This is a genomic window from Amycolatopsis sp. NPDC051716, from assembly GCF_040681595.1.
Taxonomy (GTDB): Bacteria; Actinomycetota; Actinomycetes; order Mycobacteriales; family Pseudonocardiaceae; genus Amycolatopsis.
The window spans coordinates 97,782-154,721 of sequence record NZ_JBFAZA010000007.1; the positions used below are offsets into that span (position 1 = coordinate 97,782).

Sequence of the window (56,940 nt, forward strand, 5' to 3'; positions counted from 1 at the left end):
GTGTGCGGCCTCCGCCTGGCCCCCCACACCCCCCCCCCCCCCCGCACACCGCCGCGGCGGAGTTACAGCTGCCGCACCCGGATGTTGCGGAACTCGATCAGGTCGTTGTCGCTGTGGTTCTGCAGCCCGATGAACCCGCTGACGAACTGCCGCAGGTCGGTCGGCGGGTCACCCGCGCGCGACGACTGCCGGCCCGGCGTGTTGTCGAACTCGTTGATCACCACGCCGTTGCGGATCATCGTGTAGTGCTGCCCGACGACCTTGATCTCGTACTCGTTCCACGTGCCCTTCGGCCGGGCGCCCGCCTGGTCGAGCGGGCGCGGGTCGAAGTTGTAGACCGACCCGGTCTTCTGCGGCTCGCCGGAGTCGCCGTCGTAGATCTGGATCTCGTGACCGCAGTAGATCGCGACCCACGCCTGCGAGTCCCGCGCCGACCCGACCGTGCCGCAGCTGCCCGGCGGCCGCTGGGCCAGCGGTGTCCGCGGATCAGGGAACCGGACGAAGACGCCGCTGTTGGCCCGGTTCGGGTCCGGGGCGATGTCCTTGAACTGCACCTTCACCGAGAAGTCGCCGAACTGCCGCTGGGCGTACCAGAGCATGCCCAGGCCGCCGGCCGAGCGGATCGACCCGTCCGGCTGGAGGGTGAACTGCCCGGAAGGCGCCTGTTCCCAGCCGCGCAGCGACTCCGCCGTGCCGTCGAAGAGCGCGTCGTAGCCCGTGGTGCCCGGCTTCCCGATCGGCGACGCCTCGGCCGCCGCGTTCAGCTCGGCCACCTCGGCGTCGTTGAGCACCCCGAGGTCGGAGAGCGTCTCGGTGGCCTGCTCGACGTGGTTGACGAACGCCGCGTGCGTGCTCCACGTGCTCTCGTCGTCGATGAAGTCGTCCACCGTGCAGCCACCGCCGGCGTTGCGGTTGACCACCTTCGTGAGGGTGTCGCCCAAGGTCACCACCGGGCTCGGGTCGGCCACCGCGCAGCCGACGTTCACCGACGTCCGGGTCGTCACCGTCTCACCGTTCGCATAGGTCACCGTGAGCTTGGCGGTGAAGAGGCCGGTGCGCGGGTAGGTGTGCCGCGGGTCGGCCTGGGTGGACACCGAGCCGTCGCCGAACTCCCAGCGGTAGGACACCCCGCCGGACTTCGACCCGGTGAACGCGGCCGTGAGCGCCTTGTTCTGCACCATCGTCGACGTCGCCGCCGGCGCGGGCGTCGGCGCGCCGCCGGTGTAGCTGATCTTCAGCAGCTTCTGGTTGGCGTCCAGGGAGAAGAAGCCGTTGCCGTAGTCGAGCACGTACAGCGCACCGTCCGGCCCGAACTTGGCGTCCATCCAGCTCTGCACCCGGGTGTCCCCCGCGCCGCCCGGGATGATCTGGCGGAACGTCTCGGCGAACACCGGCGGCTGGTGCGTCGGCACGCCGGCCGGGTCGACGGTCACCGCGACCCGGTTCTGCGCGTTGGACTCGTCGCCGATGAACCACTTGTTGTCCCAGTACTCCGGCCACGCGACGCCGCTGTTCGTGTCGACCAGCGAGCGGTGGTACGTCGGCCCGGACATGATCGCCTGGCCGCCACCGCGCAGGTACGGCTGGGTGTAGGTCGCGTCCGCCGCGTTGTAGGTCGGGATGGAGCTGCCCGGCCGCTTCGGGAACACCGGCCCGCCGCCGTCCGGCGAGTACCAGATCATGTTGTCCTTGATCGGCGGCAGGTTCACCAGGCCGGTGTTGCGCGGCGAGGTGTTGACCGGGTTGTCGCAGTCGTACCAGCCGGTCAGTTCCGCGGCGTTCGTGCTGCTGCGGTCGCGGTAGGGCTGCCGGTTGCCCATGCAGTACGGCCAGCCGTGGTTGCCCGCTTCGGTGATGACGGTCGCGGTCTCGTACTTCGCCGGCCCGAGCTCGGGACTCGGCGACGGCGCGTCCGGACCGACCCAGCCCGCGGTCATCCAGTTGTGCACCGGGTCGATCTGCAGCCGCGAGATGTTCCGGACGCCCATCACGTAGATCTCCGGGCGCGTCTTGTCCGCCGGCCCGTTCGGGAACAGGTTGCCCTGCGGGATCGTGTACGTCCCGTTCGCCTCCGGGTGGATGCGCAGGATCTTGCCGTCCAGGTCGTTCGTGTTGCCCGCGGTGCGGCGCGCGTCCTGGAACGAGATGCCCTGGTAGTCGAGCGTCCAGTTGTTGCCCGAGTAGCCGTTCGAGCCGCCCGAGGAGTTGTTGTCCCCGGACCCGACGTAGAGGTTCCCGTCCTTGTCGAACGCCATGCCGCCACCCGCGTGGCAGCAGCTGTGGATCTGCACGTCCCAGGACAGCAGGTCCTTGCGGGTCGCCTGATCGATCGTCTGTTTCACCGGGTCGTAGGTGAAGCGCGAGACGGTGCGCTTGCCGATCCGCTTGTCGCGGTCGATCGACTCGTGCGGCATCCAGTAGGCGTAGAACCAGCCGTTCTCGGTGAACTTCGGGTCCAGGGTGATCCCGAGCAGGCCCTCTTCGTTCTTGACGAGCTCGTCACCGCTGCCCCGGTTGCCCATCACGCGCAACGTCGTGAGCAGCTTCGGCTTCTTGGTGACCGGGTCCCACTGGTGGATCGTGCCGCAGCCGAGGCCGACGTTCGGGTCGTCCCAGCTGACCACCGGCCCGGTCGGGCAGGCCGCCTTGCCGATGTAGAACACCTTGCCGTCCGGGGCGATGGTCAGCCCGTGCGGCTCGCCGATCTGGTCGAGCTGCCCGGCCGCGTTCTTCCCGGTCAGCCGTTCGATCTTGTAGTTGGCGGCGATGCCGGCCTGGCAGTCGCCGCGCACCATGCCGGTGGTCCAGCGCAGGGCGCCGAGCAGGTGGTCGCGGAACTGCCCTTCGCCGTAGGAGGCCTCGGTGCGGCCCATCCCGGTGTAGAAGGATCGGCCGCCGTCATAGTCGCGGCACCAGGAGATCGGGTGGAACGGACCGTTCGCGCCGACGCCGGGCTGGTAGCCCTTTTCCTCGACCTGGGCGACGGTGTGGACGGTGCCGACCGGGTTGGTTTCCCAGTTGAGCCAGCGGTCGGTGCGGGTCCAGTTCTGCGGCAGCCCGGCGGTGGCCGGGTGGTGGGCGTCGAGGACGTCGACGACGGCCTGCTGCGGGGCCGGCTCGGGCGGCGGCGGGGTCGTCGAGGTGTCCTTGAACAGCTTGAGGTCCGCGAGCTGGATGATCGGCTCACCGGCGTTGGCGGTGATGTTCAGCCGGTAGTTCGGGTAGACCGTGGTGTTGGCGAAGGTGAACGTCCGGGTCTGGAACGGGTCGGTGAACGTCTCGTTCGTCCGCGTGTCCAGGTCGGTCCACGTGGCGCCGTCCGCGGAACCCTGCAGGGTCCAGCTCTTCGGGTTGCGGCCGGGGAAGTCGTTCGCCGACACCAGCGCGTAGCTGCTGACGGCCACCGGCGTCGCCATCTTGTAGGCGGCCCACCCGGTCGTCGCGAATGTCAGCCACTTGGTGTTCTCGTTGTTGTCGGCCAGTTTCTCCTTGGTTTCGTTCGGCGGGTTCTCCCCGCTCGCGGTCACCGCCGCCACTGCTTCCGGTGTCGGCCGCGCGCCGACCGGGCGGGCCCCGATCAGGCCGGTGAACCACTGCGACGAGTCCTGCGCGCGGGCGGCGTCGGAGATGCCGAGGAACCCGCCGCCCGCCTTCATGTAGGCCTGCAGCGCACTTTCCTGGTCACGGCTGAGCGTCACGCCCTGCGCGGACAGGAAGACCACCCCGCGGTAGCGGGCCAGGTTGGCCGCGCTGAACACGGCGGGATCCGAGGACGCCGTCACCGTGATGCCGTTGTCGCCACCCAGCCGCGCGATCGCGTCCGCCGCGCGGAGCACCGGGTCCTTCTGGCCGGCCGCCGCGCCGTGGAAGACCAGCACGTTCACCGGCACGTTCACCGCGGCGGGCGCGGCCTGGGCCACCGGCATCGCCATCAGCGGAGCTCCGGCCGCCAGGACCGAGCCGATGGCGAGCACGACCGCGCCGCGCCTGCCGAACCATCGTCGTTTCATAGCTCCCCTCCTGCGTGCGTGCGGGCATCGGGGTTCATGTCGTGCCCCGAATGGTCGTGCTGCTTGAACCGGTCGATGGCGTCCTGGGCCCCGTCGGGCAGGCTGCCGTCGGCGTTGCGGACCAGGAACAGGCCCACCATCCCGCCGTCGGAGTGGGTCTGGACGTGGCAGTGGTACATCCACGCCCCCGGCCCGGCGCCTTCGCCGGCGAGCACCTGGAAGCCGAAGGAGCTGCCCGGGTCGAGATTCTTGTTGTCGACGATGGCAGCGTTGTCATTCGCGCTGCCGAGCATCCCGGTGCGGGTGTCGGCCCACCGGTGCCCGTGCAGGTGGAACGTGTGCGGCAGGCTGCCGTACCCGATGCAGACCCATTCGACGCGCTCGCCGAGGCGCGCCTCGAAGATCGGCGTGTCGGGCGCCATCGCGTGGTTGATCATCATCTCGTTGAACACGACGGTGTACTGCTTGCTCGGCAGCAGGTCGCCGCGCTTGCGGACGATCAGCCCGCCGTAGAGCCCGCGCGCGAGGCCCGCGGTGCCGTGGTCGGTGCCCATCGCGTGGTCGTGGTAGTGCCAGTACCCGGCGCTGCCCGGCATCCAGAACCCGCCGCCGGCGTCGTAGCGGGTCCGCGTCCGCCAGGTGTAGGTCCGCGTTTCGCGGGGCTTGTTGAACGACGCGTTGAGCGGGGCGCCGTCCGACGCGGTGTCGTAGGTGACGCCGTGCGGGTGGATCGACAGCCGCTGGTCGGTCCGGTTGATCAGTTCGATCTCGAGGGTGTCCCCCTCGTAGACCTCCAGCAGCGGTCCCGGGATCGTGGCCTTGCCCGGCTCGAGGCCGTAGCCGTAGAGGCCGCCGGGCAAGGCTTCGGCGTAGATCGTGATCTGACGGGTCAGGCCCGCGGCCGACGCCGTCCCGGCCATCCCGACGGCGGGCGCGAGCACGCCCGCGGCGGTTCCGGCCAGCATCGACCGACGTGACACTCGCATGTGGATTCCCCCGGGGTCAGAAGCGCACGGTGCGGAGGTACTCGAACCCGACCTTCGCGGTGTTCAGCGGATCGGCGGGCTGGTCGTGCTCGACGATGTATTCGCCGATGGTGTGGCAGGACGCGGCGAAGATGCGCGGGAAATTGATGACACCCGCGCCGGGGTCGACCATCTGCCCGTCCGCGGTCCGGTCCTTCACGTGGTACTGCGTGACGCGCGGGTAGTTGCGCCGGAACAGCTCGACCGGGTCCGCGCCGCCGTTCACCGCCCAGAACAGATCGATTTCCAGGTGCACGAGCCGCTTGTCCGTCTTCGCGGTGAGCACGTCGTAGGGCACGACGCCGCCGATCGGGGCGAACTCGTGGTCGTGGTTGTGGTAGCCGAGCTTCAGCCCGGCCTTCTTGACGGCGACCGCGGCGGTGTTCATGCGGCCGGCGAAGGCCTCCCACTCGGCGATGGTGCCGAAATTCGCGTACGGCACCACGATGGAGCGGTTGCCGAGGACCTCGGCGTCGGCGATCGCCTGGTTCAGGTCGCCGTCGATGCCGACGTGCGTCGAGGAGGCCTTGAGGTGGCACCGGTCGAGGATGGCGCGGAACTCGGTCGCGCTGCGGCCGTACGTCCCCGCCAGCTCGACCTTCCGGTAGCCGATGTCGGCCAGCGCGGAGAGCGTGCCTTCCGGGTCGTTCTGCAGCAGCGACCGCAGGGAGTAGAGCTGGATGCTGATCTTCTCGAGCGGGATCCGGTGCCGGGCCGGGGACGCGCTCGCGGTTCCGGGCAACGCGATGGCCGCCGCCCCCACCGTGAGGGCCGCTGTCGCCACGTTCAGAAACGTTCGTCGGGAGTGCTGCTCAGCTTCGGGACCGCACATGGAACTCCCTCATCTCTGGTTGCTGAAAGCCGCGTCGAAAGCCGCCGACGGCTGGTCGAACAGGTGCTCGCGCAGGTACTTCACCGCCTCCGCCGCGCCGCGGAGCCGGTCCATCCCGGCGTCCTCCCACTCCACCGAGATCGGGCCGGAGTAGCCGATCGAGTTCAGCGCCCGGAAGCAGTCCTCCCACGGGACGTCGCCGTGGCCGACGGACACGAAGTCCCAGCCCCGGCGCGGATCGGCCCAGGCCAGGTGCGAGCCGAGCCGGCCGTTGCGGCCGTCGAAGCGCTTGCGGGTGTCCTTGCAGTCGACGTGGTAGATCCGGTCGGCGAAGTCGAGGATGAACCCGACCGGGTCGAGGTCCTGCCAGACGAAGTGCGACGGGTCCCAGTTCAGGCCGAACGCCGGCCGGTGGTCGACGGCTTCCAGCGCGCGCTTGGTCGTCCAGTAGTCGTAGGCGATCTCCGAGGGGTGCACCTCGTGCGCGAACCGGACGCCCACCTCGTCGAAGACGTCCAGGATCGGGTGCCACCGGCGGGCGAAGTCCGCGTAACCGTCATCGATGTCATCGCGCGTGACCGGCGGGAACATCGCGACGTACTTCCAGGTCTTCGACCCGGTGAAGCCGATGACGGTGTCGACGCCGAGCTTCGCCGCCGCCCGCGCGGTGTCGGCCATCTCGGCCGCCGCGCGCTGCCGGACGCCCTCGGGTTCGCCGTCGCCCCAGATGCGCGAAGGCAGGATCGCCTGGTGCCGGTGGTCGATCGGGTCGTCGCAGACGGCCTGCCCGACGAGGTGGTTCGAGATCGCCCACACCTTGAGCCCGTGCTCGGCGAGCAGCCGCAGCCGCCCCGGCACGTAGTCCTCTTCGGACAGTGCCCGGTCCACCTCGAAGTGGTCGCCCGAGCAGGCGATCTCCAGCCCGTCGTAGCCCCACTCCGAGGCGAGCTTGCAGACCTCGGTGAACGGCAGATCGGCCCACTGGCCGGTGAACAACGTGACGGGACGGCTCATTTCTCCTCCACCGACGTCCAGTTCGCTTCTTCGGCAGCACTCTTCTCGACGGCGGCCAGCACCCGCTGGACGCGCAGGCCGTCGTCGAAACCCGGCTCGGGGTCGGTGCCCGCGCCGATGGCGTCCAGGAGGTCGGCGACCTCGTGGGTGAACGTGTGCTCGTAGCCGAGGAGGTGCCCCGGCGGCCACCACACACCGACGTACGGGTGCTGCGGTTCGGTGACGAGGATCCGGCGGAACCCGGCCTCGGTCCCGGTGCCCTCGTACCACTGGAGTTCGTTCATCGCCTCGAAGTCGAACGCCAGGCTCGCCTTCGACCCGTTGACCTCCAGCCGCATCGCGTTCTTGCGGCCGAGCGCGAACCGCGTCGCTTCGAAACTCGCCACGGCTCCCCCGGAAAGCCGTGCCAAGAACAACGCCGTGTCGTCGACGGTCACGTCGTCCGTGCCGCCGCTCTCGGCCGGCCGCTGCTTGACGAAGGTGTTCGTCAAGGCGGAGACGCCGGTGATCACCTCCCCGGTGACGAACTGGGCGGCGTCGACGATGTGCGCGCCCAGGTCGCCCAGCGCGCCCGACCCGGCGGATTCCTTGCGGAGCCGCCAGGTCATCGGCGCTGCCGGATCGGACAGCCAGTCCTGCAGGTACACCGACCGCACGTGCCGGATCTCCCCGAGCGCCCCGCTCGCGACCAGGTTCCGGGCGTGCGCGAGCGCGGGCACCCGGCGGTAGTTGAACGCGACCATGGCTCGCACCCCACGGTCCCGCGCCCGCCGCGCCGCCTCGGCCATCGCCTCGGCCTCGGCGACCGAGTTGGCCAGGGGTTTCTCGCACAGCACGTGCTTCCCGGCCGCCAGCGCGGCGATCGCGATCTCCGCGTGGCTGTCGCCCGGCGTGCAGACGTCGACCAGGCCGACGTCGTCCCGGGCGACCAGCTTCCGCCAGTCGGTCTCGACGTCTTCCCAGCCGTACCGCTCCGCCGCCGCCTTGGCCCGGGTCTCGTCGCGGCCGCCGAGCACGGCGAGCCGCGGCACCAGCGGTGGGTCGAAGAACCGGTGGACGCTGCGCCAGGCGTGCGAATGCACCGCACCCATGAACGCGTGGCCCACCATGCCGATCCCGATCGTTTCCCGTGCCGGGCTCATACCCCTCCTCTGGTCTGGTGAAGATGTCCGGTCAGGAATCGAAGCCGACGTCGAGGTACTGGTCGACGTTCTCCTTGGTCACGACCGCAGAGTAGGTGGTGATCTCGGCGGGGATGTCGTGCTCGGCCAGGTCGCCGATGCCCTTGCCCTGCCCGAGCAGCCGGGCGAGCGCGACCGCCGTGGAGGCCATCGACGGGCTGTAGAGCACGGTCGCCTTGATCGGCGACGAGTCGGCCTTGATCAGGTTCATCATGTTCTTCGAACCGGCGCCGCCGACCATGATGAACTCCTTGCGGCCCGCGGTGTCGATCGCCGCGTTGACGCCGATGCCCTGGTCGTCGTCGTGGTTCCACAGGGCGTCCAGCTTGGGCGCGCCCTGGAGCAGGTTCGCGGTCTGCTGCTCCCCCGACTCCGAGGTGAACTGGGCCGACACCCGCGGGCCCACGCTGAACCCGGCGCGTCCGAGCGCGTCCTTGAAGCCCTTGCTGCGTTCCTGGGTCAGCGGCAGCGAGTCGATCCCGGCGACCTCGCCGATGATCGGGTTCGCCACGTTCTTCTTCTTGAGCTCGGCGGCGATGTAGTTGCCCGCGTTGACGCCCATCCGGTAGTTGTCGCCGCCGATCCACGTTCTATACGCCAGCGGCGTGTCGAAGACGCGGTCGAGGTTGATCACCGGGATGCCGGCGTCCATCGCCTGCTGGCCGGCCGCGGTGAGCGCCTTGCCGTCGAAGGGCAGGATCACCAGCACGTCGACCTTGGCGTTGATCAGCGTCTCCACCTGGGAGATCTGCTGGTTGACGTCGTTGGTGCCCTCGGTCGCGTTGAACTTCACCTCGCTGAACTTCTGCGCCTGCGCCTTGGCGTTCTTGGTGATCGCCGCGATCCAGCCGTGGTCGGCGGCGGGCGCGGAGAAGCCGATGGTGATCGGCTTGCCCGGCTGGGCGTTGTTGCCCGCGTTGGCGACCGGCGCGTTCGACGCCGAGTTCGCCGGTGTGTTGCCCGTGCAGCCGGCCAGCAGCGCGCCGGCGCCGACGGCGGCCCCGCCCAGCAGGAATCCCCGGCGGCCGAGGAAGGGGTGTTCGGCCATGGTGAACCTCCATCGGTGGTGAACTAACTCCCGGTCCTGGCTTTCCTGGCCCGGAACTGCAAGAGCACGGCGAGCACGATGATCACGCCCTTGGCGATGTTCTGGATGTCGGTGTCCAGGTTGTTGAGCGTGAAGATGTTCGACAGCACCGTGAAGATCAGCACGCCGACGAGGGTGCCGATGAGCGAGCCGCGGCCGCCGGTCAGCAGCGTGCCGCCGATGACCACCGCCGCGATCGCGTCGAGCTCGTAGAACATGCCGTTGGTCGACGCGCCCGCCGTCGTCCGCGCGACGACCATGAGCGCGGCGACCCCGCAGCACAGCCCGGCCACGCCGTAGACGAGCGCGAGGTGACGCTTGACGTTGATGCCGGCCAGCCGCGACGCCTCGATGTTGCCGCCGACCGCGTACGTCCGGCGGCCGAAGGTGGTGCGGTTGAGCACGACCCAGCCGACCGCGAACACGAGCGCGAAGATCCAGATCAGCGCCGGGACGCCGAGGAAGGCGCCGCGGAAGAAGCCGAGGAAGTCCTGGTCGGCGACCACCTGCGTGCGGCGGCCGCTGAGCCGCTCGGCGAGCCCGCGTGCCGAGACGTACATCGCGAGCGTCGCGATGAACGGCACGACCTTGCCGTACGAGACGAGCACGCCGTTGACCAGCCCGCAGCCGAGGCCGACCGCCAGTCCACAAAGGACCATGACCCACGGCCCGTAGGACTGCGTGGCCAGCGTCGTCAGCCAGACGCTGGACAGCGCGACGATCGAGCCGACGGACAGGTCGATGCCGCCGCTGATGATCACGAACGTCATCCCGACGCTGACCACGCCGATCGCCGCGGCCAGCCGCAGGATCGTCGATATGTTGCTTTCGGTGAAGAACAGCTCGGGCCGGGTGACCTGGCCGACCAGGCACAGGACGACGAGCACGCCGGCCAGGCCGAGCAGCCGCGGATCGGCGGTGACGGAGAACCGCCGCTTCCGTTCGGCGGGCAGCGCTTCCTGGGGCGGTGCTTGGGTCTCGGTCATGCCGCGCTCCCCTCGAGAATCACGTCGAGCACCTCGGCCTCGGTCAGCCCGGCCGAGCGCCGGTCGGCGAGGACACGGCCCTCGCGCAGCACCAGCACCCGGTCGGACAGCCCGAGCACCTCGGGGATCTCACTGGACACGAGCACGATCGCGACCCCAGTCGCGGCCAGCTCGTCGATCAGCCGGTAGAGCTCGGCGCGGGCGCCGACGTCGACCCCGCGCGTCGGCTCGTCGAGCAGCAGCACCCGGCACCCGCGCACCAGCCACCGCGCGAGCACCGCCTTCTGCTGGTTGCCGCCGGACAGCGTGCGGACGATCCGCCGCGGGTCGGCGGGCCGCAGGTCGAGGCGGCGCAGGCTCGCGCCGGCGTCGTCCAGTTCCCGGCCGCGCTCGGTGAACCCGAGCTTCGCGTAGCGGCCGAGGCTGGCCAACGTCACGTTGTGCACCACCGGCAGGTCCAGCAGCAGGCCCTGGCTCTTGCGTTCCTCGGGTGCGAGGCCGACGCCCGCCTTGACCGCCGCCCGGACGCCGGGGCCGAGCGGTTTTCCCTGCACCGTCACGGTTCCGCGGTCGGCCTTGCGGGCGCCGAAGATCGTCTCGAGCAGCTCGCTGCGCCCGGAGCCGACCAGGCCGGCGATGCCGACGACCTCGCCGGCGTGGACGGTGAAGCTCACGTCTTCGAACTCGCCTTGCCGGGACAGGTGCTCGACTTCGAGGGCGGTCTCCGGCCGGGCGTGGCCGTCGTGCCGCGGCCCGAAGACCGTCTCCACCTTGCGCCCGGCCATCAGCGCGACCAGGTCGGCGGTCGGCGTCGCGGCGGCGTCGAGTCCGGTGCCGACGGTCCGGCCGTCCTTGAGCACGGTCACCCGGTGCCCGATCCGGCGCAGCTCTTCGAGCCGGTGCGAGATGTACACGACCGCGACGCCGTCGGCGGTCAGCTCGCCGACGATCCGGAAGAGGTTGTCGACCTCCTCGCCGGCCAGCGCGGCGGTGGGTTCGTCCATCACGAGCAGCCGGGCGTCGTGGGCCAGCGCGCGGGCCATCGACACGAGCTGCTGCCCGGCGGCCGACAGCTTGCCGACCTCGGTCGAGGGCCGGATGTCCGGGTGCCCGAGCCGGGCCATCAGGCGGGCGGCCTCGGCCCGGGCCTGGGAGATCCGCGTGAACCCGAAGCGGGCGCGTTCGTGGCCGAGGAAGATGTTGTCCGCCACCGAAAGCCCGGGCACCAGGTCGAGCTCCTGGTACATGGTGGCGATGCCCAGGCGCAGGGCGTCGACCGGCGAAGCGAGTTCGACGCGCTCGCCGGCCCAGGTGAGCTCGCCGGAGTCCGGCCGGTGCGCGCCGGAGAGGACCTTGATCAGCGTCGACTTCCCCGCGCCGTTCTGGCCGAGCAGGCAGTGCACCTCGCCGGGTTCGACGTCGAGGTCGACGCCGTCGAGGGCGCGCACCCCGGGAAAGCTCTTCACGATCCCCCGGACGGAAAGCAGGGTCATACCGTGGCCTCCTCGGCGAGCGTCGGGTCGGCGAACAGCCGCTCGGCCGCCAGGTGCGCGGCGCCCCGCAACGGGGCCCGCAGGCCGAGCCCGGACGCCACCACCCGGGCCTGGCCGAGCGGCCGGGCGGCGAGCTCGACGCGGACCGGTTCGACCAGCCACTCGCCCAGTTCCGCGAAGTAGCCGCCGAGCACGACGACGTCCGGGTCGAGCACGTCGACCACGGTGGACAGGGCGATGCCGAGGGCGACGCCGAGTTCGTGGACCGCCGTCACCGCGCGCTGGTCACCGAGCCGGATGCGGTCCTTGAGCAGGGCGACGCGGCCTTCGACGCCGGGAGCCGGATCGTGCAGCGGGTCGCCGGGGGCGGCGGCCGCGCGCAGCAGCGCGGCCAGGTTCGCCTTGGTCTCCAGGCAGCCCGTCCGGCCGCAGGAACACCGCTCGCCGGACGGGTCGACGGCGATGTGCCCGACCTCGCCGGCGAAGCCGCGCGCGCCGCGCAGGATCGTGCCGCCGGAGACGAACCCGCCACCGACGGCCGTGCCGCCGCCGAGGTAGAAGAGCTCGGTCGCGGTGCCCTCGGCCGATTCGGCGAGCGCGCCGAGGTTGGCGTCGTTGTCCACCGCGATGGCGGCGGCCGGAACGCCCAGCCGGGCCGCCATGAGGCCGGCGATTTCCGCGTCCCGCCAGCGCAGCGCCGGGGCGAACCGCAGCACGGCGGCGGCCGAGTCGACCAGCCCGGGCACCGAGATCGCGACCCCGACCGGTGGACCGGGCAGCACGCCGCGGGCCAGGCGGGCGAGTTCGTCCAGCCCGGCGGGCAGCCCGAGGGCGGCGACGTCGACGGGCTGCGCCCGTTCGGCCAGGACCCGGCCGGAGAGGTCGGTGACCAGTGCCGACAGCCGGTCGGCTTCGATGGCCAGCGCCAGCGCGTACGCGTCTTCACCGTGCAGTTCGACCAGCCGGCTCGGCCGCCCGTTGCCGGGGAGGACCCCGGCGGGCCGGACCAGGCCGCGTTCGGCGAGTTCGGTGAGCAGGCCGGGCACCGCGGACTTCGCGAGCCCGCAGCGGGCCGCCAGCTGGGTGCGCGAGAGCGGGCCGGTGCGCAGCGCCCGCAGGACCGCGGCCAGGTTCGCCGTACGTGGGCTCGCCGAGCCGGCTCGCCTCGTTTCGGTGACGGCCACGGTGCCCCCATCTTGCGCTGGCTACTGAACGCACTTTGTCGCTCAGGCAGCGAAAGTAGGGTGACTCCCATCACTCGTCAAGGTGATACCGGCGCGTTTAGTCGGGTTTTCACCCGGATAGACGTGCGAAACCGGACAGACTTTCGAAGAATCGATGCAAAAGTCTGTCGTGTTTCGACGTTACACAGTGGACGCGTTCAGCGACGCGGAGTGAGCCCTCGCCTCTCCCCTGCCCTGTAGCGAGCGTCGCGAATGACTCATTCGGGACGTTGAAGGTCCCGAATGAGTCATTCGCGACCTTTGGGAGACGTGCACCCGGGGCGGGTCAGCTGCTGAGCGTGAAGGCCCGGTCCGTGGCCGACCACGCGGCCCCGATCACGCCCGCCGTCTCCCCCAGCTCGGACAGCACGATCGGGAGGTTCCCGGTGGCCAGCGGCAGGGAGCGGCGGTACACCGCGCTGCGGACCTCGGCGAGCAGCTGGTGCCCGAGCTGAGCCACGCCGCCGCCGATCACCACCATGCCCGGGTTGATGAAGCAGACCAGCGAGGCGATGACCTGGCCGAGCCGCCGTCCGCCGTCGCGGATGAGGTTGACCGCGCCGGAGTCGCCCGCCGCGGCGGCCCGGCCGACGTCGCGGGCGGTGACCGCCCCGCCCCCGGCGGCCGCCTCGGCCAGGTGCGCCGACCGGCCGCTGCGCGCCAAGGCCAGCCCGTCGCGGGCCAGCGCGGCCCCGCCGAAGTAGGCCTCCAGGCAGCCGACCTCGCCGCACGCGCAGGTCGGGCCGAAGTCGTCGAGCCGGATGTGCCCGATGTCGCCCGCCGTCCCGGCGACCCCGCGGTAGACCTTGCCGCCGAGCACGATCCCGCAGCCGATCCCGGTGCCGATCTTGACGAACATCAGGTCGTCGGTCGAGCGCGCGACCCCGGCGTGCCGCTCGCCGAGCGCCATCGCGTTGACGTCGTTGTCCACCGCGACCGGGCAGCCCCAGAGGCCGCCCAGGTGGTCGCGCACGTTGAACCGGTCCCAGCCGGGCATGATCGGCGGCGCGACGGCCATCCCCTCGGCGAAGCTGACCGGGCCCGGCAGCCCGATGCCGGCCGCGATCAGCCGGCCGGGTGCCTCGTCGCGGACCTTCGCCGCGAGCTCGGCCACCCGCCGCAGCACCGGGTGCGGCCCCTGCCGCACATCGCAGTCCTCGACGGCGTGCGCGAGCACCTCGCACGAACCGTCGGTGACCGCCACGCCGACCGACGTCGCGCCGACGTCCACCGCGAGCACCCGCAGCTCACCGGCGAGCCGGACCAGCGTCGAGCGCCGCCCGCCCCGGCTGGCCGAAGGCCCCGCGGCCTCGACGAGCCCGACCTCGGCGAGCCGCGCCACCTCGGCGCCCACCCGGGCGCGCGGCAGCTCGAGCCGCTCCCCCAGCTCGACCCGCGACATCGGGCCGTCGTCCCGGAGCAGGGTCAGCAACCGGGTCTGGTGCCGGGTTTCGACCATCGACTGCTCCGGGGTGGATACCGTGCTCATTCGCCTCAGCCTACTGCGTCGGAACCGGCGCTTCGCCGGCCGACGCAGGTGACCGGTGGGGTCCGTGTGGGGGTCACCCGAGCCGGTGCCTTGCGCCGCGAACCCGTTCGTCGGCCCCGGTTCCGGGGCAGCCTCCCGCCATCGCGAACCGGCTCTACGACAGGAGGATCGCCATGCGACGGATCACGACCGCGCTGGGTGTGTTGGCGCTGACGACCGGAGTCCTGCTCGGCCCGGCGGGCACCGCCTCGGCCCAGGCCGAAGGCTGGCCGCTGGGCCGGTGCGTCGGCAGCTCGCTGGAAATGTTCGCCACGTCGGCCTTGTGCGTCGTCGACCGGAACTTCCCGGTCCTCACCCACCCGGGCACCTGACGCCGCCGGCGCTACGCGGTCCGGCCGCGGATTCCGGTGCGGGGGTGCCGGGCACGACCAGCACCCCCGCACCGGGGCCGGCGGCGAACGTCTGCGGCATCCTTGCCCGGTGCCGATCACGACCGAGTTCTGGGCCACCACGGCCCAGGTCATCCCCGCCCTCCTGCTCGCGGTGGTGCTCGCCGAGCGGTCCGACCGGCCGAAGGCCGCCGAGCCCTCGGCCGAACCGGCGCCGCCGAAGTCGCTGAGCGTCGTGTTCAGCCTGGCGATGCTCGTGTCGATCGCCTTGGGCGTCTCGGCCGAGTTCCTGGCGCTGGGCGGCTTGCTCGGCGGGGGCGGCCGGGGGACGGCCCGGGTGGTGATCATCGCGATCGGCGTCCTCGCGTTCTGGGTGGTCGCGGTCGCCGCCATGCGGCGGGGCGGGCGGTTCTTCCCCGCGGAGGAGGACGCCCTGGACCGGCTGTCCACCGGCCGCGCCCTCGCCGTGACGACCGTCGCCGTGAGCCACTTCCTGTTCGCGTTCGCCGTGGCCGTCCTCCCCTTGGCGGCGGCCGTCTGGCTGGCGATCCGGGTCTGACCGCCTCACCGCACCGGCACGACGAAGTCGGGCAGGGTGAACGCCGGGTGCTCCGGCCGCGGCGTGCTCGGCACCGTCGTCAACTGCCGGAGCGCGGCGGTTACGCGAGCCACCCCGGGCCACCGGGCGAGCGAGTGCGGCATCCCGCCCGCCTGCCGAGCGCAACCGGCGCCGTGAGCCACTTCCTGTTCGCGGCCGCCGTGGCCGCCCGGCCGGCCGCGTCCTCACTGCACCGGCACGGCGAACTCAGGCAGCGTGAACGCCGAGTGCTCCGGCCGCGGCGTCCGCGGCACCGTCGTCAACTGCCGAAGCGCGGCGGTTACGCGAGCCACCCCGGGCCACCGGGCGAGCGAGTGCGGCATCCCGCCCGCCTGCCGAGCGCGACCGGTGCCGTGAGCCACTTCCTGTTCGCGGCCACCCGGCCGGCCGGGTCTGACCGCCTCACCGCACCGGCACCGCGAACTCAGGCAGCGTGAACGCCGAGTGCTCCGGCCGCGGCGTCCGCGGCACCGTCGTCAACTGCCGCAGCGCGGCGTTGCGGCGTTCGAGGGCTTCCGCCGTGGCCGGGAAGAGCGTCGACTGGCCGTTGCCCACCAGAGCCTGGTTGGCTTCGACGAACCCCCGCACCCGGTTCTCGTAAGCAGCGAACGCCGCCGCGTGGTCCGGGATGGTCGCCAGCGCGTGCCCGAGGACGTACGCGCCCACGAGGGCGAGGCTGGTGCCCTGGCCGGTCAAGAACGACGGCGCGTGGGCGGCGTCGCCGATGAGCGCGACGCGGCCGGCCGACCAGCGCGGCAGGTGGATCTGGCTGATCACGTCGAAGAACAGGTCGTCGGCCTCCCGCATCGCCGCGACCAGGCGCGGGATCTCCCAGCCCTCGCCTTCGAAGGTGCGGGCGATCAGGTCGCGCTGGGCTTCGGGGTCGCGGAACGCCTCCATCGGCGGCTCCGGCCGGGCGAAGACCAGGAAGCCGTGGACCTCCTCGCTGTCGAGGACCGCGTACATGGCCGCGCCCTTGCCGGGCGTGCTCCACGCGAGCCCCTCGCGGAAGAGCCCGAAGTCGTTGGGCATGGTGAACCCGGCGAAGCTGTAGCCGAGGTAGCGGTGGAACGGGGCCTCGTCGCCGAAGACGAGCTCGCGGGTCCGGGAGTGCAGGCCGTCGGCTCCGATTACCAGGTCGTAGGTGTCCCGGTGGCCGCTGCGGAAGGTGACGTCGACGCCGTCGGCGTGGTCCTCGAGGGTTTCGACGGTGTCGCCGAACCGGACCTCGACGTCGTCGCGCACCAGGTCGTACAGCGTCTGGATCAGGTCGCCGCGGCGGATCTCGAGGTCTTCGCCATCGATGCCGCCGATGACGTCGTTCGGGGCCAGGGCCACGATTTCGCCGCCGTCGGCGTCGAGGAAGGTCAGCCGCCGGGTCGAGATGTGCAGGTCCCGCAGGCGCGGCAGGATTCCCATCCGCTCGACGGCGTCCAGGGCCGTGCCCCGGACGTCGATGGGATAGCCGCCGACCCGGAGTTCGGGGGCCTTCTCCACGATGGTGACCGCGAACCCGGACCGCTGCAGCCAGAAGGCCAGGGCCGGACCGGCGATGCTGGCGCCGGAAATCAACACCTTCTTCATGAGATCTCCTATAGCTAAGTTAGGTATCTATTTGGGAGGTGCGACAATGCGCTTGATCAACCCCCGACCAGACCGACTATATACCTAAGTTAGCTATCTAAGAGGTGTGATGGCCGACACAGAAGCCGGCGACGGGCCCGACCTGCGCGCCGTGCTGCCCCGGCTCCTGCAGCTGGGCACCCTGATGAACCGCAGCGGCCTCGGCGAGCGGGCGATGAAGCGGATCGGGGCCGACCTCGACCGGCCCGGGCTGTCGATCATCCTCGCCCTGCACCTGACCGGGAAGGCGATGCGCGTCGGGGAGATCGCCGACCGGATGCAGGTCGCCGGGCCGCACGTCACGCGGCACCTGCACGTGCTCGAACGACGGCGGCTCGTGCGCGGCCTGGCCGACCCCGACGACCGGCGCGCCCGGCTGGTCGAGCTGACCCCCGACGGCGCCGAGATCGCCGACCGCTACGTCAGCACGCTGCTCGGCTGGTTCGGCGACGCGCTCGCCGGCTGGGCGCCGGAGGACCGCCGCACCTTCTACGACCTGCTCCTGCGGTTCACCGACGACCTCGCGGCCTTCCTGTCGGCGATCGGCGAAGAGGAGTGACGGCCGGCGGTCCCCCGGGCCACCTCAGCCCTTGACGAAGTCCACAACGGACTCCGCGAACAGCTCCGGCTCCTCGAGGTGGCCGAAGTGCCCGCTGTGCTCCAGCACGACCAGGCGCGCACCGGGGATGAGCTCGTCCAGTTCGTGCGCCCAGCGGGGACCGCAGATCACGTCGTACCGGCCGCCGATCACCAGGACCGGCACGCTCAGCGCGCCGAGCGCGGCCCGGTCGTCGATGGTGTCCGGCACGAGGTCCGCGTCCAGCCCGGAGATGTGGGTGCCGCGGGTGCTCGCCCGCAGCGGCGCGAATTCCGCTTCGCGGCCCCAGTAGTCGGCGAAGTACGCCGGCAGCAGGCCACGCAGGGCGGCGTTCATCTCGTCGTCGTCCGAGAGGGACGCGGTCGCCTGCAACGCGGCCAGCACCTCGGGCAGCTCGGGCCGATCGGTGTTGCGGCGGACGAACTCCGCGACGTTGCGCTGGGCTTCGGCGCCGTGTTCCGGTCCGGTGACCGGGGCGCTCCCGTGCAGCACCACCCCGGCGACGCGATCGGCGTGGTGCAGGGCGAAGTACTGCGCGACGAACCCGCCGTGCGAATGGCCGAGGAGGTACGGCGTGGCGACGCCGAGGTGGTCGAGCAGCGCGAGCAGGGCGCGGGCGTAGCGTTCGCGGGTGTAGCCGTGCGGGTGGGACGCCAGCCGCCCGGAGCCACCGGTGCCGATCGGCTCGACGTAGACCATGGTCAGGTGCGGTTCGAGCGCCGGCAGCCGGAGGTAGGCCCAGTCCACGCCGGGGCCGCCGGGGTGGACGACGCACACGGGCCCGCGGCCGTGCACGTGGTAACGCTGGCGGACACCGTCGAGCTCGACGGTGTGGGTGCCGATGTCCATGGGGTTCTCCGAATCTCGTTGAGGTGGAACACCGGCACGATGGGATCGGCGGCGGGAAGTTCGATCGACCGGGTATGGCGTGCGTCACAGCTGGCCCCGGCTGGGAAGATCGACTGCGTGAGCCCCCTCGAGATCGACCTGGTGCGCGGCGCGCAGGCCGGCAGCGCGAGCGCGCTGGGCACGCTGCTCGCCCGGCACCAGGCCGGCATGCGCGCGGTGGCGCTGAGCATCCTGGGCCACGGACCGGACGCCGAAGACGCCGTGCAGGACGCCGTCCTGATCGCGTTGCGCCGGATCGGCACCCTGCGCGACCCGGCCGCGGCGGCCCCGTGGCTGCGGGCGATCGTCCGCAACGCGTGCCGCATGCGGTTGCGCGCCGCACGCGGGCTGGTGCCGGTCGCGGACCCCGAGCCGCCGGCCGGTCCGGCGACACCCGACCGCGTCCTCGAAGACCACGTCTCGCGCGACTGGGTCTGGCACGCGATCGACCGGTTGTCCCCCGCGCTGCGGCAGGTGGTGCTGTTGCGGCACTTCAGCGACGTCACGTCGTACGAGCAGATCGCCGCCGCCTGCGAGCTCCCGGTGGGCACGGTCCGCAGCCGCCTGAACCAGGCGCGGGCGAAGCTGGCCGAAGCACTGCTGGCCACGGCGGACGAGGCGTACGACGACGCGGCGGCCCGCAACGCGGCCAGCGCTCGGGAGGCCACCGACACGCTGGCGGCCGCCCGCCGCGGCGAGTTCGCCGCGGTGGTCGCCGACACCTGGTCACCCGGCCTGCACATGACCAGCGGCCAGGGTTACCGCGGCGGCGTGGAAATGGCGGTGCGGGGCATGGACGCGGACTTGGGGTCCGGTGTGCGCCAGAAGTTCGTCCACGCGGTCACCAGCCGCGACTGCACGGTGTGGGAGATGGAGATGATCAGCCCGGCCCACGACCCGCACCACTGCCCGCCGGCGGTGGTCTGGCTGATGTCCCACCCCGCAGGGCGGGTCGAGCGCCTGCGGCTGTTCTTCCCGGTGGTCAGTGCGGGGCGAACTGCCGGTTCGTCGGCTGGCTGACCCCGGGCTCGATCGGCAGCGGATCGACGACCAGCCGCTCGCCGTAGATGTCGGTGACCGCGACGGCCCCGCCGCACCCGGCGCCGTTCTCCGACAGGAAGTAGTTGTAGTCGGTGCGCTGGAGCCGTTTCCAGCTGCCGCCGGCGCGGACTTCCAGCCGGGCCACCGGATTGCGGTGGTCGATCACCTGGATCCCGCACCAGTACTGGGACGAGCCCTCCTTGTAGCGCAGCGACATCTGCTTCGCCCCCGGCCGGCTCACCAGCTTCCAGGTGACCGGGATTTCGCCGCGAACGCGCGCCCCGAGGCGGTCGAACGCCTTCGGGTTCAGGTCCAGCTGCCCGGCCCGGCACGGCGCCGGGCACAGGTTGGTGATCCGCACCGTCACGCTCGCGCCACCGGCCGCCCGGACTTCGACGTAGGCCCCGCACGCCTGGGAGCCCTCGAAGTCGGCGACGTTCATCGCCGCGTTCAACGGATCCGGGCTCGCGTCGTACCCGCAGGCACCGGTGCCGTCCGTGTCGTAGAAGGTGGCCACGCCGGAGTGGCTCGCCCCCGGCTTGATCCGCCCGGCGAGCGGCGCGTCGGCCGAGACGGCGGCGGACGTCGTGGGCGCGGTGCTGGAGGACGCGGGGGTGGTGGTCGAGGGCGAAGGCGGCGGCGTGCTCGGCGGCGGGGTGGTGACGGCCGTTCCGAGCGCGGGCGCGGCGTCCGATCGGTTCGCGGCCGCGGCGGGGGCCGTGCCGTCCGCCCGGGTCACGACCAAGGCCACGACGGCCGCGGCCACCACGAGCAGCGCCACCACCGACACGATCACCGTGCGTCTGGGCACCGCACCTCCTGGACCGTGTGCCGGATCGAGGGTCCACATTAGACAGCACGCGCAGGCGAGTCAACGACGGCGCGGCCGACAATGTGAGCGTTAACACATCGGCGGCGTGGGGCACCGCCTCGAGGCTTCAGGCGAAGAGGATGTGGCGCAGGATGCGGGCCAAGTGGTCGATCAGCGCCGGCACCGGCAGCTCCGCGAGCGGCCCGGTGCGGGCGATGTACCGGTTGACCGTCACGCCGATGAGCTGCGCACCGAGCATCGAGACGCGGGCGGCGACATCCTCGCCGTCGAGGACTTCGCGGTAGGCCCGGATGCTGCTCTGCTCCATCGCGCTGTACAGCTTCGTCGCCGCCTGCTGGTCGGAGGCGATGCTGCGCAGCAGGACCACGAGCGGGTCGACCGCGGCGTTGGCCTCCATCCGCTCCACGTAGCCGCGCGCAACGCGCTCGGGCAGCGTCTCCAGGTCGCCGGCGATCACCTCGTCGAGCTCCCGGTGTCCCGGGACGGCGGCGAGGAACAGCTGCTCCTTCGACCCGAACTGCCGCAGGACCAGGCCGTGGGTGACACCGGCGCGGGCGGCGATGTCCCGCACCGTCGCGCGGGCGAAGCCGCGTTCGCCGAAGGAAGCGCGGGCCGCGTCGAGGATGGCCTGGCGGTGGCCTTCCGGGTCGCGCCGATGGGGGCGTCGGGGCATGCCGCCCAATTTACCAAGCGGTCAGCAAGCGTCCTATGCTGCCTAATGACCAACTGGTCAACAGGACGGAGAGACAGCATGAGCACCATGATGATCATCGGCGGCACCGACGGGCTCGGCCGCTTCATCGCCCAGCGGCACGCGGACCGGGGCGGCAGCGTGGTGATCGCCGGCCGCGACGCGGACCGGGCCGAGACCGTCGCCAAGGAGATCGCGCCGACCGCGCTCGGCCTCGGTCTGGACCTCTCCCGGCCGGAGACCATCGCCGCCTCGGCCGCCGATGTGCCGGCCCTCGACCACCTGGTCGTCACGGCGAGCCACCAGCGCCCGAACACCTTGCGGGACTTCGACATCGCCGAAGCGATCACCGCGGTGACGACGAAGCTGGTCGGCTACGCCGAAGCCGTCAGAGTGCTGCGAGAGCGCTTCACGCCGGAAGCGTCGGTCGTTCTCTTCGGCGGCCTGGCCAAGGAACGGCCCTATCCGGGCTCCACCGTCATCACCACCTTCAACGCCGCCGTCACCGGCCTCGTGAAAACGCTCGCCATCGAAATCGCGCCACACCGGGTCAACGCCCTGCACCCGGGCCTGGTCGGCGACAGTCCCCGCTGGCGCGACGCCGACCTCGGGACGCTGGCCGAGCGCACCCCGATCGGGCGGCTGATCACCATGGACGAGATCGCCGACGCGACCGGCTTCCTGCTCCGCAACGGCGGGATGAACGGGCACGACCTGGTCGTCGACGGCGGTTTCCTCACCCGGTGACCCCGGACCGGGCGGCGCCGAGGGACTTCCGGGCAACCAAAGGGACTTCCGGGCAAACTTCTGTCACCCCTCGTCATCACCCGATGGTGTGGTGTTAACTGGCGCGACAGACAGAGAGCGTTTCCCCCACTCGGCTGCGACGGCACAAAGCAGTACCGGTTCGCCCGCCCCGCCCGGAAAGGCCCGTTCTCGATGCGAGTGTCCGCCCCGCTGTCGTCCGGTCAGCAGCGCCTTTGGACCGTTTCCCAGCTGGACGGCGCGGGACCGGCCTACAACGAGACGATGGCCTTCACCCTGCGGGGACCGCTGGACCGCGAAGCGCTGCAAGGGGCCTTCGACGCCCTCGCCGACCGGCACGAAGCCCTGCGCACCCGGATCGTCGTCGAGGACGGCGAACCGGTGCAGGTCGTCGAACCCGCCGGTCACGGGTTTCCGTGCGTGGTCACCGAGGTCGCCGGGCGGCCGGGCGAAGTGGCCGAGCTGCGGCGGGCCGACGCGCTCGAGGCGTTCGACCTCACGCGGGCGCCGCTGGCCCGGGCGCGGCTGCTGGCCGGGGCCGGGGCGCCGCCCCCCGATCTCCACGCTACCGGGGAGCACCGACAGTTCCGGGACGACGAGCACGTCCTGCTGATCACCATCCACCACGTCGTCTTCGACGGCTGGTCCCGCACCCTGCTGCTGCGCGAGCTCGGCGTCCTCTACGCCGCTCGGCTGAGCGGGACCGAGGCGGAGCTGCCGCCCGCGCGGCCCTACCGCGAACACGCCCGGGCGCAGCAGGACTGGCTGGCCGGGGACGGCCCCGCACCGCACGAGGCCTACTGGCGGGAGCGGCTCGACGGGGTGCCGCCGGTGCTGGAGCTGCCCGCGGACCGGCCGCGCCCGGCCCGGCAGGACTTCCGCGGCGGGCGGGTGCCCGTCGCGCTGGGAGCGGATCTCACCGGGCGGCTGACGACGTTGGCACGCGAACACGGCGTCACGCTCTACTCCACCATCCTGACCTGCTGGTACCTGCTGCTGTCCCGGCTTTCCGCGCAATCTGACATCGTTGTCGGCGTCCCCACCGCCAACCGCGGCGCCGCCGGCGAGCACCCCGACACGCTCGGGTTCTTCGTCAACACCCTGGCCGTGCGGGCCGACCTGTCCGGTTCGCGCACCGGGGCCGTCCTGCTCAGCGAGGTCCGCGCGGCCCTGCGGGGCGCGATCGACCACGCCGAGCTGCCGTTCGAACGGGTCGTCGAGCTGGTCAACCCGCCGCGCAGCCCGGCGCACACCCCGCTGTTCCAGACGATGTTCGCCTGGGTGCCGACCCAGCACGACCTTCTGGAGCTTCCGGGCGTGGCCGTCGCGCCCCTCGACGTCGAGCACGCCCCCGCGAAGTTCGACCTCGCCCTCGGCCTCGCCGGCGAGAACGGCGACGTTCTTGGCCACCTCGACTACGCCGTCGCCCTCTTCGACCACCCGACCGCCGAGCGGTACGCGCGGTACCTCGTCCGGTTGCTGGACCAGCTGGCCACCCGGCCGGACGCCGACATCGCGAGCTACGACCTGCTCGACGACACCGAACGCCGCGAGATCCTCACCGCCTGGAGCACCGGCTCGCGGCCGCGACGACGTCCCGGCGGGCTCGTCGACCGGTTCACCGTCCACGCCGACGCCACCCCGGACGCGCCCGCGCTCGTCTGCGACGGCCGGACCCGCACCTACGGGGAGCTGGACCGCCGCAGCACGAAGCTGGCGAACGCCCTGCGCGCCCGCGGGGCCGGCCGCGGCCGGGTCGTGGGCGTCCTCAGTGGACGGTCCGCGGAGCTGATCACCGCCGTGCTGGCCGTGCTGAAGACCGGCGCCGCCTACCTCCCGCTCGACCCGGCCCAGCCGGCCGCCCGGCGGGCGGCGATGGTCGAGGACGCGTGCCCGGTGCTGGTCCTCGGCGACGACGTCGGCGACCTCGAGGCCGAGGGCGACGAGACCCGGAGACCGGTCACGACCGAGCGCGGCGACACGGCCTACGTGATCTACACGTCGGGGTCGACCGGGCGCCCGAAGGGGGTCGCCGTCACCCACCACAGTGGCCTCGCCCTGTTCGACCAATGGCTGGACCGCTTCGGCGCGACGCCCGGCGAAGCGACGTCGGCGTGGTCGAGCATCGGCTTCGACGCCTCGGTGCACGAACTACTGCTGCCGCTGACCACCGGCGCCGTGCTGCACGTCGTGCCCGAGGACGTCCGGCCCGACCCGGCCGCCCTGATGACGTGGCTGCGGGAACACCAAGTGGTCCAGGCGTTCCTGCCGCCCGCGTACGTCCGCTGGATCGACGAGGATCCAGCGCGCGTTCACGGGCTCGCCCTGCGGCACGTCCTCACCGGCGTCGAGCCACTACCGGAGGCCGCACTCGCCCGCTTCGCCGCCGCCCTGCCCGGCCTGCGGATCTGCTTCGGTTACGGGCCGACCGAAGCCACGCTCTACGCCACCGCGCACTTCGACCCACAGCCCCGGGACCGGCCGGCCCCGATCGGGCGGCCGCTGCCCGGCTCGCGGCTGTACCTGCTGGACGAGCGGTTGCGCCCGGTGCCGCCGGGGGTGGCCGGCGAGGTCTTCCTGGCCGGGGACTGCCTGGCCCGCGGCTACCTGCACCGGCCGGGCCTGACCGCCGAGCGGTTCGTGGCGGACCCGTTCGTTCCGGGCGAGCGCATGTACCGCACCGGGGACCTGGCCCGGTGGCTGCCCGGCGGCGAGGCCGAGTACGCCGGCCGCCGTGACGACCAGATCAAGCTGCGGGGCTTCCGCATCGAGCCCGGCGAGGTGACGGCCGCGCTGCTGGCCGTCCCCGGCGTCCGCGAGGCCGCCGTGCTGGTGGACCGCGAAGGCGAGCCCAGGCTCGTCGCCGGTGTCGCGTGCGACGAGCCGCGGACTCCGCACGAGTGGCGGGCCGCGCTGGCGGACCGGCTGCCGGACTACATGATCCCGTCGGTGTTCGCCGAGTTCGACCGGCTGCCGCTGAGCCGCAGCGGCAAGCTCGACCGCGAAGCCGTGCTGGCGCGCGCCCGGACGAGCGCACCCGCAGCGGTCAACACCGCGGCCCCGCGCGACCACGTCGAGCTGGCCCTGCTGCGGATCTGGCGAGACCTGCTGCTGCACCCGTCGATCGGCGTCTCGGACGGCTTCTTCGACGTCGGCGGCACGTCGATCTCGGCGATCAAGCTGGCGCACGCGATCGGCGCGGAGTTCGGCCGCGAGCTGCCGATCCGGGACGTCATCCTGCACCCGACCATCGAGGCGCAGGCCGCGCTGCTGCGCACGGACCACCCGCCGGAGGGCGGCAGCCTGATCGAGTTCCGCCGCGGTACCGGGCGCGCCCGGGTCGTCTGCGTGCACCCGGCGGGCGGCACCGCGTTCTGCTACCTGCCGCTCAGCGCCGCGCTGCCCGAGGATGCCGGTGTCCTCGGCATCCAGTCCCCCGGGCTCAACGCCGGCGAAGCGCCGCTGCCGAGCGTCGAGGCGATGGCCGAGGAGTATCTGCGGCTGGCCGGCCCGCGGCCGGACGAGACCTTGGTCCTTTGCGGACTTTCCTACGGTGGCTTGGTCGCCTACGAAATGGGCCGCCGGTTGGCGGAGCACCACCCGCACGTCAGCGTCGTCCTGCTCGACACCACCGCCACCGACGACCCCGCCGCGAAGGCGGCGATCGAGCCGGTGCCCGCGGCCGAGTTCCGCGAGAAACTGGTCCGCTTCAACGGGATGTACCCCGGGATCGAGGATGCCCAGATCGAGCGCTACCACCGCACGTACAACCACAACCGGCTGACCGCCCGCGAACACGATCCGGGCGAGACGGCGGCGCGCGTGCTGTTCGTGCAGGCCGTCGGCGAGGACACCGTCCCCGGCAGCGCCGAGTTCTGGCGCCGCCGGGTCCGGGGCGAGTTCGAGGTGGTCCCCGCGGACTGCGGGCACTGGGACATGCTGGAAAGCGACGCGCTGCCGCTGGTCGCGAAGCTCATCACCGCCGAGCTGGCGGTTCGATGACGTCGATCGCCCGCCGCGTCCACGACCGGGCCCTGCGGCACCCGGACGCCCTCGCCGTGTCCGACGGCGACCGTCGCCTCAGCTACGCCGAGCTCGACGCGGGAGCCGCCGCCGTCGCGGAAGCGTTGTCCCGCCGGGGAATCCGCCCGGGGGACGCGGTCGCCGTCGGCCTGCCGCGCTCGGCCGAGCTGATCCAGGTCATGCTGGGCGTGCTGCGCCTCGGCGGCCAGGTCGTCCCGCTGGACCGGCAGAGCCCGCCCGCGCGCCGCGACGTCATCCTCGCCGATGCGGGCACGGTCCTGGTCGTCAGCGACGACCTCCCCGGCGTCACACCGGCCGAGCTGCTGGCCGAACCCGCCGAAGCGGGCGCGCCCGCCGAGCCCGCACCGGCGTCGTTCCTCTTCGCCACCTCCGGCACCACCGGGCGGCCCAAGGGGGTCGAGGTCCGCGACGCCGGGATCCTGCGCCTGGCCGAACCCGGCTGGCTCGACATCGGCACCCGGTTCGCCTGCCTGGCCAACCCCGCGTTCGACGCGCTCAGCTTCGAGGTCTGGGTGCCGCTGCTGACCGGCGGCACGTGCGTCGTGCTCGACGACGAAACCGTCCGCGATCCGCAGGCCTTCGCCGGCGCGCTGGTCCGCGAGCGCATCGACACGATGTTCGTCACCGCCACGCTGTTCAACGCGGTCGCCGAGACCGTGCCGGGCAGCTTCGCCTCCGTGCGCCGCGTCGTCATCGGCGGCGAGCAGCTCAACGCCCCGCTGATCCGCCGCTGGTACCGGGCCAACCCGGACGCCCCGACGCGGCTGCAGAACGGCTACGGCCCGACCGAGACGACGACGTTCGCGCTCAGCTACGCCATTCCGCGCGGCTTCGACGGCGACGTCGTGCCGATCGGCCGCCCGCTGCCGGGCACCGGCGCGGTCGCGGTGACGCCGGACGAGCGCGTGGCCGCCGAAGGCGAGGTCGCCGAGCTGTACCTCTCCGGAGCCGGCGTCGCGCTCGGCTACCGCGGCCTGCCCGCGGAGACCGGGCGGCGGTTCGTCCGGCTGCCGTGGTTCGACGAGGGCCGCGCGCGGTTCTACCGCACCGGCGACCTGGTCCGGGTGCTGCCGGGCGGCCGGTACGCCTACGTCGGCCGGACCGACCGGCAGGTGAAGGTCCGCGGCTTCCGGATCGAGCCGGGCGAGCTGGAGCAGCGGCTCCTGGCCCACCCGGAGATCCGGCAGGTCCACGTGGCCGTGCGCCACGCGGCCACGGCCGAGCTGCTCGCGTTCGTCGTGGCCGGCGAGCTCCCCTATGCCGCCTTCGAAGCGCATCTGGCCGAGACCGTGCCCGCCTACATGCGCCCGCACCACGTGTTCCGCCTCGGCGAGCTGCCGCGGAACGCGAACGGCAAGGTCGACGAAGCCGCGTTGCTGGCGGGCGGGTACTCGTCCTGGCGGCCGGACACCGGCGGCGACGCGACGGCGTGGGAGCGCGAAGTCCTGGAGGTCGTGACGGACGTCCTCGGTGTGCCCGGCCTCCGCCCGCTGGACACCTGGCTGCGGTCCGGGGGCGACTCGCTCAAGGCCCTGCGGCTGCGGTTCGCGATCCGCGGACGCTGGGGCGCGGACCTCGCGCCGTCGGTCGTGCAACGCGGCACCTTCGCCGATCTCGCCGCGGCGATCTCGGGGGCGGGCCGCGCGGCCTACCCGGAGCCGGGCGCCCCGGCCACCGCGGCCACCGCCCCCGCCACCAGTGAACAGCAGCGGCTTTGGCTGGTACAGCAACGAAATCCGGCTTCCACGGCGTACCACGTGCCGCTGGCCTTCCGCGTCACCGGCGAAGCGGACCTCGACGCCCTGCGCCGGGACGTGCGCGGCCTGGTCGAGCGCCACCCGGCGCTGCGCACCGCGTTCGAGGCCACCGCCGACGGCCTGCGTCAGGTGACGAAACCGGCGTACGACCCGTGGACCGAGCCCGGCGAGGACTTCTTCACCGCACCCTTCGAGCTCGCCTCGGGCCGGCTGCTGCGCGCGGCCTGGCGTCCCGATGGCACGTTCCTGCTGTGCCTGCACCACATCGCCGTCGACGGCTGGTCGCTCAACATCCTGTTCCGGGAGCTGTCCGGCGCTTCGCCGCGGAGCGCGCCCACGCCACTCGACTTCGCCGCCTGGCAGTCCCGCTGGTTCGCCTCCCCCGGCTACCGCGCCCAGCTGACCGAGCGGTCCGACGACGCCGAACCGCTCGGCGAAGCGTCCCTGGCCGGACGGCTGCACACGACCCGCATCGACCGCGAACGCGTCGACGAATGGGCCGCCGAGCTGGGCCTGACCCGGTTCCAGCTGCTGCTGGGCGTGTTCGCCTGGAGCCTCTACGCGATGACCGGGCGGACCCGGCCGCGGATCGCCGCGCCGGTGGCGAACCGGCCGGTGCGGGCGTTCGAAGACAGCGTCGGGATGTTCGCCAACACGGTCCGGCTGCCGGTGACCGTGGACCCGGCCGAAGACCTGGACGGCCAGCTGCGCCGGCTCGGCGAGGCGGCGGGTGCGGCGCTGGACCACCAGGACGTCGCGTTCGCCGACCTCGACCCGGGCTACGCGGCCTTCGACTACCTGTTCGTCCTGGAAAACACCGACTTCGGGGCGCTGCGGCTGCCGGGCTGCTCGGTCAGTCCACAGTGGATCGAAGCGACCGAGGCCAAGTGCGCGCTCACGCTGTCGGTCGTGGAACGCACCGACGGCTTCGACTGCCTGTGGGAGTACGGGGAAGGCCACTTCACCGAAGCCGAGGCGACGGCCCTCGGCGAAGTCTTCGACCACGCCCTGCACGGTGACGCCCGGACTCCGGAGCGCCGCGACCACGGCCGTGGTCCCCGCGCCGGACTGACCTGGGAAACCGTGGCCGAAGGCTTCGCGCGGCAGGTCGAGCGGACGCCCGACGCCCCGGCGCTGACCGGCGATACGACGTTGACCTACGCAGAACTGGACGCGCACGCGGCCCGGCTCGCCGCCACGCTGCCCGCGGACGCCACCGACATCGCGCTGTACTTCCGGCCGTCGGCCGAGCACGTCGTCGCGCTCCTCGCGCTGGCCCGGCTGAACATCACCGCCGTGCCGCTGGACCCCGCGTACCCGCCGGACCTGCTGCGCGCCATGCTCGACCGCGTCCGGCCGCGCTGCGTCCTGCTCGCCCCGGGGGAAACGTTCGAGACCGACGTCGAGCGGCGGTTCGTCACGCTCACCGGCGGCCCGGTGCCGGACGTCCCGGCCCGGCACGCCGGACGGCCGCTCTACACGCTGTTCACCTCGGGCTCGACCGGCGTGCCCAAGGGCGTCCGCGTCCCGGACCGCACCCTGGCCAACCTGCTGCAGTGGCAGGACGCGCCGCCCGCGGCGACCCAGCAGTTCTCGATGCTCTCGTTCGACGTGTCGTTCCAGGAGATCTTCACGACGCTGTGCGGCGGCGGCCGGCTGCACCTGATCCGCCCGGAGTGGCGGCACGACGTCCCGGCGCTGCTGGCGCGGCTGGACACCGCCGGGATCGAACGGATCTTCCTGCCGTACGTGGCTCTGCAGCTGCTCGCCGAGCACGGCGTCCGGCTCGGGCGGTACCCGGCGCGGCTGCGGGACGTGATCACCGCCGGGGAGCAGCTGGTGTGCACGCCGGCGATCCGCCGCTGGTTCGCCGGGCTGCCCGGCGCGCGCCTGCACAACCACTACGGCCCGACCGAAACCCACGTCGTCAGCGCGCTGACCCTCGACGGCGATCCCGCGGACTGGCCCGACTCCCCCGCCATCGGCCGGCCGGTGGCGAACGCGGTCCTGCGGGTCGCCGACGCCGCGGGCGCGCCGCTGCCGCCGGGGCAGGTCGGCGAGCTCCTCATCGGCGGGCTCGCGGCGAACCGCTGCTACCTCGGCGAAGCGGCGCCGGAGAAGTTCGCCGAGCTGCCGGAGCTGTACTACCGCAGCGGCGACCTCGCGCACTTCGACCGCGCCGGGCTGCTGCACTTCGACGGCCGGGCCGACCGGCAGGTCAAGCTCAGCGGCCACCGCCTCGAACTCGGGCAGGTCGAGGCGGCGCTGCTGCGGCACCCGGACGTCGTCAACGCGGTCGTCGCGGCCGAAGGCGACCGGCTGACGGCGTACCTGGAGTGCCGCCGGACGCCTTCCGCCGCGGAGCTGGCCGACTTCCTGGTGCCGCTGCTGCCGCCGCACGCGCGGGTGGACCGCTTCCGCGTCGTCGGCGCCCTGCCGCGCACGCCGAGCGGGAAGCTGGACCGGGACGCCGCGGTCCGGGTACCGGGGACGGACCTCCGCCGGACGGCCGGACGGCCGTCGAGCGAGCTGGCGGCGTTGTTCGAGGAGGTGACCGGCGCCCCGATCGGTCCGGACGAGACGTTCTTCGCCGCCGGCGCCAGTTCGCTGTCGCTGATGCGGTTCCACCTGCGCTGCGCCGAAGCCGGGTACCGGTTCACCGTGGCGGACCTCTTCGAGCACGTCACCCTCCGGGACCTGACGCGGCACCTCGAGAGCGGCCCGGCGCCGGCCCGGGCCTCGGGCCGGGACGCCGCCGATGAGCCGGTGGCGGTCGTCGGCATGGCCGTGCGGCTGCCCGGCGCGCGGGACCTGGCCGCGTTCTGGGACCTGGTCGTTTCGGGTCGCCGGGGCATCGAAGAGTTCCCGGCGGCGGACGGCCTGGTCGGCGCGCGCAGTCTCCTGGCCGACCCGCTGGCGTTCGACCCGGAGCACTTCGGGATCAGCCACCGCGACGCAGGCCTGATGGACCCGCAGCAGCGGCAGCTGCTGATGGCGTGCGTGGAGGCCTTGGCGCACGCCGGGATCACTTCGGGTGCCGGGGTCGGGCTGATCGCGGGCGGTGGGGAGAGCACCTACTTCCAGCAGATGCTGCGCGAGGCCGACCCGGCGGCGCTGCCCGACGGCTTCCAGCTGGCCCTGCACCACGAGAAGGACTTCCTCGCCACGAAGGTCGCCTACCACCTCGACCTGAGGGGTCCGGCGCTGACGACCCAGACGGCGTGCTCGAGTTCGCTGGTCGCGGTCCACCAGGCGGCGGCGATGCTGCGCGGCGGCGAAGCCGAGGTGATGCTGGCGGGCGGCGTGCTCGTCGACGTCACCCTGGCCGGCGGGTACCGGTACCGGCCGCAGCACATCTTCTCGGCGGACGGGCACTGCCGCCCGTTCAGCGACGACGCGGACGGCACGGTGGGCGGCAGCGGCGTCGGCGTGGTGGTGCTGAAGCCGCTTTCCGCGGCCCGCCGGGCCGGCGACACGGTGTATGCGGTGCTCACGGGCTCCGCCCTGACCAACGACGGCGCGGTGAAGCAGGGCTACAGCGCCCCGTCCCCGGCCGGGCAGCGCGCGGCGATCCAGGCCGCCCTTCGGCGGGCCGGCCGCTCGGGCGCGGACGTCGGCTACGTGGAGGCGCACGGGACGGGGACCCGCCTCGGCGACCCGATCGAGGTGGCGGCCCTGCGCGAGGCGATGCCCGACGCGACGGGGTGTGCGTTGTCCTCGGTGAAGAGCCAGCTCGGCCACCTGGGTGCGGCGGCGGGCGTGGTGAGCTTCATCCGCGCGGCATTGGCGGTGCACCACGGCGTGCTGCCGCCGACGGCCGATTTCCGCGCGCCGAACCCGGCGCTCGACCTGGGGCCGTTCCGGGTGCCGACCCGGGCGGAGCCGTGGCCGGCGGGCCCGCGGGTGGCCGGGGTGAGCAGCTTCGGCATCGGCGGAACGAACGCGCACGTGGTGCTGGAGTCGGTCCGCCCGGTGCCGCCCCCGCGCCCGGATCCGGTGCGGTGCCTGGTGCTGTCGGCGCGCAGCGCGGCGGCATTGCGCTTAGACGCGGCCCGGGTGGCGGACTACCTGGCCGCGCACCCGGAGTCCTATGTGGACGTGATCCGGCACCTGCAGACCGGCCGCCGGGAAGAGCGCTGGCGCTTGGCGGCAGCCTGCCCGGACGCGGCCTCGGCGGTCGAGTGGCTCCGCACGGCCGAGCCGCGGGAGGTGCCCAGCGCGGCACCCGCACGGGAACGCACCACTCCCGACCCGGCACCCACACGGCAAACCGCCGCCTCCACGCCGACGAAGCCCCAAGAGGAGCCCGGCGCGACACTTCCCCGGGAAAACCCCGCCTCCGCACCGACCACGCCCCAAGAGCTGCCCAGCGCGACGCCTTCCTGGGAAAACGCCACTTCCGGGCCAGCAACGCCCCAAGAGGAGCCCAGCGCGACACTTCCCCGGGAAAACGCCGCCTCCGCGCCGACCACGCCCCGCCATGCCACCACCGCGCCGCCTCGCGAGGCCGCCGAACCGGCGGCCGCTTGGCCGCTCGGCGTTCCCGTCGACTGGGGCCAGGCCCCCGCCCCCGCGCCGTGGGACTTCCCGCCGCCCGCTTTCGCCGCGCGCGACTTCGACTTCCCGCGCCGGGCCGCCGTCGGGCGGCTACCCGAAGGCGAGTGGCTGCACCAGCCCACCTGGGTCCGCCTGCGCCGCGCGACCACCGCCACCGCCAACGCCACCCCCACCGACCGCGTCCTCGTCATCTGCGGCGAAGGCCCGCTCATCGCCCCCGCCCTCGACGCCGCCTACCCGCGCGTCGTGCGGGTCCACGTCGCAGACCGCTTCGCCCGCCTCGGGCCCGACACCTTCGAAGCCGACCCGGCCGACACGACCCACCTCCGCCAGGTGCTGGCTGCCTTGCCGGCCACCGAAATCGACTGGCTGCACACCCTCCCCCTCGGTATCACCGGCCCCGTCGGCGAAAAGTCACTGGACCGGGCACGCTGGGCCTGCCTCGACACGCCCGCCGCTCTCCTGCGGGCCGCCCACGACCGTCCACTCAGGACTTGGTGGCTCTCCTCCGGCGCCGTGCCCGCGAACACCGCCGTGACGCGCCCCGAAGCCGGGCTGCTCGCCGGGATCACCGCCGTCGGCCCGCAGGAAAGCGGCCTGCCCGGCCACTGGGTCGACCTCGAAAGCCCCGACCTGGACCGGACCGCCGACCTGCTCACCGGCCCTCCCCCGCCGGCGCGGGTCGCCCTCCGCACCGGGTTCTGGTGGACCCAGGACAGTGCGCCCGTCGCCACCACGGAGGTCGGGCTCCCCGACGGCACCTACCTCGTCCTGGGCGGCACCGGCGGGATCGGCACCGCGATCGCCGAGGAGCTGCTGACCCGCACCGGCGGCCGCGTCGTCCTGCTCGCGCGCCACCCCTTCCTGCCCGAGGCCCTCAAGCCGTGGGCGGACCGCGTCGACCTGCTCGCCGCCGACCTCGCCACCGTCACCGCCGACGAGATTCCCGCTCCCCTCGCCGGGATCGTGCACGCGGCCGGGACACCGGACGGCGGCCTGATCGCCACCCGCGGCGAGAGCACGCCGAGCGGCAAACTCGCCGGGGCCCTCCTCGTGGAACGGCTCATCGAACGCGACCGGCCGGCGTTCGCCGTCTCCTGCTCGTCGCTGTCCGCGCAGTTCGGCGGCACCGGCCAGCTCGACTACGCCGCGGCCAACGGGTTCCTCGACGCGCTCGCCCACCGCGACGGCCCGACGGCCCGGCTCGCCATCGGCTGGGACGTCTGGCGCGACAGCGGCATGGCCGTCACGGCCCTGGAGACCGACACCCGGCACCAGGCCCACCTGGCCGTCGGCCTGAGCGACGACGAGGGCCGGCGCACCTTCGCCCGCGCACTGGCGACGGGGCTGCCGCACGTCCTGGTCGCGACGACCGGCCTCGACGCCGCCCGGGTCTTCCACGAACGCGACACCACGCCGGCGGCGAAACCGGCCGCGGCGGACCTGACCGAGGAAGTCCGCGCCCTCCTGGGCGTCGCCGAACTCGATCCGGACGTCCCGCTCTACGACCTCGGCGCCGACTCCCTCACCCTGCTGGACGTCGTCGAGTCGGTGAAACGCCTGTACGGCGTCGACCTCGACCTCGCGTGGCTCGGCCCGGAGGTCACGATGGCGGCGTTGCTGGCGAAGCTCGCCCAAGCCGCCGACACCGGCGAAGTGGCCGTGCAGGTCTGGCGCGAAGGCAGCGGCGACCAAGCCGTCTGCCTCGTGCACCCCGTCGGCGGGGACGTGCACGCCTACCGCCCGCTCGTCGAGGCCCTCCCGCCCGGACTCGGCGTCTGCGTGATCGCCGACCCGGCGCTCGGCCGGCCGGAACCGCCCGGCTGGCCGGTCGCGGACCGGGCCCGCCGGTACCACGCGGCGCTGCAGGCACAACTGCCCGGCCGCACCTGGCAGCTGGCCGGGTGGTCGTTCGGCGCCTGGGTCGCGGCCGGCATGGCCGCCGAAGCGGAGGCGGCCGGGCAGCCGGTGCGGGCGCTGCACCTCATCGACCCGCCGCCGCCCGGCGCGAGCGCCGCCGACTACAGCGACGCGCAGCTGGAGACGGTCTTCGAGCGCGAGCTGGGCGCCTCCGGCGGCACCGCCGGCGAGCACGCGCGGCGGCTGGCCCGGGCGTGCCGGGCCAACCTGCGCAGCATGGCCGGGCACGAACTGCCCCGGCTGGCCGCGACGCCCAGCCACGTCTGGCTCGCCACCCAACCCGAGCCCGGCCTGCCGGTGGCCGGCCGCGACGGCTGGCGCGCCCTGCTGCCCGAGCCGAGTCACTGGCACGAACTGCCCGCCACCCACTACGGCATCGTGCGCGCCCCGCACGTCACCGAAGTGGCCGCCGCCATCGAACGGTGAGACCCACCGGAGGAAAGGAAACCATGGAGCAGTACGAACTCGAGGCCGTCAAGCGGATCACGACGCGGCCGGCGCGCGGCTACCGGACGCTGCAGGTGCGGGGCCTGACCCCGGTGCTCGGCGCCGAGGTCACCGGCCTCGACCTGACGCGGGAACTGACCGAAGAACAGCTCACCGAGCTGAAGACGGCCTTCCTGGACCACCACGTGCTGGTGTTCCGCGACCAGGACATCTCGGTGGCCGACCACAAGCGCCTGGCCGCGAGCTTCGGCGAGCTGCGCCCGGTGAACCCGCCGCCCGAGCACGGCGACCCGTACATCCTCGAGGTCGCGACCGCGCCGGAGTCGGCCAACGTCTTCGGCAACGGCTGGCACGCCGACGGCACCGCCGACGCCGAGCCGTCGCTGGGCTCGATGCTGCACATCACGCGGGTGCCCGAGCCGGGCAGCGGCGGCGACACGCTATTCGCGAACATGCACCTCGCCTACGACATGCTGTCGCCGAAGCTGAAGGAGCTGCTGGCCGGGCTGACCGCGATCCACGACGGCGCGCACGCGTTCCGCGGCCACAAGATCCCCGAAGGGTACGAGCCGCCGGTGAGCGAGCACCCGGTGGTGGTGCGGCACCCCGAGACCGACCGGCCCCTGCTGTTCGTCAACCCGGCCTACACCTCGCGCATCCCGCAGCTGTCGGCCGACGAGAGCCAGGCGGTGCTCGACCTGCTGTTCTCGGTCGTGCCGAACCGGCCGATGCTCGCCTGCCGCGTCCGCTGGGAGCCGAACACGCTGGTGTTCTGGGACAACCGCTGCGTCCAGCACCACGCGACGTACGACTACTACCCGCACACCCGCTTCGGTCACCGCGTCGCGATCAACGGCGGCCCGCTCAAAGGCTGACCCCGTCTTCCCCGAGGAGCTCTGTCCCATGTCGACCGAACCCGTGGTGGACGTCCGCGATCCGGCCGTCCTCGACGACCCGATGCGCGGCTACGACCGCATCCTCGCCGCGTCGCCGGTCTGCCGCGCCCGGCTGCCGAACGGCGCGGAGGGCTGGCTGGTCACCGGCAGCGCCGAAGTGCGCGCGGTGCTGGCGGATCCGGCCGTGCGCAACGATCCGGCCGGCCTGCCGGGCCAGGGCGCGCGGACGCAGGAGGAGGCGTTCCTCGCGCTGGGCACGCCGCGGGAGCACCTGCCCTACCTGCGGGCGAGCCTGCTGAGCCTCGACGGCGCCGAGCACACCCGGCTGCGACGCAGCATCAGCCACGCGTTCGGCGCGACGCGGGTCGCCACGCTGCGGCCGCGGGTGCAGCAGATCGTCGACGAGCTGCTCGACGGCCTGGACGGCCCGGCGGACCTGCTCGACGAGTACGCCTACCCGCTGGCCATGGCGGTGGTGTGCGAGCTGGTCGGGGTGCCCGAAGCCGACTGGGCGGACTGGTACCGCTGGGGCAAGGTCCTCGTCGACGGCGACCCGGCGCGGATCACGCCGACGCTGGGCGAGATGTTCGCCTACTGCCACGCCCTCGTGGACCGCCGCCGGGCGGACCCGCGGGACGACCTGCTCAGCGAGGTCGTCGCCCAGGACGACCTGACCGACGTCGACGCGGTGGCCCTGGTCGTGTTCCTGGTGCTGGCCGGCCACGAGACGATGGCGAACATGCTGGCCAACGCGGCGCTGGCGCTGATGCGCGACCCGGCGCAGCGGGAGCTGCTGCGCCGCGAGCCCGAACTGTGGCCCGCGGCGGTGCGCGAGCTGGTCCGCACGGACGGGCCGGTCCAGCTGGCCCGCTTGCGGTACGCGGCGACCGATCTGGAGGTCGGTGGCGTGCGGATCGAGGCGGGGGACGCGGTGCAGGCGGTGCTCGGCGCGGCCAACCGCGACCCGCGGCAGTTCGCCCACCCGGACCGGGCGGACATCCGCCGGCAGGCCGAGCACGGCGGCCGGGAGGGCAACGTGGGATTCGGCTGGGGGCCGCACTTCTGCCTCGGCGTCGCGCTGGCGAAGCTGGAGGCGGAGGTCGCGCTGCGGAGCTTGTTCGAGCGCTTCCCCGAGGTCGAGCCGGTCGGTGAGGCGGCGTGGGTGCCGCTGCCGCGCGCCCGGCACCGGGTCGCGTTGGCGGTGCGGCTGCGGTGAACGACCCCGATGTTTCGGTCATCCTGCCGTGCGCCGGGTTCGGGACGCGGTTCGGCGCGCCGTACGCGAAAGAACTGCACTGCCTCGCGCCCGGGACCACCGTGCTGGACCGCAGCCTGGAAGCCGTGGTGGAACTGGTGAAGAGCGGGCTCAGCGTGCGCGTGGTCGTCGTGTTCGGCCCGCACAAGCTGGACACGGTGAAGTACCTGGCGCGCTACGCCGGGACCTTCCAGCTGGTCTTCGTCTACCAGGACGACGTGGGCGAGCCGGGGCTCGACGGCGCGATCCGGTGCGCCCTGCCGCTGACGCGGGGACCGGTGGCGCTCGTCCTGCCCGACATCGTCGTCAGCGGCGTGGACAGCCTGCTCTCCGCGCTGCGGCAGGCGGACGTGACGGGCTGGAGCGTGGTGGCCGCCGCGGAGCGGGATCCCGGCGTGCTGCGGCAGATGGGCGCCCTGGCAGTGACCCGCGACGCCGGTGTCGTGACCGTCGAGGCCGCCGCGGAAAAGCCGGCCGACCCCGCGGGCTTCAACGCGCTCTGGGGCATGGTGGCGGTCACCGAGGACCAGGCCCACCGGCTGCCGGACGTGGCGCGGCGGGACGCGGCCAGCCCGCTGGCCGGGGCACGCGCCCTGATGGTGGCGCGGATCGTCAACTACAACACCACCGAGGGGTGAGCATGCTCGACGACGTGGTGGCGGCGCTGGACACCGTCCTGCCGCGGCTGGCCGCGGTCACCGGCACGCCCGGGGTCGCCGTCGCGGTGGCGACGAGCGACGACCTGCGGACGGCCGCGACCGGGTTCGCGGACCTGGCCGCGCGCACGCCGATGACCGCCGAGACGGTCGCGCCGGCGGGCTCGCTGACCAAACCCGTGACCGGGCTGGCCTTCCTGCAGCTCGTCGAGGCGGGGATGGCCGGGCTGGACACCCCGGTCGACCAGGTGCTGCCCGCGGGACTGCGCGGTCCCGGCGCGGCCCCCGCCACCACCGGCATGCTGGCCGCCCACCAGGGCGGCTACTCCAGCGACATCGTCACCGCGGTCGCGCCCACGGCGCCGGCCGAGCCGATCCTCGACTACGTCCGGCGGCGGCACGAGACCGGCCGCGCCGTCGAGTACGGCGGGGTGCTGCCGCTGGTGACGGCGCCGGGGTCCTATTCGTACTCCAGCTTCGGGGTCGGGGTGCTCGGCGGTGTGGTGGAACACCTGGCCGGCGAGCCGTACACGGCTCGCGTCGAGCGGGACGTGTTCGCCGCGGCCGGGATGCGGGACACGAGCATCGACGACGGGACGGGGAACGCCGGTGGCGCCACCGGTTACGCCGCCTTCGGCGACTGGTGCCTGCCGAGCCCGCCCCTGCGCACCGCGGCCTACCCGGGCGTCGGCATGCACACCAGCGCGGCGGATTTCGCACGGCTGCTGCAATCCCTGCTGCGCACCGCCCGGGGCGAGCGCGGGCTGGTCGGGCCGGACTCGCTCGCGGCCATGGTGGCCCCGCGGGTCGAACGCCCGAGCCCGCACGGCGTCCGCTCGTTTTCCGGCCTGACCCTCGAACTCGCCGATCCGGCGCTGGGCGAGGACTGGTGGTGGGGGCACACCGCGGCGTTCCCGTGGGGGTTCTGGTGGGAAGCGCGGGTCTGGCCGCACCGCGACCTGGCCGCGGTCGCGGTCGGCAACCGGTGGGACATGGCCAGGTTCCACAACCCCGCGAGCCGCAGCGCGCCCGGCCTGGCCGTGGAGTGGGCGGGCCGCTGGGCGGTGTCCGGCGCGCCGGCGAAGCTCCCGGACATGGACGGGCGGCCCCGGTGGACCGGTCCCCGGCCGACGCCGGAAAGCTCGCACTGGATGGGCGTCCTGGTGGGCGAACGCACCCACGGCCTGCTCGGCGTGCCCGGCCCGCTGCCGGTCGCGACGCTGACCGCCGGCGTGCGCTCACTCGGCGACGGCGACGCCGACGGCTGGGACCCGGCCGCGTTCGGGCGCGGCCTGGAACAGGCGCGCGCGGTGGCGCCGGACCCGGCCGCGCTCGGGGCGCTGGGCCGGGAGCTGGGCCCGGCCGCGGCGCTGTGGATGCTGGAGTGCGGGGCCGCGGGCGCCGACGTCACAATGCCGGTCGGCTTCTACGCCGGGGCACCGCGGTGACGCGGGTCCTGCTCTCCACCTACGGCACGCGGGGCGACGTCGAACCGCTGGTGGCCCTCGCGGTCGAGCTCCGGGCGCTCGGCGCGGACGTGCGGATGTGCACCCCGCCGGACGAGGAGTTCACGGACCGGCTGGCCGGTCTCGGGATCGAGTCGGTGCCGGTCGGGCCGCCGGTGCGGGCGCTGATGCGCGCGACGGCTCCCCCGACCCCGGCGGAACTGACCCGGTACCGGACCGAACTGCTCGAAACGCAGTTCGCCGTCCTCCCCGCGGCGGCCGGCGGCTGCGACGCGCTGGTGGCGGCCGGGCTGGCGCAGGTCGCCGCGCGGTCCGTGGCCGAAGCCGCGGGCATCCGCTACGTCTACGCGACCTACGCGGCGGTCAACCTGCCGTCGCCGCACCACGCGCCGCCACCGCGGCCCGGCTGGCCGGAGCCGGCCGGCGCGGACAACGCGGAGCTGTGGGAGCTGGACGCCCAGCGGGTGAACGCGCAGTTCCGCGAACCGCTCAACGCGCACCGCGCCGCCCTCGGCCTGCCGCCGGTGGACAACGTGCGCGACCACGTCTACTCCGATCGGCCGTGGCTGGCGGCGGACCCGGCGCTGGGGTCGTGGCCGGAACCCGCGGGTCTCGAAGTGGTCCAAACCGGTGCGTGGACCCAGGTGGACGACCGCCCGCTGCCGGCCGAGCTGACGGCGTTCCTGGACGCCGGGCCGCCGCCGGTCTACGTCGGCTTCGGCAGCATCGGCGCGGCACCGAACATCGCGCGGTGGTCGGTCGAGGCGAGCCGCGCGCGGGGGCACCGGGTGCTCGTCTCCCGCGGCTGGGCCGACCTGGCCGTGGACGGCTGCTTCGCCATCGGCGACGTCAACCACCAGCGCCTGTTCAGCAGGCTGGCCGCGGTGGTCCACCACGGCGGCGCGGGCACGACGCAGACGGCCGCCCGGGCCGGCGTCCCGCAGGTGGCGGTCCCCATTCGCTTGGCGGACAACCCGTACTGGGCCGGCCGCGTGGCCGCGAGCGGGGTCGGCGCGGCCCTCGACGGCCCGACGGCGACGTTCGAGGCACTGGCCGCGGCGTTCGACACGGCGCTAGCCCCGGAAACCCGGGCGCGGGCGGCGGCGCTGGGCGCCGGGATCCGCACCGACGGGGCCACGACGGCCGCCCGCCTGCTGCTCGACGCGCTCCGGTAGCGACGTGCGGCCGATCGGGTGAAATCCGGCTCCCGGCCCCAACCGGGGCGGCGGCGTTGGGGCTCCCCCGATGCCGCGAATGACTCATTGGGGACCTCAGAGGTCCCCAATGAGTCATTCGCGACGTTCGAACCTGGAGCCGGCGACGCCGTCAGGGCGCTTGACCGTCCACAAGGGAGCTTCCGGCCGGGCCCGGGGAGAGGTGCCAGACCTCCGCCATGGGCGTCCACCAAGCGCCCCCTTCACGCTCGGAAAGCGATTCCTGACAGGGGTCGGTCAACTTCCACCAGCGCTGCGTTTCGGGGTCCGCGGCGATGCGCGCCTGATCGGCGTCGTGGTCTTCGCCGACGTACTCGTAGTACCCGAAGAGCAGGTCGTCGTGCAGGAAAATGGTGAAGTTGCGGATGTTGGCTTCCCGCAGCGTCCGTTCGACCGCGGGCCACACCTCGGCGTGCAGCCGCAGGTACTCCTCGCGCTTCTCCGGACGCAGGCGGATCAGCATGCCGTAACGCTGGGCCATGGAACTCCTTCGGAAACGGGAACAGCGGTCAACGTTCCAGGCGGCCGGGGTCGCCGGAGCCGGGGCGGCGGGCGAGCCACGCTTCGGTGATGTGGTCGAACATCGCCTTCGCGGCGCCTTCGCCGTCCCCGGCCGCGATCCGTTCGTAGACGCGGCGGTGCCCCTGGTTGGAGGCCACGCACAGGGCGCGCTCGCTCGGGCCCACGTAGCGGGCGGTGTTGACGACCTGGCTCTCCAGCGCGCGCACCACGCCCCGGGCGAGGCGGTTGCCCGAGACCTGCATGATCGTGTCGTGGAACGCGAGATCCTGTTCGCGGTAGGCGACGGGGTCGTCGACGAGCTCGTCCATCAGGTCCACCAGCTCCCCCAGCCGCGCGACGACCTCCGGGCCGGCGGTCCGGGCGGCGACCAGCGCCATGTCCGCTTCGAGCAGCCGGCGCGTCACCACCAGGTCGTCGAGGACGGCGGCGGTCTCGTCCTCGGCGATCACCGCGGCCAGGACGAGCTCGTCGAGCATGTTCCACATCGACGCCGGGTTCACCACCGTGCCCGCGCCTTGGCGGACCTGGACCAGACCTTTCGCCTGCAGCAGCTTCACCGCCTCGCGGACCACGGTCCGGCTCACCGAAAAGCTCTCGCACAGCACCGGTTCGGCCGGCAGCGACGCCCCGGGCGGGTGGACCCCGCGCACCACGCGTCCCACGAGTTCGGCGGTGACCGCGCTCGCCAGGTTCGCGGGGCGGCGCACCCAGTCGGGGACAGCGGGTGGCCGGTCTGATGCCGTCATCGTTCCTCCGGTCGCACTGCGCCGACCTCCGCCGAACGCACGTGAAGCTTACACAGCCCAGGCGTTGACGTCATACGTCATACGAGTTACGTTTTGCCGCACTGCGCCGGGCCACTCCCCGTCCGGCCACCGTCTGGAGAAGTGAGCAGCGATGAAGCAGCGCACACTATTCTCGGCCGCCCTCGTCGCGGCGTTGGCGTTGACCGCGGGCTGTGGAAGCGCCGCCGGCCCGGCCGCCCCCACCGGCGACGCGAGCGGCAAGCTCGTGGTCTGGGACTGGAAGTCCGGCGACGCGAAAGCCGCGAGTTACGTGGCGAAGGCCAAGGCCGAGTTCGCCAAGCAGCACCCCGGCGTCACCGTCGAATTCGTGGCCCAGCCCTACGACCAGTACTACACCCTGCTGGGCGCGGCGATCCAGGCCAAGAGCGGGCCGGACGTCATGCTCTTCAACGGCGGCGGCCAGATCCGCGACCGGGTCGGCGACCTCGCGCCGCTGGACTCCTACGTCGCCGACGACCGCTCGCGCCTCAGCGGCTGGGACGCCTTCACCAAGGACGGGAAGGTCTACGCCGAGCCGGTCACCCTGCAGGGACACCCCTTCTACTACGACAAGTCGCTCTACGAGAAGGCCGGGCTGAACCCGCAGGCGCCGCCCCGGACCTGGGAGGAGTTCGTCCGCGACTGCGGCACCATCGCCGCGAAGACCGGCGCGAAGTGCCTGGCGCTGGGCAACAAGGAAGGCGCCGGAATCCAGTTCTTCCTCTCGGCCGTGGGTTCGGCGACCCTGACGCCGCAGGAGGCCACCGACTGGATCGCGGGCAAGCGTGACTGGACCTCGCCGGACGTCAAGCGGGTCTTCGAACTCTGGAAGCAGGTCAACGACACCGGGCTGAACACCGACGGCCCGAACTCCACCGCGATGTTCAACGACGCGTTCGCGCTCTTCCAGTCCGGCAAGGCCGCGAACGTCATCGGCCTGATGTCCGACGTCGGGCACTGGAAGGACTTCGCCGAGTTCCTGGGCGCGGACAAGGTCGGCGTGATGACCACGCCGGTGGTCAACCCGGCCGCCACCCCGAGCCTCCCCTACGACGGCGGCATCGGCTACGCGGTCGCGAAGACCACGAAGGATCCCAAGCTGGCCGCGGACCTGGTCCGGTCGCTGAGCTCGACCGACGCCTTGAAGTCCTTCTACGCCGACAGCGGCGCGATCGCCGCGGACACGTCGATCGACGTCTCGGCGGGCGGCCCGGCCGTGGCGACGATCGTCTCGGAGGTCAAGACCGGCAAGCCGGCGCTCCACGTCGCGCTTTCCTCGAAGACGCTCGACCTGATGGGCCGGCTCTCGCAGCAGCTGCTGAGCGGGTCGATCGGCGTCGACGAGGTGCTGCAGCAGCTGGCCGCGTCGGACAAGGGCTGACCACGTGACCGGGTACTCTCCCGCCCCGGTGGACCGGGCCCCGGCCCGGCCCACCGGGCGGCCCGCGCCGGCCCGGCGCGCCCGCGCCCCGCGCGGAACGCGGCTCGAGCGCTTCGCGCCGCTCGTCCTCGTCGCCCCGGCCGTGCTGATCGTCCTCCTGCTGCGGCTGTGGCCGCTGCTGCTCGGCGTCAACTTCTCCTTCACCGGGGACGGCGCCCGCAACGGTACAGCCGTCGGCTTCGACAACTACGCGACGCTGTTCGACGACCCGCTGTTCCACACCGCCGTGCGCAACGTCGGGCTGCTCGTGCTGCTGCTCCCGGTCGCCGTCGCCATCCCCGGCCTGCTCGCCACCTTCATCCACCTGAAGGTGCCCGGGCACCGGATCTACCGCGGCGTCTACTTCTTCCCGGCCGTGCTGTCCCCGGTCATCGTCGGGGCGATCTTCAACCTGCTGCTGGCCTTCGACGGGCCGGTCAACGCCTTGCTGGGCCTCGTCGGCCTCGGCCCGGTGGACTGGCTGGGGAATCCCAGCGTGGCGATCTTCGCCGTCGTCGGGGTGCACGTCTGGGCGACCTTCGGCATGGCGCTGGTCGTCTTCCTCGCCGGTTTCTCCACTTTGGACTCCTCGCTGCTGGACGCGGCCAAAGTGGACGGTGCGTCGCTGCCGCAGACCATCCGGCACGTGATCGTCCCCGGCCTGTCCCGCACCATCCAGTTCGTCTTCGTCACCACCATGATCGGGATGCTGACCTCGATGTTCGGCCTGCTGTACGTGATGACCAACGGCGGCCCGGCCGGGTCGACCTACCTGCCCGAGTTCTACGTCTGGTTCCAGCAGGGGCACCTGAACCAGCCGGCGCTGGCCTCGGCGGCGTCCACGGTGCTGTTCCTGATCATGCTCGTGGTCGGGCTGGCGCAGATCGGCATCCTGCGGCGCGCCGGAAAGGAGGACTGATGCGGGGTTCCCGGCTCACGAAGTGGCTCGCCGCCATCCCCATGGCCGCGCTCGCCCTGGCGACGATCTACCCCCTGGTGTTCACCGCGAACGTCGCGATGAAGGACCGCCGCGAGTACACCCTCGACCGGTTCGCGCCCGCCGGCGCCCTCCGCTGGGACAACATCACCCGGGCGTGGACGAGCGTGGGGATGTCCCGGTACTTCCTCAACTCGGTCGTCGTCGTGGCGTGCTCGGTCGCGGTGCTGCTGCTGCTCGGGTCGATGGCGGGCTTCGCGCTCGGCCGCCTGCGCTTCCGCGGGTCGTCCGCGGTCTACCTGGGCATCCTCGCCGCGCTGTTCGTGCCGTTCCAGGTGATCATGGTCCCGCTCGCGCGGCTGATGGCCGGCACCGGGCTCATCGACACCTACCCGGGGCTGGTGCTCGCCTACGTGGCGCAGTTCCTGCCGTTCACGGTGTTCCTGATGACCAGCTTCTACTCGGCCGTGCCGGCGGAGATCGTCGACGCCGCCCGCGTCGACGGGTCGACCGTCTACGGCGTCTACTGGCGGATCATGCTCCCCCTGGGTGCCCCGGCGCTGCTGTCGGTCGGGGTGCTCAACGCGCTGTTCTGCTGGAACGACGTGCTGATCTCGCTGCTGCTGATGCCGTCGGTGGAGCACCGGACCCTCATGGTCGGGGTGACCGCGCTGCGCGGGCAGTACTCGGCCGACATCCCGACGTTCGCCTCGGGCGTGCTGATCGCCGCGGTGCCGGTGCTGCTCGTCTACCTGTTCCTGCAACGCCAGATCGCCGACGGGGTCACCGCCGGGTCCACGAAGGGATGAAATGCGGATCACTGGTTTCCGGGCCCTCACGACCGTGCAGGAGTGGGGCCGCCCGATCGGTGACGCCAACGGCGTCCACGCCGACGGAGTCGTCCGGATGCCGATCGTCGTCGTCGAGACCGACGAAGGCGTCACCGGCGTCGGGCTCGGCTCGCACGTGCTGGCGGAGACCGTCTTCGCCGCCCTCGAGGGCGAAGACCCGCGTGGCGTGACCGCGCTCTACGACCGGATGCTGCGGCGGATGTTCAAGGCCGGGCACGCCGGCGCGGTGTTCGGCACCATCGGCGCCTTCGACACGGCGTTGTGGGACATCAAGGCGCAGCTGGCGGGCGAACCGCTCTGGCGGCTGCTCGGCGGCCGGGACCGCCGTGTGCCCGCCTACGCCTCGGGTCTCGACATCGCCCTGGACGACGACGAGCTGGCCGGGCTGTACCGGACCTACGCCGGCCACGGGCTGCGCGCGGCGAAGCTCAAGGGCGGCCTGGACATCGACCGCGACCGCCGCCGCCTCGGCCTCGTCCGCGACGTCCTCGTCGAGGCCGGCGGCGGTGACCGCCCGGGCCTGATGCTGGACGTCAACGAGAACTGGACGCGCAAGCAGGCGGTGCGGCACATCGGCGAGCTCGAACGGACCCTCGACCTGACCTGGATCGAGGAACCCGTGCGGCGCTGGGACGTGGACGGCCACGCGGCCGTCGGCCGCGGCGTCCGCGCCTCGGTGGCCACCGGGGAGAACCTCACCGGGCTGGAGCAGCACCGGCCGCTGATCACGGCCGGCGCGGTCGACATCGTCCAGACGGCCGCGGGCTGGGGCGTCACCCACTTCCTGCGGGTCGCCGCCCTCGCCCACGCCCACGACCTGCCGGTCAGCCCGATCGGGACGACCCCGGTCGGGCTGGCGCACGCCGCGACCGCGGTGCCCAACCACCTGGTCACCGAGCTGCAGGACCTCCGCCCCCCGCTCGGCGTGTCCCTGGCCCACGAAATCGGCGACGGCGCCTTCATCCTGAGTGACTCCCCGGGCCTGGGCATCCGCCTCGACGAAGCAGCCATTGCGGCCGCCGGCCACCGGCTCCCGGACCCGGGGTCCGACGGGACGCACATCCGCCCTGATCGCGCCGGTCACTACCTGTTCCCGGCGTCCGGCAACGGCCACCGCACAGCGGCAGAGCTCACGTGATTCGGAGCCAGCACGCGTGATTGGCGGGTCCACACGCGTGATTAGAGAGTCGACACGCGTGATTGGCGGGTCGACACGGGGTGGTCGCCGTGTCGTCGCCCGGATCACGCGTGTCGGCTCCGGAATCACCCGTGTCGACCCTTCGCGCCCGCTTGGGCGGTCGGGGTGGTGACGCTGTCGGCGACCCATCGCCGCTCCGCACTCAACCGACGGGGAACTTGACCGCCGTCAGCTCCTCCGAAACCGCCCAGAGCCGCCGCTGGATCGCCGCGTCGTAGGACTGCGGGCTGGAGGCGACCACCTGCGGACGCCCGCGGTAGCCGCCCGGGCCGGCCGGGCCGTAGTACTGGCCGCCCAGGGCGGCCGGGTCGGTGGCCGCGCGCAGGGTCGGGAGGGCGCCGCGCTCCGAGCTCTGGGTGATCAGCGGGGCCACCACCGGGAAGAGCGCGCGCAGCAGCGGCGGGGAGTTGCGCACCAGTTCCGTACGGGCCACGCCGGGGTGCGCGGCGATCGACGCCGTCGTGCCGTGCGGGGCGAGGCGGCGCTGCAGCTCGTAGGCGAACATCAGGTTGGCCAGCTTGGCCTGCCCGTAGGCCGCGACGCGGTCGTAGGAGTTCTCCCACTGCAGGTCGTCGAAGTGGATCGCGGCGCGGAGGCGGTGGGCGATGCTGGCGACCGTCACCACGCGCGAGCCCTCGACCGGGAGCAGCAGGTCCAGCAGCAGGCCGGTCCACGCGAAGTGCCCGAGGTGGTTCGTGCCGAACTGCAGCTCGAAGCCGTCCCGGGTGGTCTGGCGCGGCGGGTACATGACGCCGGCGTTGTTGATCAGCAGGTCGATCTTCGGCAGCGTGGCGTGCAGGTCGGCCGCGGCGGCCCGGACCGACTCGAGCGACGACAGATCCAGCTTCTGCACCGTGACGTCGGCCGCCGCGCCGAGCCGCGCGGCCGCCTGCTTGCCCTTTTCGACGTCGCGGACGGCGAGCACCACCGTCGCCCCGTGCTCGGCCAGCACCTTCGCCGTGTCGAACCCGAGGCCGGTGTTGGCGCCGGTGATCACGGCCACGCGGCCGCGCTGGCTGGGGACCTCCTGCTCGGTCCAGTTGTCGCTCATGGCGGTCCTTCCGGGTCGCGGCCCTTTCGGACCGTCGGTCTGTTATGACTCCGACGCTAAGGAACCGTCGGTCTATTGTCAAGAGACTGCCGGTCTCCAATCTCGCGGCCGGCGCGTTACCCTGGTCTCATGACGTTCCAGCGGGCGCGCAGCGCGGAGCAGCGAGAGGAGCGGCGCCGCACCATCCTCGACACGGCGCTGAAGATGCTCGACGAGATGCCGGTGACCGAGGTGAGCCTCAACGAGCTCAGCCGCCGGGTCGGCCTGGCCAAGTCGAACGTCCTGCGCTACTTCGAATCCCGTGAGGCGGTGTTGCTCGAACTGCTCGACCGCGCCCTGCGGGACTGGCTGGCCGAGGTCTCCGACGAGGTGGCCGCGGGCGTCGCCGCCGACCTTCCGGCACGGGAGCGGGCCGAGGCCTTCGCGGCGGTGATCTCCCGCTCGCTGGCCCGCCGCACGGTGCTCTGCGACCTCATCGGCGCGCAAGCGGGCGTCCTGGAGCACAACGTGTCCACCGACGTCGTCGTGCGGTTCAAGCGATCGGCCCTCGGCGGGCTGGACGGGATGGGCGAACTGCTCCGGCGGGCCGTGCCCGAAGTCGGCGGCGAAGCGGCACAGGTGTGCCTGCTGGCCATGATCCTGGCCGGCGGCCTGTGGACCCACTGCCGCCCGTCACCCAGCGCCCTGGCGGCGTACGAAGCGGACCCGGCGCTGACCGCGCTCCGGCTGGACCTGGCGCCGGCCTTGGAACACGGGCTGGCCCTGCTGATCACCGGGGCCATGGCCCGCAACGGCTGATTCCCCGCACGGTCGCGGGTGGTCCGGACCAGTCCGGTGCCGGACCGGCCATGTCGTCACAAATGCCGTGAAACGGCCCTGCGCGCGGGTGGTAGACCCGGAACACCCGCGCCGCACCGCTTTCCGACCGGCGGCGCCTTGCCCGGCAAAGGAGTCCGCATGTCCGTGCGTCGCTGCCTCGGAGCGCTCGGCGCCCTCACCGCCGCCGTCGGCTCGGCCGTCGCCGTCCCCGCCACCGCGGACGCCGCCGATTCCTGCTCCGCCTACACCAACCGCGCCGTCCTCGGCGGCTACGAGCAGACCCTGACCTGCGTCGGCAGCTCCTTCCGCGTGGTGGCCGGTCTGGGGACCACGCTGACCGCCGCGGCCGCCGAAGCCACCTCACTGGTCCAGGACCCGGCCATCGCTGCCCTGAAGTGCACCTCGTACAACGGCAGCAGCACCCAGCTCGGCGGCTTCGGCGTGACGCTTCAGTGCACCGGCCCGGCCGGCCTCACCTTCCGGCAGGGCATGGGCACCACCCTCACCGACGCCGCCCACGAGGCACACACGCTCGCGCAGATCTACGCGGGCACCGGCCAGCTGTGCTCCGACTACGCCTCGAACCCGGTCACCGGCGGGTTCAGCGTGACCCTCCAGTGCACCGCCCCGGCCGGCCTCTACTTCGTCACCGGCACCGGCACGAAGCTCACCGACGCGGCCGCCGCGGCCCGCGCCCTGATCCACTTCTGACGGGTCACATCCGCTCGGCGAGGTCGCGCGCGACCTCCACGGCGATCTCCCGCGCCCGGACCGCGAGCGGGGATTCGGTGCGCCCGGCCGGCCAGTGCAGGGACAGCTCGCGGGTGGGCGACGGCTTCAGCGGGTGGATGGCGAGCTGCTCGTCGGCCCAGGCGTCCTGGCCGTGCAGGGCGAGCCACGGCAGCACCGCCCAGCCGATGCCCGCCCGCACCATCGACAGGATCGTTTCGTGGCCCGTCGTGCGGAACACGAACCGCGGCTGCGCGCCGGCGCGGGCGAACGTCCGCTCCAGCCACCGCTGGTGGTGGGTGCGCGGCCAGGCGACCATCGGGACCCCGTCGAGCAGCTTCACCCGCACCGGGCCGCCGCCGGGAACCGCACCGGCGCCCGTCACCAGGAGGTAGGGCTCGTCGAAGAGCTTGACGTGCTCGACGTCGCCGTCGACCGGGCCGTCGTGGAACAGCAGGTCGAGCTCGCCGATCCGCGGGTCCTCCGGCGGCACGTCGGACAGCCTGATGTCGCAGCCGGGGTGCTCGTCCAGCAGCCGGCGGATGACGGCGGGCAGGATCAGGTTCGACACGCTCTGGAAGGTGCCGATGTCGATGCGGCCGTGGCCCGCCCGGAACCGGCCGACGGCGTCGGTCAGCGTCGCCGCCTTCGCCAGCAGCTCGCGGCCGTGGGCCAGGACCACCTCGCCGAGCCGGGTGATCCGGACCGGCCTCGGCCCGCCGGGACGGTCGAAGACCGGGCCGCCGACGGCTTTCTCCAGCGCGGCGATCTGCTGGCTCACCGAGGATTGCGTGTAGCCGAGCCGGGCCGCCGCCTGTCCGAACGTGCCCTCCTCGGCGATGGCGGCCATGGTCCGCAGGTGCCGCAGCTCGAAGTCCGCCATAGCGAACTAACATAGCCGATGGCGATCGATTCGATCGGAATTCATCGCTTTTCGTGATGTCTTCGCGGACCTAGCGTGGTTCCCATGACGACCACGAGCACGATCGATCCGGCGACCACGGCGGCCCGGCCCCGCCTCCCCAGGCTCGTCTGGGCCCTGGCGGCCACGCACTTCGTCGGCCGGGCCGGCGGTGTGGTGCGGGCGTTCCTGGTGCTGTACCTGACGCAGGCGCAGCACCTCTCCCCCGCGGCCGCGGGCTCGGTGGTCGCGGCGGCCGGGCTGGGCGACATCGGCTCCCAGCTGCTCGGCGGCTGGCTGGGCGACCGGATCGGCCGGCGCAACACCATGCTGGCCGGCTTCCTCGGGGCCGCCGCGGCGCTCACCGCGCTCGGCTCGGCGGACTCGCTGCCCGGCATCTGGACGGCCGCCGTGGGCGTCGGGCTGACGATCGAGCTGTTCCGGCCGGCCGGGTCGGCCGCGGTGGCCGATCTGCCGGCGTCCCAGCGGATCCGCGCGTTCGGCGTGCTCTACTGGGCGGCCAACCTCGGCTTCTCGGTCGCCACGATCGCCGCGGGGATCCTCGCCAAGTACGGCTACGGGCTGCTGTTCTGGATCAACGTGCTCGCCTCGCTGGCCGCGGCGCTGATCGTCTGGCGCCGGGTGCCGGAAACCCGGCCGGCGGGATCGGTGCGGACACGGCGGCCGCTGCTGCCCGTCGTGCTGCGCGACCGGTTGATGCTCGCGATGCTGGCGCTGCACACCGGCTACTTCACGCTGTTCCTGCAGACGTTCACGACGTTGCCGCTGCTGATGGCGGCCGGCGGTCTCGGTCCGGCGGCCTACGGCGGAGTCCTGGCCCTGAACGGGATCGCCGTCGTCGCGCTCCAGCCGCTGGCGGTCCGGTGGCTCGCCGGCCGCAACGGCACCGCGGTGTCGGCCGCCTCGATGCTCCTGGTCGGCCTGGGCGCCGGGCTCGGTGCCGTGAGCACGGGCACCGCCGCTTTCGCCGGCTCGGTCCTGCTCTGGACGCTCGGGCAGATCGGGATCGCCGTCCGGTTCGGCGACACCTTCGCCGGCCTCGCCCCGGCCGAGCTGCGCGGCGGCTACCTGGGCCTGGCTTCGACGACCTGGAGCGTCGGCGCGGTGCTCGGCCCGCTGGCCGGAACCGCACTGCTCCAGCTGGCCGGGCCGGTCGTTCTCGGGGCGGCCTGCGCGGTCGGCGGGATCGTCCTCTTCGCCGCTCAGCGGGCGCTCGGACCGGCCCTGCGGCGCCGGACCGCCGCCCACGCCTGAAACCCCTGACGACCACACCCCGCACGACCACCACGGAAAGGCCATCCCATGAGCACGTACGTCCTGATCCACGGAGGCGGCGACGCCGGCTGGGCCTGGCACCTCGTCGGCGTCGAGCTTCGAGCCCGGGGCCACGAGGTGGTGGCCCCGGACCTGCCCGCCGACGACGCGTCGGCCACGCTCACCGACTACGCCGACGCGGTGGTCGAAGCCGTCGGCGACCGGACGGACCTGGTCGTCGTCGGCCACTCGTTCGGCGGGTTCACCGCCCCGCTGGTCGCCGACCGGCTCGCGGCCGGCCTGCTGGTCCTGGTGGCCGGGATGATCCCCGCGCCCGGCGAGTCGCCCGACGACTGGGGCCGCAACACCGGGTGCGGCGAGGCGGTGCGGGCCCAGGCGGCGCGCGACGGTGGCCGCACCGGCCACGAAGACCCGCACGTCAGCTTCTACCACGACGTCCCGCGGGCCCTCGCGGACGAAGCGCTGGGCCGGGAGCGGGCCCACCCCTCCCCGACCGCGATGCGGGAACCGTGGCCGCTGGACGCGTGGCCGGCGGTGCCCACCCGGTTCGTGCTGTGCCGCGAGGACCGCTGCTTCCCGCCGGACTTCTTCCGCCGGCTGGCGGCCGAGCGGCTCGGCATCGTGCCGGACGAGATCACCGCCGGTCACTGCGTCGCGCTCAGCCGCCCCGCCGCACTGGCCGACCTCCTCGAGAGCTACCGGTGAACTCAGAAGCCGGGGAACACCCGGCGCAGCTCGTCGAGCGTGACGCCGCCTTCGACGGTGACACCCTTGTCGTACGGCGCCTTGAGGCGGCCGCTGAGCAGCCGGACGAACGCCTCCGCCGGCCCGGTGAACGTCGCGGACGGCGCCTCGAGGTGGTCCACCACGGTGACCGCGTCGTCGATCACCAGGCCGGCGCCGGGAACCGCGAGGGACACCGGGTTCGCGAGCTCGGCCGGCTTCGCGAGGAAGCCCAGCATGAACCCGATGGGCCCGGTCAGGAGGTCGACCAGCACCGCGGCCGAGTCCGCATCGACCCCGGCCTCGGAGTCGAAGGCGACGCGCACGTCCCACGAGTGGTTGGCCACCTCGCTCAGCCGCATGCCCAGCGCGGTCACCAGCGGCACCGGCTCCGGCAGGAAGCCGAGGTCGACGGTCAGCGACGAGTGCTGCTCGGGCGTGAACGCCTCGACCGTTTCGAGCCAGCGGCCGTTGTGCTCCAGGAACCCTTCGGCCTGCGCCCGCGGCGCGGACCCGTCCCAGCGGGCCCAGATCGTCTGGTTGTCTTCGGCGGCCACGGTCTCGCCGGCGGCCCGCGCGAGGGGTGCGCGGCCGATCTCGGCGCCGCTGCCGAGGTGGGACAGGGCCTGGGCGACGGTCCACTCCTCGGCACCGCTGGGTGCGGCCAGCTGGTCGTCGGTGAGGCCGCGGACGAGGGCGGCGAGCGTGTCGTGCTCGGAACGGAGAGCGGTGATCGTGCGGTCCACGAGTGGGGTCATGCCACCGTCAACTCCCGGAGGGACGCAGGTGTTCCGGGGATCACCGTGCTTGCTAGGTTTCCCCGGTGAGCCTCCTCGATGACGTGGCCGAGCGCGACGGCTGGCGCTGCTGGGTGTGCGACGAGCCGGTCGACCCCGGCATGTCGGTGAACGACCCGCGCGGGCCCAGCGTCGACAGCCGGACCGCCGACCGGAAGGCCAAGGTCGCCGAGCGGCTCGCGCACCGCGGGTGCAACACCCGCAAGGGTGCGGTCAAGGTGGTCATCGGCTGGCCGGACCGCCTGCACGTGGCCGAACCCGCGCCGCTGATCACCGTGGCCGGGCGGCTGGAGCGCAAGGGCGGCCGGGAGATGGTGGCCCGCTGCCCGACCGAGCAGGACGCCCGGGAAGCGGCGGACTGGCTGGTGGACCGGTTTTCCCGGCTGGTACCGGGGCTGCCGGTCACCGCCGACGTCCAGCCCGGCGGCGGTCAGTTCCTCGTCATCCTGGCCACCGGCCGCCGCTGACCGGCGTTGATCGGCACTGACGGGCACTGACGGGCACTGACGGGCGCTGACCGGCGTGGTGGACCCCGCGGCCGCCGCCGTGGTAGAAGTAGAACCTGTTTCACTTCTGCCCGCCTGGAGGTGCGCGGATGAGCGTCCCGACGGTGACCGAACTGCTGCTGGCCCGCGCGGGCGACGAGCGTCCGGGACTGCGGTTCGAGGACGAAACGTGCTCCTGGGCCGAGCACGTCCGAACTTCCGCGCGCTGGGCGGCCGGCCTGCGCCAAGCGTTGCGCCCGGACGAACCGCCCCACGTCGGCGTCCTGGCCGACAACGTGCCGGCGTTCTCCCTCCTCCTGGGTGCCTGCGCGTTCGCCGGAGCGGTGCTGGTCGGGCTCAACCCGACCCGGCGCGGGGAAGCCCTCGCGCGCGACATCCGGCTCGCCGACTGCCAGTTCGTGCTCGCCGAGCGGAAGTACCGGCCCCTGCTGGCCGGACTGGACCTCGGCGGGATCGGCGTGCGCGACCTGGAATCCTGGGCGCCGCCGAACGAACCGGCCGAGCCCGTCCCCGCGGCCGCGGACGATCTGCTGATGCTGATCTTCACCTCCGGCACCAGCGGCGACCCGAAAGCGGTGCGCTGCACCCACGGCAAGATCGCCTTCCCCGGCGCGATGCTCGCCGAGCGCTTCCGGCTGTCCACATCGGACACCGTCTACGTCACGATGCCGCTGTTCCACTCGAACGCCATCATGGCCGGCTGGGCCGTCGGGCTCGCGGCCGGCGCGGCCATCGCCCTGCGCCGCCGGTTCTCCGCCTCCGGCTTCCTGCCCGACGTGCGGAAGTTCGGGGCGACCTACGCCAACTACGTCGGCAAGCCACTGTCCTATGTGGTCGCCACCCCGCCGCTGCCGGACGACGCCGACAACCCCCTGCGCCTCGTCTACGGGAACGAAGGGGCGAGCGCCGACCTCGCCGCGTTCGAGAAGCGCTTCGGCTGCAAGGTCGTCGACGCGTTCGGCTCCACCGAGGGCGGCGTGGGCTTCGCCCGCACCGACGACACCCCGCCGGGCTCACTGGGCCGGCCGGCCGGCGACGTGGCCATCCTCCATCCGGACACCGGCCGCCGCTGCCCGCCGGCCGAGTTCGACGCCGACGGCCACCTGGTCAACGCGGCGGAGGCCGTCGGCGAACTGGTCAACACCGACGGTGCCGGCTGGTTCGCCGGGTACTACCGTGACCCGCAAGCCGACGCCGAGCGGCTGCGCGACGGCCGCTTCCACACCGGCGACCTCGCCTACGCCGACGCGGCCGGCTTCTGCTACTTCGCCGGCCGGCTCGGCGACTGGCTCCGCGTCGACGGGGAAAACCTCGGCACGGCCCCGGTCGAGCGCATCCTGCTGCGGCACCCCGCGATCACCGACGCCGCCGTCTACGCGGTGCCCGACCCGGTGACCGGCGACCAGGTGATGGCCGCCATCGTCACCGACGGCACACCCCTGGAGCCGGCCGGCTTCGGCCGTTTCCTGGCCGGCCAGGCCGACCTCGGCCCCAAACAGGTGCCCCGGTACGTCCGCACGGTCCGGCAGCTCCCGCGGACCTCGACGTTCAAGGTCGTCAAGCGGCAGCTGTCCGCCGAGGGCCTCGACGGCGCCGACGTGCTCTGGGAGCGGGCGGGCAAGGAGATCGCCTACACCCGCCTGACCCCGGCGGCCCGCGCTAAACTCTGACATCAGTGTCAGAGGAAGACCTTCAGGCACGGGTCACACGAGGAGGCGTCCGTGCGGATCGGCGAACTGGCGGCCCGGACCGGCGTGAGTGTCCGGTCCCTGCGCTACTACGAGCAGCAAGGCCTGCTCACCAGCACCCGCAGCGCGAGCGGGCAACGGCACTACACCGCCGTCGAGGTCGAGCGGGTCGGGTTCATCCAGCGCATGTTCGCCGCCGGCCTGTCCAGCAGCACGATCGCCGACCTGTTCCCCTGCATCGACTCCCCCGGCGAGGAAACCTCCGACGCGGCCGAGCGGCGGATGGTCCAGGAACGCGACCGGCTCACCGAGCACATCGCCGAGCTGATCCGCACGCGCGACTCCCTGGACCAGCTCATCGCCACCAACCGCGCCCACCGCGCCACCCTCCCGGCACCGAACTAGGCCTCGGCCCCTGCGCCGATCACGTGCGCCGGCGTCACGCGGCCGGGGGCACCACGCCGCTACGAGCGGTTGAGCGCCCACGGCATCAGCTTCTCCGCGAGCGCCCGGCTGAACGGGCGGCCCAGCTCCTGCAGCTCGACGCAGGCAGCCTCGCCGATCCGGGCGTAGGGGGTCACGCTGTTCTCGTCGGTCGCCTTCTCGAGCTCGGCCCGGCGGGCCGCACCCGCGGGCGTGAACGTCAGGCCGGTGTCGCCGGTGAGCCAGTCGCGCTCGCGCAGGCCGGCGACCGCCCGGTTCCAGTCCTCTTCGGACCACGACCGGGAGGTGCGCAGCGTCTCGGCGGGGACCGCACCCGAAGCCGCGTGGGTGATGAGGGCTTCGATGCCGCTCAGCCCGGCCGTCAGCAGGGCGGCGACGTGTGCGTCGCCGCGGTACTCCCGGAGCAGCGTCTGCGCGTGCCACAGGACCAGGTGGGGTTCGGTCGGCCACGGCAGCGCCGCGTGGGCGGCGAACAGCGGGCGGCCGGTGACGTCGTCGGCGACCGTCTCGGCGGCCTCGCGCAGCAAAGCGGCGGCCTTGCGCATTTCCGGCGCGGTGATCGCCTCGCCCAGGATGCCGCGCAACGCCCGGTCGGCCGCGGCGTACCGCGCGGCCAGGACGGCGGCCGGGTCGGTGGTGGCCCAGGCGGCGGCGATCGACTCCCGGACGAGGGCCGGGTTGAAGTTGTAGAAGGTCGCGACCACGACCGGCGCCGGGACCGCGCCGAGCGGCGCGGACCGTGACGCGAAATAGCCGGCGCGACCGGTGACGCCGAGCTCCGCGTAGGCGGCCGCGGCCTCCGGGGCGAAGTAGATCATTCCGTGGTACGGCTCGAGAATTCGCCAGGTCCGGCGCGCCACTTCGATCACGCGGTCAACATACCATCCGGTCGGTATGACGGGGCCCGGCGAACCGCGGCCGGCCGTTTCCTCGATAGCGAACGGATAGCGCGGCTGAGCCACGATCTCCCGGTCGATTCCCGCTACTGAGAGGAGTGATCATGGCTCGCATGATCAACACCCTGGGTGACCGGCTGCTGGGGCTGTTCCTGCGCGAGGTCAAGGCCGGCGCGTGCATCCCCGAGCACGGCCAGGTCTGCAAGACCCTGCACTACGACTGCTACGGCAACTGCAAGTAACCGCGGCACCCACGCCTTTCCCGCCGCGCCCCTTGCGGCGGGAAAGGCGTTCCGAAGGGGGTTCACGATGATCGGCGCCCAGTTCGTGCTCGCCGCCCGGGTCCTGATCGGGCTGGTGTTCGCGGTCGCGGCCGTCGGCAAGCTCGCCGGGCGGGCGCGGCTGGTGGAGTTCGCGGATTCGCTGGCGCCGCTCGGCCGGTCGCCGGTGGGCTGGCTGCCGATCGCCGCCGGGACCGCCGTCGCCGAGCTGGCCGTGGCCGTGCTCGTCGGGTTCTCCCCCACCTACCGGCTCGGGCTCGGGCTGGCGACGGCGGTGATGCTCGTGTTCTGCGCCGCGATCGCCCGTTCGATGCGGCTGGGCCGCCGCGTCACCTGCCGCTGCTTCGGCCGCTCCGGGGCGGTTCTCGGCCGTGCCCACCTCGTCCGCAACGCACTCCTCGCCGGGGTGGCCGCCGCGGCCCTCGCCGTCTCGCCGGGGCCCGGTCTCGGCCTCGACACCGGCGCGGCCGCCGCGCTCGTCGGCGCGTTCGCCGCACTCGTCGCGATCAACTGGGACAGCCTGGCCGGCCTGGTCGGCCGGGCGGACACCGCCCACCGCTGAAAAGAGGTATCTCATGTCGTTCCTGGTGGCCGTGGTCGCGGTGCTGGCCGTGCTGACGGTGCTCAACCTCCTGCTGTCCTCGGCGATCATCCGGCTGCTGAACGAGCAACGGCGGCCCGTGCCGCCCGACCTGCCGGCCGTGGGCACCGAGATCGGGACGTTCGAGGTGACCGACGCCGACGGCCGGACCGTCACCGACCGCGAGCTGGACGACGTGCTCGTCGCCTTCCTGTCGCCGACCTGCGGGCCGTGCCGGCGCATCGCCGGCAAGCTCACCGAGCCGACCGTCGCGTTCGTCATCGACGGCGGTGACCGGGACAAGGCCGTCGAGTACGCGGCCGGGCTCGGCTCCGCGGTGCGCGTCGCCTTCGTCGGCGACCGCAGCCCGGTGTCGGCCGCCTTCAACGCCGGCGACGTGACGCCGACCCTGGTCCGCGTCCGGGACCACCGGATCGCCGCCGCCGGCCACGACCTCGACGCCGTGCGCCCGCAGCACGTCCGATGAACCCGGTCCGGGCGGCGGGCCCCGCGTTCGGCATCGCCTGGCGCGCGTCCCG

The 56,940-nt window shown here is 72.9% G+C and carries 47 protein-coding genes (1 of these 47 cut by a window edge); 27 read left to right on the forward strand and 20 right to left on the reverse strand.

From position 1 onward, the window contains the following. Nucleotides 1–62: 62 nt before the first annotated feature. From AB0M30_RS11540 to AB0M30_RS11585, 10 genes are all read right to left on the reverse strand, one after another. A complete protein-coding gene (locus AB0M30_RS11540; protein ID WP_364582813.1) occupies nt 63–4,010 on the reverse strand; it encodes a ThuA domain-containing protein in 3,948 nt (1,315 codons plus the stop codon). Further along, a complete protein-coding gene (locus tag AB0M30_RS11545) occupies nt 4,007–4,996 on the reverse strand; it encodes a multicopper oxidase domain-containing protein (RefSeq protein WP_364582816.1) in 990 nt (329 codons plus the stop codon). Before AB0M30_RS11545 ends, AB0M30_RS11540 begins: the two co-directional genes overlap by 4 nt. 16 nt (nt 4,997–5,012) lie before the next feature. Then, nucleotides 5,013–5,867 (reverse strand): TIM barrel protein, encoded by an 855-nt coding sequence (locus tag AB0M30_RS11550; RefSeq protein ID WP_364582819.1) that lies wholly within the window; start codon nt 5,865–5,867, stop codon nt 5,013–5,015. A 9-nt stretch (nt 5,868–5,876) separates the two neighbouring features. Then, nucleotides 5,877–6,881: a sugar phosphate isomerase/epimerase family protein gene (locus AB0M30_RS11555; RefSeq protein ID WP_360168189.1), complete on the reverse strand. Its 1,005-nt coding sequence runs from the start codon at nt 6,879–6,881 to the stop codon at nt 5,877–5,879. Next, a complete protein-coding gene (locus AB0M30_RS11560; protein WP_364582822.1) occupies nt 6,878–8,023 on the reverse strand; it encodes a Gfo/Idh/MocA family oxidoreductase in 1,146 nt (381 codons plus the stop codon). Before AB0M30_RS11560 ends, AB0M30_RS11555 begins: the two co-directional genes overlap by 4 nt. A gap of 31 nt (nt 8,024–8,054) precedes the next feature. Beyond that, nucleotides 8,055–9,110: a substrate-binding domain-containing protein gene (locus tag AB0M30_RS11565; RefSeq protein ID WP_360168183.1), complete on the reverse strand. Its 1,056-nt coding sequence runs from the start codon at nt 9,108–9,110 to the stop codon at nt 8,055–8,057. 23 nt (nt 9,111–9,133) lie between these two features. After that, the gene (locus AB0M30_RS11570; protein ID WP_364582825.1) at nt 9,134–10,135 is read right to left on the reverse strand and encodes an ABC transporter permease; all 1,002 of its coding nucleotides are present in this window, start codon (nt 10,133–10,135) and stop codon (nt 9,134–9,136) included. Beyond that, nucleotides 10,132–11,628, reverse strand: a complete 1,497-nt coding sequence (locus AB0M30_RS11575) for a sugar ABC transporter ATP-binding protein (RefSeq protein ID WP_364582828.1) — start codon at nt 11,626–11,628, stop codon at nt 10,132–10,134. The genes AB0M30_RS11570 and AB0M30_RS11575 overlap by 4 nt, the downstream gene beginning before the upstream one ends. After that, the gene (locus tag AB0M30_RS11580; RefSeq protein WP_364582831.1) at nt 11,625–12,812 is read right to left on the reverse strand and encodes an ROK family protein; all 1,188 of its coding nucleotides are present in this window, start codon (nt 12,810–12,812) and stop codon (nt 11,625–11,627) included. Before AB0M30_RS11580 ends, AB0M30_RS11575 begins: the two co-directional genes overlap by 4 nt. Nucleotides 12,813–13,137: 325 nt before the next feature. After that, entirely contained in the window at nt 13,138–14,340 is a 1,203-nt protein-coding gene (locus tag AB0M30_RS11585) for an ROK family transcriptional regulator (RefSeq protein WP_364582833.1), read from the reverse strand. A 173-nt stretch (nt 14,341–14,513) separates the two neighbouring features. On the opposite strand from AB0M30_RS11585, the gene AB0M30_RS11590 reads away from it, so the two are divergent. Then, complete coding sequence (locus AB0M30_RS11590; protein WP_364582836.1) at nt 14,514–14,711, forward strand: hypothetical protein; 198 nt, start codon at nt 14,514–14,516, stop codon at nt 14,709–14,711. A 109-nt stretch (nt 14,712–14,820) separates the two neighbouring features. Further along, nucleotides 14,821–15,288, forward strand: a complete 468-nt coding sequence (locus AB0M30_RS11595) for a hypothetical protein (RefSeq protein WP_360168165.1) — start codon at nt 14,821–14,823, stop codon at nt 15,286–15,288. Between the two features lie 441 nt (nt 15,289–15,729). On the opposite strand, the gene AB0M30_RS11600 is transcribed toward AB0M30_RS11595, so the two are convergent. Then, nucleotides 15,730–16,911 (reverse strand): FAD-dependent monooxygenase, encoded by a 1,182-nt coding sequence (locus AB0M30_RS11600; RefSeq protein WP_364582839.1) that lies wholly within the window; start codon nt 16,909–16,911, stop codon nt 15,730–15,732. A gap of 109 nt (nt 16,912–17,020) precedes the next feature. Between AB0M30_RS11600 and AB0M30_RS11605 the strand changes: the two genes are divergently transcribed. Next, nucleotides 17,021–17,509 carry a MarR family transcriptional regulator gene (locus tag AB0M30_RS11605; RefSeq protein ID WP_364582842.1) on the forward strand — a complete coding sequence of 163 codons (489 nt, stop codon included), beginning with the start codon at nt 17,021–17,023 and terminating at the stop codon, nt 17,507–17,509. Between the two features lie 24 nt (nt 17,510–17,533). Here the strand turns inward: AB0M30_RS11605 and AB0M30_RS11610 are convergent, their stop codons facing one another. Then, nucleotides 17,534–18,397 (reverse strand): alpha/beta hydrolase, encoded by an 864-nt coding sequence (locus tag AB0M30_RS11610; protein WP_364582844.1) that lies wholly within the window; start codon nt 18,395–18,397, stop codon nt 17,534–17,536. Nucleotides 18,398–18,514: 117 nt separating this feature from the next. Here AB0M30_RS11610 and AB0M30_RS11615 point away from each other — a divergent pair, with 117 nt between their 5' ends. Then, a complete protein-coding gene (locus AB0M30_RS11615) occupies nt 18,515–19,456 on the forward strand; it encodes a sigma-70 family RNA polymerase sigma factor (protein WP_364582846.1) in 942 nt (313 codons plus the stop codon). On the opposite strand, the gene AB0M30_RS11620 is transcribed toward AB0M30_RS11615, so the two are convergent. Both AB0M30_RS11620 and AB0M30_RS11625 read right to left on the reverse strand, forming a co-directional pair. Continuing rightward, nucleotides 19,419–20,288 (reverse strand): expansin EXLX1 family cellulose-binding protein, encoded by an 870-nt coding sequence (locus tag AB0M30_RS11620; protein WP_364582849.1) that lies wholly within the window; start codon nt 20,286–20,288, stop codon nt 19,419–19,421. The genes AB0M30_RS11615 and AB0M30_RS11620 overlap by 38 nt on opposite strands. Nucleotides 20,289–20,415: 127 nt before the next feature. Next, nucleotides 20,416–20,982 carry a TetR family transcriptional regulator gene (locus tag AB0M30_RS11625; protein WP_364582852.1) on the reverse strand — a complete coding sequence of 189 codons (567 nt, stop codon included), beginning with the start codon at nt 20,980–20,982 and terminating at the stop codon, nt 20,416–20,418. Nucleotides 20,983–21,060: 78 nt separating this feature from the next. On the opposite strand from AB0M30_RS11625, the gene AB0M30_RS11630 reads away from it, so the two are divergent. From AB0M30_RS11630 to AB0M30_RS11665, 8 genes are all read left to right on the forward strand, one after another. After that, on the forward strand, nt 21,061–21,747 hold the full coding sequence (locus AB0M30_RS11630; RefSeq protein WP_364582855.1) for an SDR family oxidoreductase: 687 nt from the start codon (nt 21,061–21,063) through the stop codon (nt 21,745–21,747). 192 nt (nt 21,748–21,939) lie between these two features. After that, complete coding sequence (locus AB0M30_RS11635) at nt 21,940–25,767, forward strand: amino acid adenylation domain-containing protein (RefSeq protein WP_364582858.1); 3,828 nt, start codon at nt 21,940–21,942, stop codon at nt 25,765–25,767. Continuing rightward, on the forward strand, nt 25,764–34,469 hold the full coding sequence (locus AB0M30_RS11640) for an amino acid adenylation domain-containing protein (RefSeq protein ID WP_364582861.1): 8,706 nt from the start codon (nt 25,764–25,766) through the stop codon (nt 34,467–34,469). Before AB0M30_RS11635 ends, AB0M30_RS11640 begins: the two co-directional genes overlap by 4 nt. 23 nt (nt 34,470–34,492) lie before the next feature. Continuing rightward, entirely contained in the window at nt 34,493–35,365 is an 873-nt protein-coding gene (locus tag AB0M30_RS11645) for a TauD/TfdA family dioxygenase (RefSeq protein WP_364582864.1), read from the forward strand. A 28-nt stretch (nt 35,366–35,393) separates the two neighbouring features. Continuing rightward, nucleotides 35,394–36,602 (forward strand): cytochrome P450, encoded by a 1,209-nt coding sequence (locus AB0M30_RS11650; protein ID WP_364582867.1) that lies wholly within the window; start codon nt 35,394–35,396, stop codon nt 36,600–36,602. Next, on the forward strand, nt 36,599–37,279 hold the full coding sequence (locus AB0M30_RS11655) for a hypothetical protein (RefSeq protein ID WP_364582869.1): 681 nt from the start codon (nt 36,599–36,601) through the stop codon (nt 37,277–37,279). The genes AB0M30_RS11650 and AB0M30_RS11655 overlap by 4 nt, the downstream gene beginning before the upstream one ends. 2 nt (nt 37,280–37,281) lie before the next feature. Then, the gene (locus AB0M30_RS11660) at nt 37,282–38,745 is read left to right on the forward strand and encodes a serine hydrolase domain-containing protein (protein ID WP_364582871.1); all 1,464 of its coding nucleotides are present in this window, start codon (nt 37,282–37,284) and stop codon (nt 38,743–38,745) included. Beyond that, nucleotides 38,742–39,938 (forward strand): glycosyltransferase, encoded by a 1,197-nt coding sequence (locus AB0M30_RS11665; RefSeq protein WP_364582873.1) that lies wholly within the window; start codon nt 38,742–38,744, stop codon nt 39,936–39,938. Before AB0M30_RS11660 ends, AB0M30_RS11665 begins: the two co-directional genes overlap by 4 nt. 151 nt (nt 39,939–40,089) lie before the next feature. Here the strand turns inward: AB0M30_RS11665 and AB0M30_RS11670 are convergent, their stop codons facing one another. Both AB0M30_RS11670 and AB0M30_RS11675 read right to left on the reverse strand, forming a co-directional pair. Then, complete coding sequence (locus AB0M30_RS11670) at nt 40,090–40,458, reverse strand: L-rhamnose mutarotase (protein ID WP_364582875.1); 369 nt, start codon at nt 40,456–40,458, stop codon at nt 40,090–40,092. Between the two features lie 28 nt (nt 40,459–40,486). Further along, nucleotides 40,487–41,245 (reverse strand): FadR/GntR family transcriptional regulator, encoded by a 759-nt coding sequence (locus tag AB0M30_RS11675; protein ID WP_364582876.1) that lies wholly within the window; start codon nt 41,243–41,245, stop codon nt 40,487–40,489. A 151-nt stretch (nt 41,246–41,396) separates the two neighbouring features. On the opposite strand from AB0M30_RS11675, the gene AB0M30_RS11680 reads away from it, so the two are divergent. From AB0M30_RS11680 to AB0M30_RS11695, 4 genes are read left to right on the forward strand one after another with little or no spacing between them, the layout of a single operon-like run. Next, nucleotides 41,397–42,665, forward strand: coding sequence for an extracellular solute-binding protein (locus AB0M30_RS11680; protein WP_364582879.1), 1,269 nt, complete (start codon nt 41,397–41,399; stop codon nt 42,663–42,665). Nucleotides 42,666–42,669: 4 nt separating this feature from the next. Continuing rightward, nucleotides 42,670–43,623, forward strand: coding sequence for a sugar ABC transporter permease (locus tag AB0M30_RS11685; protein ID WP_364582882.1), 954 nt, complete (start codon nt 42,670–42,672; stop codon nt 43,621–43,623). After that, on the forward strand, nt 43,623–44,450 hold the full coding sequence (locus AB0M30_RS11690) for a carbohydrate ABC transporter permease (protein WP_103343212.1): 828 nt from the start codon (nt 43,623–43,625) through the stop codon (nt 44,448–44,450). Before AB0M30_RS11685 ends, AB0M30_RS11690 begins: the two co-directional genes overlap by 1 nt. A gap of 1 nt (nt 44,451) precedes the next feature. After that, complete coding sequence (locus AB0M30_RS11695) at nt 44,452–45,630, forward strand: mandelate racemase/muconate lactonizing enzyme family protein (RefSeq protein ID WP_364582885.1); 1,179 nt, start codon at nt 44,452–44,454, stop codon at nt 45,628–45,630. A 202-nt stretch (nt 45,631–45,832) separates the two neighbouring features. Here AB0M30_RS11695 and AB0M30_RS11700 read toward each other — a convergent pair whose 3' ends face one another. Further along, complete coding sequence (locus AB0M30_RS11700) at nt 45,833–46,741, reverse strand: SDR family NAD(P)-dependent oxidoreductase (RefSeq protein WP_364582888.1); 909 nt, start codon at nt 46,739–46,741, stop codon at nt 45,833–45,835. A gap of 129 nt (nt 46,742–46,870) precedes the next feature. Here AB0M30_RS11700 and AB0M30_RS11705 point away from each other — a divergent pair, with 129 nt between their 5' ends. Both AB0M30_RS11705 and AB0M30_RS11710 read left to right on the forward strand, forming a co-directional pair. After that, complete coding sequence (locus AB0M30_RS11705) at nt 46,871–47,539, forward strand: TetR/AcrR family transcriptional regulator (RefSeq protein WP_364582891.1); 669 nt, start codon at nt 46,871–46,873, stop codon at nt 47,537–47,539. A gap of 159 nt (nt 47,540–47,698) precedes the next feature. Next, on the forward strand, nt 47,699–48,271 hold the full coding sequence (locus tag AB0M30_RS11710) for a hypothetical protein (RefSeq protein WP_364582894.1): 573 nt from the start codon (nt 47,699–47,701) through the stop codon (nt 48,269–48,271). A 4-nt stretch (nt 48,272–48,275) separates the two neighbouring features. Here the strand turns inward: AB0M30_RS11710 and AB0M30_RS11715 are convergent, their stop codons facing one another. After that, the gene (locus AB0M30_RS11715; RefSeq protein ID WP_364582896.1) at nt 48,276–49,172 is read right to left on the reverse strand and encodes a LysR family transcriptional regulator; all 897 of its coding nucleotides are present in this window, start codon (nt 49,170–49,172) and stop codon (nt 48,276–48,278) included. 84 nt (nt 49,173–49,256) lie between these two features. Between AB0M30_RS11715 and AB0M30_RS11720 the strand changes: the two genes are divergently transcribed. Beyond that, nucleotides 49,257–50,465, forward strand: a complete 1,209-nt coding sequence (locus AB0M30_RS11720; RefSeq protein WP_364582899.1) for an MFS transporter — start codon at nt 49,257–49,259, stop codon at nt 50,463–50,465. A 48-nt stretch (nt 50,466–50,513) separates the two neighbouring features. After that, nucleotides 50,514–51,191 (forward strand): alpha/beta hydrolase, encoded by a 678-nt coding sequence (locus tag AB0M30_RS11725; RefSeq protein WP_364582901.1) that lies wholly within the window; start codon nt 50,514–50,516, stop codon nt 51,189–51,191. Between the two features lie 2 nt (nt 51,192–51,193). On the opposite strand, the gene AB0M30_RS11730 is transcribed toward AB0M30_RS11725, so the two are convergent. Further along, the gene (locus tag AB0M30_RS11730) at nt 51,194–51,967 is read right to left on the reverse strand and encodes a maleylpyruvate isomerase family mycothiol-dependent enzyme (RefSeq protein ID WP_364582904.1); all 774 of its coding nucleotides are present in this window, start codon (nt 51,965–51,967) and stop codon (nt 51,194–51,196) included. 65 nt (nt 51,968–52,032) lie between these two features. Here AB0M30_RS11730 and AB0M30_RS11735 point away from each other — a divergent pair, with 65 nt between their 5' ends. The 3 genes from AB0M30_RS11735 to AB0M30_RS11745 all read left to right on the forward strand — a co-directional run bounded on the left by AB0M30_RS11735 (nt 52,033) and on the right by AB0M30_RS11745 (nt 54,605). Next, on the forward strand, nt 52,033–52,473 hold the full coding sequence (locus AB0M30_RS11735; RefSeq protein WP_364582905.1) for a hypothetical protein: 441 nt from the start codon (nt 52,033–52,035) through the stop codon (nt 52,471–52,473). A 128-nt stretch (nt 52,474–52,601) separates the two neighbouring features. Next, nucleotides 52,602–54,182: a long-chain-fatty-acid--CoA ligase gene (locus tag AB0M30_RS11740; RefSeq protein WP_364582907.1), complete on the forward strand. Its 1,581-nt coding sequence runs from the start codon at nt 52,602–52,604 to the stop codon at nt 54,180–54,182. Between the two features lie 51 nt (nt 54,183–54,233). Further along, nucleotides 54,234–54,605: a MerR family transcriptional regulator gene (locus tag AB0M30_RS11745; protein ID WP_364582909.1), complete on the forward strand. Its 372-nt coding sequence runs from the start codon at nt 54,234–54,236 to the stop codon at nt 54,603–54,605. Nucleotides 54,606–54,664: 59 nt separating this feature from the next. On the opposite strand, the gene AB0M30_RS11750 is transcribed toward AB0M30_RS11745, so the two are convergent. Next, the gene (locus AB0M30_RS11750) at nt 54,665–55,513 is read right to left on the reverse strand and encodes a hypothetical protein (RefSeq protein ID WP_364582911.1); all 849 of its coding nucleotides are present in this window, start codon (nt 55,511–55,513) and stop codon (nt 54,665–54,667) included. 131 nt (nt 55,514–55,644) lie between these two features. On the opposite strand from AB0M30_RS11750, the gene AB0M30_RS11755 reads away from it, so the two are divergent. The 4 genes from AB0M30_RS11755 to AB0M30_RS11770 form a co-directional block, all read left to right on the forward strand. Further along, nucleotides 55,645–55,782: a hypothetical protein gene (locus AB0M30_RS11755; protein WP_155258927.1), complete on the forward strand. Its 138-nt coding sequence runs from the start codon at nt 55,645–55,647 to the stop codon at nt 55,780–55,782. 67 nt (nt 55,783–55,849) lie between these two features. Beyond that, nucleotides 55,850–56,383 carry a MauE/DoxX family redox-associated membrane protein gene (locus tag AB0M30_RS11760; RefSeq protein WP_364582913.1) on the forward strand — a complete coding sequence of 178 codons (534 nt, stop codon included), beginning with the start codon at nt 55,850–55,852 and terminating at the stop codon, nt 56,381–56,383. A 13-nt stretch (nt 56,384–56,396) separates the two neighbouring features. Next, nucleotides 56,397–56,888 carry a hypothetical protein gene (locus AB0M30_RS11765; RefSeq protein ID WP_364582915.1) on the forward strand — a complete coding sequence of 164 codons (492 nt, stop codon included), beginning with the start codon at nt 56,397–56,399 and terminating at the stop codon, nt 56,886–56,888. Then, nucleotides 56,885–56,940 carry the 5' end (the start) of an ABC transporter ATP-binding protein gene (locus AB0M30_RS11770; protein ID WP_364582918.1) on the forward strand. The gene runs 1,750 nt beyond the window's last position, so the window shows 56 of its 1,806 coding nt (coding positions 1–56); it begins with the start codon at nt 56,885–56,887; the stop codon falls past the right edge of the window. The genes AB0M30_RS11765 and AB0M30_RS11770 overlap by 4 nt, the downstream gene beginning before the upstream one ends.

Excerpts from the sequence above, each read along its gene's own strand:
- AB0M30_RS11585 (WP_364582833.1), bottom strand. The coding sequence starts at position 14,340 with ATGAGCACGGTATCCACCCCGGAGCAGTCGATGGTCGAAACCCGGCAC.
- AB0M30_RS11590 (WP_364582836.1), top strand. The coding sequence starts at position 14,514 with ATGCGACGGATCACGACCGCGCTGGGTGTGTTGGCGCTGACGACCGGA.
- AB0M30_RS11575 (WP_364582828.1), bottom strand. The coding sequence starts at position 11,628 with ATGACCCTGCTTTCCGTCCGGGGGATCGTGAAGAGCTTTCCCGGGGTG.
- AB0M30_RS11710 (WP_364582894.1), top strand. The coding sequence starts at position 47,699 with ATGTCCGTGCGTCGCTGCCTCGGAGCGCTCGGCGCCCTCACCGCCGCC.
- AB0M30_RS11680 (WP_364582879.1), top strand. The coding sequence starts at position 41,397 with ATGAAGCAGCGCACACTATTCTCGGCCGCCCTCGTCGCGGCGTTGGCG.
- AB0M30_RS11765 (WP_364582915.1), top strand. The coding sequence starts at position 56,397 with ATGTCGTTCCTGGTGGCCGTGGTCGCGGTGCTGGCCGTGCTGACGGTG.
- AB0M30_RS11700 (WP_364582888.1), bottom strand. The coding sequence starts at position 46,741 with ATGAGCGACAACTGGACCGAGCAGGAGGTCCCCAGCCAGCGCGGCCGC.
- AB0M30_RS11605 (WP_364582842.1), top strand. The coding sequence starts at position 17,021 with ATGGCCGACACAGAAGCCGGCGACGGGCCCGACCTGCGCGCCGTGCTG.
- AB0M30_RS11640 (WP_364582861.1), top strand. The coding sequence starts at position 25,764 with ATGACGTCGATCGCCCGCCGCGTCCACGACCGGGCCCTGCGGCACCCG.
- AB0M30_RS11570 (WP_364582825.1), bottom strand. The coding sequence starts at position 10,135 with ATGACCGAGACCCAAGCACCGCCCCAGGAAGCGCTGCCCGCCGAACGG.
- AB0M30_RS11690 (WP_103343212.1), top strand. The coding sequence starts at position 43,623 with ATGCGGGGTTCCCGGCTCACGAAGTGGCTCGCCGCCATCCCCATGGCC.
- AB0M30_RS11625 (WP_364582852.1), bottom strand. The coding sequence starts at position 20,982 with ATGCCCCGACGCCCCCATCGGCGCGACCCGGAAGGCCACCGCCAGGCC.
- AB0M30_RS11725 (WP_364582901.1), top strand. The coding sequence starts at position 50,514 with ATGAGCACGTACGTCCTGATCCACGGAGGCGGCGACGCCGGCTGGGCC.
- AB0M30_RS11740 (WP_364582907.1), top strand. The coding sequence starts at position 52,602 with ATGAGCGTCCCGACGGTGACCGAACTGCTGCTGGCCCGCGCGGGCGAC.
- AB0M30_RS11755 (WP_155258927.1), top strand. The coding sequence starts at position 55,645 with ATGGCTCGCATGATCAACACCCTGGGTGACCGGCTGCTGGGGCTGTTC.
- AB0M30_RS11660 (WP_364582871.1), top strand. The coding sequence starts at position 37,282 with ATGCTCGACGACGTGGTGGCGGCGCTGGACACCGTCCTGCCGCGGCTG.
- AB0M30_RS11565 (WP_360168183.1), bottom strand. The coding sequence starts at position 9,110 with ATGGCCGAACACCCCTTCCTCGGCCGCCGGGGATTCCTGCTGGGCGGG.
- AB0M30_RS11540 (WP_364582813.1), bottom strand. The coding sequence starts at position 4,010 with ATGAAACGACGATGGTTCGGCAGGCGCGGCGCGGTCGTGCTCGCCATC.
- AB0M30_RS11560 (WP_364582822.1), bottom strand. The coding sequence starts at position 8,023 with ATGAGCCCGGCACGGGAAACGATCGGGATCGGCATGGTGGGCCACGCG.
- AB0M30_RS11610 (WP_364582844.1), bottom strand. The coding sequence starts at position 18,397 with ATGGACATCGGCACCCACACCGTCGAGCTCGACGGTGTCCGCCAGCGT.
- AB0M30_RS11545 (WP_364582816.1), bottom strand. The coding sequence starts at position 4,996 with ATGCGAGTGTCACGTCGGTCGATGCTGGCCGGAACCGCCGCGGGCGTG.
- AB0M30_RS11760 (WP_364582913.1), top strand. The coding sequence starts at position 55,850 with ATGATCGGCGCCCAGTTCGTGCTCGCCGCCCGGGTCCTGATCGGGCTG.
- AB0M30_RS11645 (WP_364582864.1), top strand. The coding sequence starts at position 34,493 with ATGGAGCAGTACGAACTCGAGGCCGTCAAGCGGATCACGACGCGGCCG.
- AB0M30_RS11650 (WP_364582867.1), top strand. The coding sequence starts at position 35,394 with ATGTCGACCGAACCCGTGGTGGACGTCCGCGATCCGGCCGTCCTCGAC.
- AB0M30_RS11550 (WP_364582819.1), bottom strand. The coding sequence starts at position 5,867 with ATGTGCGGTCCCGAAGCTGAGCAGCACTCCCGACGAACGTTTCTGAAC.
- AB0M30_RS11730 (WP_364582904.1), bottom strand. The coding sequence starts at position 51,967 with ATGACCCCACTCGTGGACCGCACGATCACCGCTCTCCGTTCCGAGCAC.
- AB0M30_RS11555 (WP_360168189.1), bottom strand. The coding sequence starts at position 6,881 with ATGAGCCGTCCCGTCACGTTGTTCACCGGCCAGTGGGCCGATCTGCCG.
- AB0M30_RS11675 (WP_364582876.1), bottom strand. The coding sequence starts at position 41,245 with ATGACGGCATCAGACCGGCCACCCGCTGTCCCCGACTGGGTGCGCCGC.
- AB0M30_RS11715 (WP_364582896.1), bottom strand. The coding sequence starts at position 49,172 with ATGGCGGACTTCGAGCTGCGGCACCTGCGGACCATGGCCGCCATCGCC.
- AB0M30_RS11720 (WP_364582899.1), top strand. The coding sequence starts at position 49,257 with ATGACGACCACGAGCACGATCGATCCGGCGACCACGGCGGCCCGGCCC.
- AB0M30_RS11695 (WP_364582885.1), top strand. The coding sequence starts at position 44,452 with ATGCGGATCACTGGTTTCCGGGCCCTCACGACCGTGCAGGAGTGGGGC.
- AB0M30_RS11705 (WP_364582891.1), top strand. The coding sequence starts at position 46,871 with ATGACGTTCCAGCGGGCGCGCAGCGCGGAGCAGCGAGAGGAGCGGCGC.
- AB0M30_RS11670 (WP_364582875.1), bottom strand. The coding sequence starts at position 40,458 with ATGGCCCAGCGTTACGGCATGCTGATCCGCCTGCGTCCGGAGAAGCGC.
- AB0M30_RS11630 (WP_364582855.1), top strand. The coding sequence starts at position 21,061 with ATGAGCACCATGATGATCATCGGCGGCACCGACGGGCTCGGCCGCTTC.
- AB0M30_RS11600 (WP_364582839.1), bottom strand. The coding sequence starts at position 16,911 with ATGAAGAAGGTGTTGATTTCCGGCGCCAGCATCGCCGGTCCGGCCCTG.
- AB0M30_RS11635 (WP_364582858.1), top strand. The coding sequence starts at position 21,940 with ATGCGAGTGTCCGCCCCGCTGTCGTCCGGTCAGCAGCGCCTTTGGACC.